Here is a 54,305-nt window from a genome sequence, read left to right on the forward strand (position 1 = left end):
AAAGGTCGTGCTCAAGCTGCAGTTTCTGAATATCGTGCTGCAGTGTTTCGAGCTGGCGCTCTAATTCTTCTCGCTCTGGCACAGGTGGTGAGTTGTTCTTGCGTTTCATGATTGCGGGAGCCTCCGGGGCACCGTTACCTTAATCAAAGCGTAAACATCAGCAGCGATAATAGGGTATGACAGAACCTCGTGCCTCGCTTTATCGTCGCCATCGCTATCCAGCTGAGATTATTGCTGAGGCGGTGTGGTTGTATTTCCGCTTTCCACTGAGCTTTCGTATGGTCGAAGATATGCTGGCTTATCGCGGGATATTCGTCACACATAAGTCAGTTTACGAATGGGCGGAGAAATTCGGACGGGCTTATGCCAGTAATATCCGTCGTCGCACACCGCGCCTTGGCGATAAATGGCACTTGGATGAGTGCGTAATACCTATCAAAGGTGAGCATCACATTCTTTGGCGAGCGGTCGATCAGGACGGTTTTGTGTTAGATATTTTGGTCCAGAAACGCCGCAATACCAAGGCCGCCAAGCGTTTTATGTGCAAGCTTCTCTCTGCTCAGGGCTGTGCACCGCGGGTTATGGTCACCGATAAACTACGATCATATGGCGCTGCCAAACGAGCTATAGGCCTTAACGTTTGCGATCATCGCCAGCATAAGGGCTTGAACAATCGGGCAGAGAATTCGCATCAGCCGATCCGACGACGCGAGCGTGTTATGAAGCGCTTTAAATCGGCGCGACATGTGCAAAATTTCACGTCGATACATGACCCGATTTACAATCTTCATTATTTCCCACGCAACCAAATCAGTTCAGCCAATCACCGAGAGCTACGACAAGCCGCCACTGACATGTGGCGTGAAATCTCGTGCCTGAAATCTGCATGACAGAGGCCACAAAGAATGAGCCATGTCTGCACTCTCGTTAAAGTAACAGTGCCTTCTATTCTCAATTTCGCTTCGCGACAATTCCATAGTCGGCCTCACCATCTCTAAACAATACTTAGTCAGTATACTCCCAAAAGTGTGGAATCTTGTAAAATTCCATCCTCTTCAAAAAAATTGGTTCAGCATAACCAAGCGAAATGACCGAAGATGGTTGACCAACCGTTTTTGTATATAAATCCCGTATTTTGAATATTCTCGCTCGATAATATCATCAATAGCCGAATTGCCTTTGACAGCATCTTGGATACCGATCCATCGCTAATTGAAGAGAATGAATTGGTGGATGTCTGATGACAATTGCGCTTCGCAATACGAAAATTTTTGGCCGTGTTGGCGAGCTGAAAATTCTAAAAGACGCTTATGACCGCGTTTCGCAAACAGGTTTCGGCGAGATCGTTTTCATCGGCGCACCATCAGGCTATCGGAAAACGACCCTCGTCAATGCTTTCATATCAGAAAACAGCGTCTATCATACTGTAGGGAAAGCTGACGAAGCTCTGCGAGGCGTCCCATACAGCGCAATCCTGAAAGCATTATTCGATTTCGTTCCACCGGGAACTATCAGTGATCTGACAACACTGCGCGACGATAGCAGTGTAACCTCGCCGGCGCGTGCACGCGATCGATTTGCCAGTGCGATTCAGTCGCATGCACGACCCACCAATCCGCTCGTGCTTTTCATAGATGATCTGCAATGGCTCGATGAAAGTTCACCACAACTCATACGGTCTTTCTCTGAAGGCTGCTTCCGGGATATCCTCGTAATAGGGACTTACCGATCTGACACGACATCAGATTTCCATTAGAATGGGCTTGCCAGAATTCTCGATGAAACTCTGGTGGTAGACAAAAAGCCGGTGTGCATCCTAAGCTGATGAAACTCACCGCACTTCTGACATGCGCGATAGGGTGAACGTAAGTAGTAAGTAAATGTTCTGGTTGCCACCGCGACAAAAGAGTTCGTTGGTCACATAGAATAGTGGCAATTGAAACTAACATAGTTAAGATATTTGTTTGTCAAAAATACAGTTAGTGACATATAGCTTATGAGCTAATGGCATTTTCAATGCTGTTTAACAACTTGATCAAATCGACCGGCTTGCCCAGAAATGCGAAAGCGCCGCCTTCCATGGCCGCATTGCGGGTACGGTCGTCGTCAAAGGATGTCATGAAGATCATCGGCGGATGGGCCGTCTGTGTGTTCAGTTCGGCTTGAAGCTCGATCCCACTTAATCCCGGCATTTTCACATCAACCAGCATACAATCGATGTCCGATTGTGCTTCATAGGCGAGATATTCTTCGGCTGATGCGAAAAGACGGCTTTCATAACCGCAGGATTTGACGAGATCATCGAGAGCTTCACGGATACCCTGATCGTCATCAACAATGGCTATGGTATGAATTTGTGCTGCAGACAATACATTGGACCTTAAATCGCTATACCCTGATCTCGCACCCCGAGAATCGTTTTTTATTCAGAGATGCACTCGAAACTCTTTATGCGCTCTGGCAAAGCACAAATATACCATACTTAGATACAGGTCACTTTGTCGTTTCGCTGAGGAACTCGGCCTTGCGAACCAGGTCGGCAAGAGAACGCACATCCATCTTGCGCATGACATTGCCGCGATGAAGCTTCACCGTCACTTCGCTGATGCCAAGATCAAAGGCGATCTGCTTGTTCATTTTGCCAGTGACAACGGCATCCATCACTTCCCGCTCGCGTGGGGTCAATGTCTGCACCAGTTCGACGACAGCCTGATTTTGCGCTGCCTCCTGCCTGCGCACGCTATCGCGCTGCACAGCCGAACTCACTGCATCGAGCACATCCTGTTCCTTGAACGGCTTGGTGAGGAAGTCGACCGCGCCTGCCTTCATCGCACGTACCGTCATCGGAATATCGCCAAAGCCCGTCATGAAAACCACGGGAAGGCGAATGCCTGATTTTTCAAGCTGGCTCTGGAAATCAAGGCCGCTGATGCCAGGCAAACGAACGTCGAGTAGAATGCAGCCGGATCTTTCCATGCGTGATTGATCCGGGAATTTGGTCATGAAGGCTGCGGCTGTTTCAAATGCTTCCGCATCAAGCTGCATTGATAAAAACAGGTCGGCCAGCGATTCCCGCATCGACGGATCGTCGTCGATGATGAAGACCACCGGCTTGTCGTTTGGTTGCTTTTGGGACTTGCGCATCTCAGGCATCCTGCACTTCCCAATTGATCGGCAGGCGCATTTCAAATTCCGCGCCACCTGTTTCGTGGTTGGTCCCGGTCAGGGTTCCACCGCTTGCTTCAACCGTGCTGCGGCAGATCGAAAGCCCCATGCCCATACCGGAAGCCTTGGTTGTATGAAACGGCATGAACAGCCGCTTGAGCGTATCCTGATCTATTCCCGGTCCGCTGTCACGAATGCTGATTACGGCATGGTCGTTGTCGGTACGTCCGATCGTGATCACAATCGAACGCGAACGGATTTTGGATGCCTCCATCGCTTGAATGGCGTTGGTTACAAGATTGATAATCACTTGTTGAAGCTCAATCCGCACGCCCTCAATCACGGGCGAACGCCAGTTCTGTGCCATGCGAACCTGCGTGCTGCTGCGTTGCAGCTCATGCTCCATGAGCACAATGGTTTCAAGAACCAGCATGGTGAGATCGATGGATTCCACCCGCCGCTTGGCCTGACTCAGCATGTTGCGCGTGTTCTGGATAATCTCGCTCGCGCGGTCACTGTCGCGAATGATCCGTTCGGCAGAGCGTCGCACGGCGCTCAGGTCCGGTGGGTCGCGGTCGAGCCAGCGCAGCACTGTCTGAGCATTGAGCATGATGGCGCCGAGAGGCTGGTTGAGTTCGTGGGCAAGCGAGGCAGACAAGGCACCGACGGTTGCGGCCCGCGAGGCTTTGGTCAGTTCAGCCTGTGCTTCCACCAGCACTTTTTGCGCCAATTCGCGCTGAGTAATATCGACCATGCTCAGCACAACACGGTTGAAAGCAGCAGGATCACTTGGAAAGCTGATGCTCAGCAATACTAGTCGTTCTTCACCAGTACTTGTACGGAACTCGACCTTGTTCTCAAAATAGCGCTGTTCATCGAGCAGCGCTTGCAACACATGCACGAATTGGTCATCGCGTGGAACGAAGAGACTGCCAAGTCGATGCGCCTGCCCCAGATCAACCCCTAAAAGTTCATAGGCTGCTTCATTGGCCGCGACCGTATCGGTCATGCCAATACATTTCTGCACGAAATCCGGATGCGTGCGGGCATAGTCTTCGATGTCAGTGATGCCTTGCGCCTTCAACTGAATCAGATGCTTGCGAAGCCGCGAATAATCGCGCTCGCAAAGGGCAACACGCGTGCGATCAAAAATTGAGCGATAACGCGCTTCGCTATCTTTGAGCGCACCATGCGAGAAAAGCAATTGTTGTCGCGCCATTTTGTTTCTCAGAATAAGAACCGCCGTGATCACAATTGCAGCGACCGCAACACCGAGACGGATGGTTGTTTGAAAGTCCGGGTCTGGGCCATGGGTCGCATAATAGGATGCAATTGTGAGGACGAGGCAGCCAATGCTACTTAAGACGATTCCGGTGCGCCCTGTTAGTTCGGCTGCCAGCAGCAACGCGATGGCGTAGAGAACAGCAACAGCGCCTTCAATATCGGTGAAGGTGTCGACATAAAAGACAGCAAACGCCAAAGCGATCGCGAAAAGACCTGCGACCAGATTAATCCCTTGCTTATGCAAACCCTCTGCATATTTAGACATCGTTTGTCGTTCCCCAGATTCGACTGCGCGAAACCATAGAGCAATTTAAGTGGTTGCGAACCTATACCTAGGTTTGGGTCCCAACTCTGCTCACCAATAGACCTAAGTATCGGAACACTATCCGTTCATCTGATTAAGCTGCCTTGCTGCGCTGCCTAACCTTGGAGCGCATTGAAGCTGCAAAGGAGTTCGATCATGCCCGGCGATAATCCCTCACACGCACTCGCTGCAGGCACTGTTGCGCCTGCATTCACTTTACCTGCAACGGCGGATCAGACGGTATCGCTCAGCGATCTGCGTGGCGCTCCGGTGATACTCGCATTTTACCCGGCTGACTGGAGTCCAGTCTGCAGCGATCAGATGGGACTTTATAACGAAATTCTTCCGGAATTTCACCATGCAAAGGCACAGCTGCTTGGCATATCGGTAGATGGTGTGTGGTGCCATGCCGCCTTTGAAGCAGAGCGCAAATTGCATTTCCCGCTTCTCGCAGATTTTGAACCCAAGGGTGAAGTCGCCCGGAGCTATGGCGTCTATCGCCAGAAGGATGGCGTGGCGGAGCGCGCGCTGTTCGTCATTGATGCCGATGGCATTATCCGATGGAGCTATGTTTCTCCGCTGGGCATCAACCCTGGCGCCGATGGCATTCTTGAAGCACTCGACATGCTTGATGCCAAACCAACAACTAAGGAGCTGCAATCATGAGCAAGTTGAGCATTCCGGTTAGTAAACAGGATCACATCCAGGGATATGAGACCGCCGCTGTAACCCTTGTCGAATATGGCGACTATGAATGCCCATATTGCGGCGAAGCTTATTACGTTCTAAAAGCTTTGCAACAGACAATGGGTGAGCACATACGCTTCGTGTTCCGTAATTTCCCGCTTGTAGAAATGCATACCCATGCACTTCATGCAGCAGAATTTGCGGAAATGGCCGCTACACAAGACCTGTTCTGGCAAGCCCATGATTTTCTCTACAAAAACCAAAGCGCGCTGACCAATCATGACCTTCGCGAATACGCGAATGCCCTTGGTATAACGCCCGTGATCCTTGAAACAGCTTTCGATGAACGTTTTCAGGAGCGCATTGAAACAGATTTTCGTGGCGGGTTGCGAAGCGGCGTAAATGGCACACCAACGCTCTTCATCTACGGAACGCGATATGATGGTGCGCGCGATTTAGTAAGTCTGAAAGCATACATGAATGACATGAGATAAATATTTGATTTAATTTTCTTGAACTAAAAATACTGGCAAAATGCGCGCTTTCGATCACACCTTGTCAACCGTGGAAAGGGTAAGACGTTGGTAGAAACACACTACGGATCCACTGGCGCGGGCCACGGCGATAACGGTAAGCATGACACATTCGTTGAGCTTCTGATATTTCCGGTTCAAAGTCAAGAAACCCCGCACCAAACGAAATCCGTTGGATCACGTTGCCATGCGCGTTGAATACTGGTGGACCGCAAAGTGGCTTCTTAGTATCAACGCGCCAACGAATTGATAGACTTGGATAGTTTCCAACCCAAAATTACCAAACCGACTCCGACTGGCAATTGTCTCAGCTGCAAAAAATAGTTAGGGATCTGCTCTCGTTTTAGGGACTTGTTTAAGAAAATCGCCCAGCTTTTCTGCGTACAGTTCCGCTACATTGCTTGTAGTCGCATGCCCGCGTGTCTTACTGCTTGTGGGAATGATGAGATAGCTGGCATGCGGCATTCGATTGACTGCGGATTGCAGATGGCCGAGTTCTTCAGGGTTGCGCTCATCATCAGCTGCATTAATCGCAAAAAGATAGGCAGTAATTTTCTCAAGATCCTTTGATGGATCGAAGTCTTTCGAAGCGCTCCATTGATAAAGTGTATCATTTGCGTCGGCGATTTTTGTCTCCGCCAGTTTGGTGTCGACATAGGTGTTGGCTTCGACATTTGTGGGGGCTGTTTGCCAAAGGCGGGTATTGCCGCCATTCGTTGCGAGATTATACCACACAGAAGCGATGCGGAGATTTTCTGGCTGTTTCTCATAATTGCCGTTCTGCCACGCCGGATCGGTCGTAATTGCATCGATAAGCATCCGGCGCATCATCCAGTTTCGCCCGGCCATCGGCACGGGAAGGGACGCCATAGGAACCAGTGCATCCGCAAAATCCGGGTAACGAATACCCCAGTTCCAAACATGCATCCCGCCCATTGAATGCCCCAAAATCAGGCGTAAATGATCAAGCCCGAGGCCTTCCTTGACCAGTCGATATTGCGCGTCAACCATGTCGTCATAATTGTAATGCGGAAATTGCATACGCAATCCATCCGAGGGCTTTTGCGAGCCACCCGCACCGATTGCATCAGGTAGTATTAAAAAGTACCTTTGAGCATCCAATGGCTGGCCGGGACCAAAAAGTGCTTCCGCAAATCCTTTGTTCAGCATCTTCTTTGCTGATCCATTGGTCCCATGTAGAATTAATACAGGTTCACCATCAGGCTTGCCAATAGTCAGATAATGAATTTTCAAATCCATGGTGCTACCATCATGAAAGCGAAAATTTGTGATCGTGTAATTGTGTTCTTCCGGCTTTGGATAGTTCTCAGCCATGGCCTGGTTTGACGCTTGAAAGGTTATCAAGAGAATTGCTGTGAGCAGCGCGGTCTTACGTTTTACATAACGCATCATGTGCAGTTCTTCCTCCATTAAACTGTAAAACTGTGTTCTCCAACTCTCCCTGTCTAAAACAGGCTCCCGCGAGCATTTGAGAATGCTAAACGAAAAATGGCGGGGCAAAACCCCGCCATTTAGCCTTATTCCGCAAGTTCTCGCATGACCTTGATCAGATCTGATTTTCCTTCAAAGCCGATGCCCGGAAGGTCAGGCATTACGATGTGACCGTCTTCTACTTTCACACCATCCGGGAAGCCGCCATAAGGCTGGAAGAGGTCTGGATAGCTCTCATTTCCACCAAGCCCGAGTCCAGCTGCAATGTTCAGAGACATTTGATGACCGCCATGAGGGATACAGCGCGAAGGAGACCAGCCAAGCTGATCGAGCACGTCAAGCGTCCGAAGATATTCGACAAGACCGTAAGAAAGCGCACAGTCAAACTGTAGCCAGTCGCGATCGGGACGCATACCACCGTAACGGATAAGATTGCGCGCATCCTGATGGGAGAACAGGTTTTCGCCGGTTGCCATCGCACCGGGGTAGAATTCGGAAAGGGCTGCCTGAAGCTGATAATCGAGCGGATCGCCAACTTCTTCGTACCAGAACAGCGGGTACTCACGCAGCATCTTTGCATAGGCTATGCCAGTTTCAAGATCGAAACGACCATTGGCATCAACAGCCAGCCGGGCTTCCGATCCGATTTCTTCGAGAACAGCTTCGATGCGGCGCTTGTCTTCATCAATGGATGCGCCACCAATTTTCATTTTGACGACATTATATCCACGGTCGAGATAGCTGCGCATTTCCTTGCGCAGAGCGGAATCGTCTTTGCCTGGATAGTAATATCCGCCCGCCGCATAAACGAAGACGCGCGGGTTAGCCTCAACACCCTTGGTTTCTGCGAGCAGGCGGAAAAGCGGCTTTCCAGCAATTTTTGCGACCGCATCCCACACGGCCATGTCGATTGTGCCAACTGCAACCGAGCGTTCACCATGGCCACCTGGCTTTTCATTGGCCATCATAGCGGCCCAGATCTTGTGTGGGTCGAGATTATCACCGGCATCGTTGATCAGGCTTTCAGGGTCTGCCTGCAAAATGCGATCCCGGAACCGTTCACGGATGAGGCCGCCCTGTCCATAGCGACCATTCGAGTTAAAGCCGTAACCCACGACCCGGCGGCCATCACGGACGACATCAGTAACGACTGCCACGAGGCTGGCTGTCATTTTGCTGAAGTCGATATACGCGTTACGGATCGGCGAAGAGATCGGTTTGGTCACTTCACGGATTTCGATGATACGCATGGTATGTATCTCCTGTTCTACTGAATTCTGTATGCTAAGCGTTCTGATGAGTGGCATCCGGCAGTGCCAGAGCGGTTATTCTCCGAGGCGTGTGGCCCTTCTGTTCAGCGATGACCTGGCGTACGGTATCCATGTCGAGCTCACCCTCCCATTTGGCGACTGCAATCGTTGCAACGCCATTTCCGATCAGGTTCACGACAGCACGCGCTTCGTTCATGAAGCGGTCGACGCCAAGCAGCAGGACCAACCCGGCAACGGGTACTGTGTGAAAGGTGGAAAGGGTCGCTGCGAGGGTGACAAAGCCAGCTCCGGCTACGCCTGCGGAACCTTTGGAAGTGAGCAGCAGAACACCGAGGATACCCAACTGACCCCAGAGGCTAAGATCGGTGTTTGTGGCCTGTGCGATAAAAATTGCGGCCATCGTCAGATAAATGCAGGTGCCATCAGCATTAAAAGCGTAGCCCGTTGGCAGCACCAGTCCGACGACAGGTTTGCTGACACCGAGACGCTCCAGCTTGGTCATCATACGCGGCATCACAGCTTCTGTGGAGCAGGTCGCCAGTGTGATGAAAATCTCATCCTTGAAGTATCGGAAGAACTGAAGAAGCGGAAAACCGGACCAGCGTGCAACCGTACCAATGACCACAACCACAAAGAGGATTGATGTTAGATAGACTGCCAGCATAAGGTGGCCGAGCGACCAGATTGTGCCGATACCGTGCTTGCCGATTGTATAGGCAACCCCTGCGCCAGCACCCAGCGGTGCGAGCTTCATAACCATGCCGACGATACGGAAGAGAGCTTGCAGCGATACATCAATAACATCAACAAAAGGCTTTGCCCGTTCACCGATCTGTACCAGAGCAATACCGAACAGAAGTGCAATCAGAATAACCTGCAACATCGCGCCGGAAGCAAAAGCGCCGACAATGGTTTGCGGAATGATATCCAGAAAGAAATCAATGACGCCGCCATGTGCGGCTGCAGTCTTCTGATACCCGGCAATCGATGATGTATCGATCTGACTGGCATCAATATTCATACCAGCACCCGGTTGCATCAGATTGACGATAATCAGGCCAAGTACCAGTGCAATGGTGGATGCGATTTCAAAGTAGATGAGCGCAACAGTTCCAATACGGCCTACTTCGTGGACATTGCCCATTTTCGCAATGCCAAGGACCACCGTTCCGAAAATAATCGGAGCGAGCAGCATCTTGATGAGTTTGATGAAGCCGGTTGCAAATGGTTGCAGTGAGGTCGCCGCATCAGGCCAGAAGAAGCCTATGAGGCCGCCAATAACAATGCCGATCAAAACCTGAATGTAGAGCTGACTTAACAGTCTTCTCATTATTTCCTCCCAATAATGGAGAGCTGCTACCTTCATCCTCCCGGCAGCACATCTCTCATGTGAGGAAATTCATAACGTCGGATAACTGAGAATGACCAATGCCAACTATCGCATGATCAATGCATATCTTGCATAGATAGATTGTCGATGCCTGACTCAGATTTTCGATTTGGCGTTCACGGCCTTTTGCCAGAACTGCTCTGCATGAAGGCTGAGACGTGTGGTTGGACGAATAAGCGTAATGTCCACGGGAACATCAAATTCATCGCCGCCAGCCCGCGCTAGTTGACCGGATTTCAGATCACGTTCCGCCAATGAAAGTGGTACCCAGGCGACGCCCTGTCCCTCCTTGACCATCTCAAGCAAGGTCGCGGCAAGGTCAGAGCGAAACTGCGTTTGAAGTGCCGGTCGCGATCTGTTTTCCGACCAGTATTCTTCCAGAATACGACCAAGGCCAGAGGCCGAAGCATAGCTGAGTTGTGGTATTGGTCGGTCTGCCATTGCATGATCAAGCCTCCAACGCGGTCCACCATTTTCATCAGGCGCCGAGAGAGGAACAAGCACATCCTGACCGATCGTCTGGGAGATAAACTGGCGGGTCGTCAGCTTGTTTTTTGTTTCGGGACGGCGATGGCATATCAGGAAAACCGCATCTCCACTTAGTAGTAACGCTTCACATTCGGCATAGCTGTCGGTGATCAGGCTTGCGGAGCTGATGCTGGAATGGCCAATGGTTTGCAGCATCCACCTTGGCACGAATGTAAACGACAGCGCGTGAGTGGAAGCGATGGAAAGGCTTCGCTCAGCCTTTCCAGCTGCTTCGCGCGTTTCCTCGCGAGCACGTTTGATGTCGCGGATGATAACGCCAGCACGCGAATAAAAAACGCGCCCGGCATTGGTCAGTGCAACAGAACGGCTCGTTCTTCTCAGCAAAGGCGCACCAACCCATTGCTCGAGAATTTTAATGCGTCTGCTAAAGGCTGGCTGCGTAACGTTACGACGCGTCGCTGCAGCCGAGAAGTTTAACTCGTCAGCTAGCGTCATGAAATCTTCAAGCAGATCGATGTCCATCTTAGGCCACCCTTCCTAAGTCCCAGCAATTTCAGCGGAGATGGACTTGCGATCACAGTCGAAACGATCACAGAGGCAAATGACCAATAATGATGTGACGAAATCAAGCATCATCCCGTTTTCGCCGCTCTCAGTTTAATAGGCACTGATTTATAAGCGGGTATCCCGCTTTGTTTATCCACATCATCCAGCCCGATCAGACAATTAGCTTCTGGATAATACGCCGCGACCGAACCCCGTGAAATGGCGTGAGCGACTAAAGTTTGAGTTGCCAGGATCCTTTCACCAGCCACGACATCAACCACATCGCCATTTTTAAAACCGAGGTTTTCCATGTCATCTTCGTTGATAAAAATTACATCGCGACGGTCGGTTATACCCCTATAACGATCATTCATGCCATAAACAGTCGTGTTATACTGATCGTGGCTGCGGATGGTCATGAGTGTGAGTTCAGTATTATCACGACCATCATCTTCATCAGCCGTTTCCTCGACAAGGAAGTGGGCTTTTCCGTCGGGAGTATTCCATTTGCGCTCCGATGCACCCACAGGTAAGCGGAATCCTCCTGGAATACGAATGCGCTTATTGAAATCATAAAAATCCGGGAATACTTCCTCAATCTTATCGCGAATAAGATCGTAATTCGCGATCAATTCATCCCAGTTCACTTTGCTTCCAGGCATCGCAGCCTTCGCAAGCCCTGCAATGATTGCGGGTTCCGATTTTAGCAATTCGGAAGCAGGCTTCAACTTTCCAGACGATGCGTGAACCATAGACATGGAATCTTCAACCGTGATTGACTGACGTCCCGTCGCCTGAATGTCACGTTCGGTTCGTCCGAGACACGGCAGAACAATGCTCTCGCGAGCCGTCAGCAAACATGTGCGATTGAGTTTTGTGCAAATCTGGACACTCAAATCAAGTTGCTTGAATGCAGGAAAACTTGCCTGGGGGTCACTCATGGCGACGGCGAGATTGCCACCAAGTCCTATGAAGGCCTTTGACTGATGATCCCGCATAGCTGCAATGGCTTTAACGGCGTTATGGCCATGCGCACGGGGTGCATTGATGCCGAAAGCTTTATCCAGTCGCGCTAGAAATGCTTCAGTCGGGATTTCTGTGATGCCAACAGTACGGTCGCCCTGAACATTGGAGTGGCCGCGAAGTGGACAAATCCCTGCGCCCTCACGTCCCATATTCCCGCGCAGCAACAAAAGGTTTGTGAGTTGCTGTACTGCTTCTGTGCCATGACGGTGCTGTGTAATGCCCATGCCATAGCAAATGATAACACTTTTCGATGACCAATAGACCTGTGCCATCTGTTCGATGGCTTCACGTTTCAGACCTGAGCGGGAGGTGATTTTTTCCCAGCTTGTGGCTCTGATATTGGCCATAACCGCTTCGAAGCCGGTCGTATGCTCTTCTATAAAGTCGCGATCAAGCAGCCCTGGCTCGCCACGCTGCAATCTTTCACGATCTTCTTCAAACAGAGCTTTCATCACGCCCTTGATGGCAGCGACATCGCCACCCACCCTGACCTGATGATATGCAGAAGCCAGCGGCGTTGAGCCAATTGTCAGCATTTCAGTCGGCGACTGCGGATTTTCAAATCGTTCGAGGCCAAGCTCCCGCATTGGGTTAAGCACAACAATGGGTTTGCCGCGCAAAGATACAGATCGAAGTGTACCAAGCATTCGTGGGTGATTGGTGCCCGGATTGTGACCTACACAGAAAACAGCATCCGCATGATCGAAATCTTCAAGCGTGACGGTCCCCTTGCCGACGCCAATAGACTTCGGCAACCCAACACTTGTGGCTTCGTGGCACATATTGGAGCAATCGGGAAAATTATTGGTGCCAAATTCACGTGCGAAAAGCTGAAAAAGAAATGCTGCTTCGTTCGAAGCCCGCCCAGAAGTGTAAAACTCAGCCTTGTTTGCATCGCCAAGGGCCTGCAATGCAGCTCCAGCCTTCTCAAATGCTTCTTCCCACGAAACTGGCACAAAATGGTCTGTTGTTGGATCATAGCGCAACGGAGTGGTAAGTCGCCCTTGCGCCTCCAGCTTGTGGTCACTCCATTCCCACAATTCAGATACGGTATGTTGCGCAAAGAAATCCGGATCAACCCTTTTAGGCGTTGCCTCCCAAGTCACTGCTTTTGCGCCATTTTCACAAAATTCAAAAGACGAAGTATGTTTTGGATCAGGCCATGCGCACCCAGGGCAATCAAATCCATCCGGCTGGTTCATCTGTAACAAGGCGCGCGTATTCGCGCTGGCGCCCATCTGATCTCGAACCGCCTCGGCAACCGCCTTGAGAGCGCCCCAACCGCCTGCTGGTCCGTGATAGTCCTTAACGCCCTTTATCTCATCCGTCACGATCGTATCCCCACCGTTTATGATCTACATTAGCAGTATTGTAGGCCCAAACGATGGTTTGGCTATAGGATAAAACGCTTTTCTAGGAATCGAAAACCTATTCAGTTTGTCATCTGTTCCTGTCTCGAAGTTTATGTTTACCAGTCAATAACGCATACTCTTCAGCGTATCCAGATTTCCATCCAAGGATCCTAATTCCAAACATGATCGTCGACTACATCTCCTTGTAAGTCGACAATACATGATTTCAGAAATGATCAACGGAATAACGTTTCCAAAAGATAGACGCAACGGAGATGACTTTTCCAAAATTTTATCTGCATAGAAAGGGCATAATTTAAACTGATACTACGAGAGCTATAGCCGGGAGTTTTTAGTTTTAATTACAACCTGCAAAAAATTCTCAGCTCATACAACATATAGACCGGTCTGCAAATAAGATACAGTGATCTTAGATAGCAATTCCATGAGATTGACAAACTTTCGAGGTTGCCTCTATTTCATTTTTCTGACGCTCGGCGTTCCAGCCCAGTGCATCCGAAGCAATCTTGGCGGCCTCTGTGATAACGGCGCCTGAAAGACGACCTGACAGTGCTATATCTGTGCGACGGAATAACAGGTCAGTCAACCGGCTAACATGTTCATTACTGCAAATCCAAGCAAGCTCGGACCTACTATACGCTGGAAGTGAAGCCAGCGCCGCCTTGCTTTTATCATCTGCAACCAACCTTGCTCGGGTGCCATAACGATCAAAGAGATCTGCCGCCACTTGTCTTGTGCCGGTAACTCTTGAGAGATCTTCGATGAAGCGGGATAAAACTGGAGCGCTCATCGGAAAGTCTTTCCCGCCACCGATTGACAGATCTCTTGTTGAACATGACCGAGCCTTACCGAGTATGGAAAGCACAATATCCGCGGCCTCTTCGGAAAAGCCCCGATAAGTCGTCCATTTGCCACCAATAAGTGAAAGCACCAAGGTTTCAATTTTCGGGATCAGATCCCTTTTGATCGAATGATCACGGCTAATCTCCCCTGCGGCTATGCCTTCACTGCGCGGAAGCGGACGAACCCCGCAATACGTCATAATTATTTCATCAGGCCGCATTTCAATATCTGGGAAGACTTCTCGTGTCACATTTAAAAGGTACTGGCGCTCTGTGTGGTCGCACACTGCACAATCTGGATCCTCAACGGGGATGTCGGTTGATCCTACAAGAACATTGCCCATAAATGGGTAGATTAGATTCACGCGTCCGTCCGCTGAACCGAAATAAATCATTCGACCTCCCAACGCATTATGAAGTCTCGCATTGCGCACTATTAGGTGAGAGCCCTTGTTCCCCCCCATATATTGAGATTTTATACCAAGATTTTCGTTAACTGAATCAATCCAGGCTCCTCCGGCATTAATTACAACATCCGCATTCACAGCTAGATCTCGGCCTGTAAGCTCATCCGTCAAGATTATACCACTGCCACAGGCTCCCGACACAGAAACGTAGTTGAGTGCCATGGAGGCTGGATTGTCTTCCATAGCATCGATGATTAGCTCAAGGCCCAATCGCTCGGCATGGGTGATCCGACCTTCGTAATAGACGCCACTGGCAACGGCTTTTGCCGTTAACTCAGGCATGGCAGATGCGATAGATCGCCGAAAGAGCATACGGTGTTTCGGCATTGTGCGAAAATGCCGTCCGAACAGATCATAAAGGCTCAACCCGATCTCAGTGATAATCGCTCCACGGTCATTTAGTACTGTTTTCAAGCCAAAAAATCGCTTGATTGAAGGAATAATCCCCCCGAACCAGGAATAAATCAGTAGCACGGTCTCCAAGGGTTTGACGTAATGCGGTGCGTTTTTCAGCAGCAGATTGCGTTCTATGGCCGACTGTCGAACGAGACGAAATTCGCCAGTCTCAAGATACTTTATACCACCATGGATAAGGCGCGACGGCGCTGCGCTTGCACCAGAACAAAAATCGCCCTTATCGACCAGTAAACAATCAATGCCTTGGGCAGTGAGGTCACGAAAAACACCGCACCCATTGATTCCGCCACCAATTATAAGCACAGGATAGTGTGACTTTACGGTATCTAGACGAGAAGCAACAAGGGTCATGAGTTGATTATAGCGACCTTTACGGCGCTACCCTTTTCTGCGGTTTCTAGAGCAGCTCCTATATCCTTTAGTTCAAACCGGTGTGTTAGCATCGATTCGACTTCGATTTGACCAGTCGTAATCATATCAAGCGACTTTTCGAACTGTAGCCGATTCAGCCCGAACGAACCTGTAACGATGAGCTCATTATAATGAATGAGGTTCACGTCCATGGTTGCCATATCCATGGATGAAAACCCGGCAAACAAGCTGATTTTTCCGCGGTGACGAACAAGAGAGAGCGCATCGTTGGCAAGTTTTGTCACTCCTATCGCGACGATAAGCTTATCTGCCCCAATCCCTTTTGTGTGCTGACTTACGATTGCATTCAAATCCTCATTGACGGGGTCAACTACGACATCTGCTCCCGCCGCAATAGCAGCATGCCTGCGGGTCGCGCTTGGCTCGCTTACTATGATCTTGGAGGCACCAGAATGACGCGCAAGTTTGGTGTGAAGCAAACCGATCGGACCCGACCCAAGGATAACAACACTATCTCCAACTTCGATACCTATCTTCTCCTGGCCATTGAGGACGCAGGATAATGGCTCCACAAGCGCTGCCTTTTCCCAGCTTAGAGTAGTGGGAATCTTAAACACGTTGCGTGATTCAACAGCCTTCGCTGGGATTCGTATATATTCTGCGAAAGCTCCATCAATTTCATATCCAATTGCAGTCAGGTTTTGACAGATGTTCTCGTAACCACGCTTACAGTAGTCGCAATAGCCGCAAGGAATGGCTGGACAAACTGCGACTGCATCACCACAGGCAAACTGGCTGTGACCGCCATTGTCGACAACTTCTCCGGAAAATTCATGTCCGAGGATCGACGGATAACGAACGCCAACAGTTTTCCGTCCACGGAAGATGCGTATATCGGTACCGCATACAGTCGCCGCTTTAACACGAATTAAAACATCACCAGCCGATAGCTTTGGGTCGGCAACGGCTTCAAAGAGCAAATTATTCGGCTCTTTAAGTAGACCTGCTTTCATAGGACTCTCCCTTTTGCACATTTGTGAAATGCAAAAGATAAATATGCAAGAAAAAATACCGTTTCAGCCAATTTCTTTTGAAGTTTCCCCGTCACTATGCGCCGCCTCGAATAATCGACTATTTCTTATTCACTAATTTTTATAGTAAAAACAGTTTATTAGATGCACATTCCCACAATTCGATTTTAAACCAGTTGACAAAAACTATTCTCAGTGAACATTTAGATATGTCCAAAAATAAATGTTCCAAAATGCAGGATCAAAACGGGCGGGGTTCCGCGCATCATATCGCTGAGAAATTGATCGACGCTCATAAAGGGAGCAACCGATAGCGCAGGTTCAACCGCGATATCATCACCCTTTTTCTAAGGAATTTTACCGCAGCACTGGCGGCGAAGCGTTTCAACTGGGAGGAAGAAATGAAACTGTCTAAACTATTTATAAGCACAGCTGTGATGTCCACCATCGCAGGAGCTAGTGCTTATGCACAAAGCCAACAAGAACTCATTAAACCAATCGACAAAGAGCTGACTTTCGTCTTCATCCCTAAGGTAATTCATCCCTGGTATGACGTCGTCGCGGAAGGTAGTAAATTCGCGGCAGAAGAATTCGCCAAGTCCGGCATCAAAATCAATGTCATCTGGGATCAGCCACCACAGGCGGACGTCGCGGATCAAAACCAGCGGATCGAGACGAACATTGGTCGTAAGCCAGACGGCCTCGCTGTGGCTTGCCTTGATAGGGCGACCAATGTGCAGCTTCTAACTGAGGCCAAGGAAGCAGGCGTTAATGTAACGACTTTCAACTCCTTCTGCGATGACAAGTTTCCTTTCATCGGCCCCAAAAGCAGTTATCAGGATGGTGCAGATCTTGGTGAGTTTCTCGCCAAACACTTAAACGGTAAAGGAAAGATAGGCATTCTCGCTGGCAGCCTTACTGCGTCGGATCATGTTGAACGTATACAAGGCTTTAAGAAAGCGCTTGAGAGCTACCCAGACATGAAGATCGTATTTGAGCAGCCAGACAACGATATTCTGGAAGAGGCAGTTACTTTAACCGAGAATGCGCTGCAAGCGAACCCGGACATCGCTGGAATCTTTGGCTCAAATGCGTCCAATCCGATAGGTGCGGCCCGTGCCGTGAAGAATGCAGGTTTAGCTGGCAAGATAGCCATCGTCGGCATGGATGACTTACCGGAATCTGTTGATGCAGTCTGCGATGGTACGATCACTGCGCTCAAAGCACAGCGCCAATGGGATATGGGTTATTGGTCGGTCAAGTACCTGGTTGCAATAAACGAAAACCACACAATTCCGATGCTCCACGACACTGGTTCGCGCTTCATAACCAAGGAAGACTGTAAGTAATTACCAACATGGCGGAGCGTATCTATTGCGCTCCGCTCTGGAGACGCCGCTATGTTACAGTTCACCTTCGAAGCCCGGGACATTTGCAAATCGTATGGCGTCGTTCATGCGCTGAAAGGCGTATCAATCGGCATAAGGCCAGGTGAAGTTCACGCGATCATCGGCGAAAACGGCGCTGGAAAAAGCACGTTGATGAATATTTTTTGTGGCAAAATTCGACCATCAACAGGGATGCTTTATCGAGACCATGAACAAGTCTCTTTCAACAAACCCCTGGACGCCCAAAAATCAGGCATCAGCATCGCGCCGCAAGAAATAAATCTCGTACCCAATTTGACCGTTGCGGAGAACGTCATGCTGGGCGCGCATTCAATGTCAAAAATAGCCATCAATTGGAAAAAGACACGTGAGAAGGCCATTCGGCACCTGCTCGAGATTGACAAGTCTATCGACGTCCAAAGCAAAGTTTCTGAACTGAGTAAAGCACAACAGCAATTGGTGCAGATTGCTCGGGCTGCAGCGACCTCTGCTCGTATCCTGATCCTTGATGAGCCAACTGCTACACTGACCTCACGTGAAACGGAGAAGCTTTTCAGCTATATACGTCGCTTTCGTGCCGATGGTGGCGCGGTATTCTATATTTCTCATCGTCTGGATGAAATACTGGAACTCTCCGACAGGATTACTGTGCTGCGAGATGGCACCTACGTCTGCGAGCTTGACCCTAAGACGACAACCAAAGATGAGATGGTGCGCCACATGGCGGGGCGCTTGGTGGGGCGGGGGAACCCAACCCCTCACCTGAGTATCGAAAATCGTGATGTGGTACTCAAAGTGGATGGCCTAACACGCTACGGAGAATTTGAGAATGTAAGTTTCGAGCTTCACAAGGGAGAAATCCTTGGCGTCTCAGGTCTTGTCGGAGCTGGCCGGACCGAGGTTGCTAAGTGTATTTTTGGTCTCACGCAAGCTGATAGCGGCACTGTCGAGCTTTTCGGTCAGCGGCTTTTGCGGCGCACCCCGATCGATTGCATTGCAAAGGGCCTCGTCTATTTGCCCGAGGAAAGAAAACAAGAGGGAATATTTCCACTGCTGAGTATTACAGAAAACATGTGCATGCCGTCGCTCGACCGGTTTAATGGAATGTTGCACATGCGCACTGCGGACATGCTCAGAGAAGTTGATGGCTTTATAGAACGACTGCGCATCAAACTTTCTTCGCCTTCCGATCCGATTACAAGCCTCAGCGGCGGCAACCAGCAAAAGGTGATCATCGGCCGATGGCTGATGCAAAACGCGCGTGTGCTCATCATGGATGAGCCGACACGTGGCATCGACGTCGCCGCGAAATTCGAAATCCAAGCTGAACTGCGCAGATTTACAGACAAAGAAGGGCTTTCGATCGTCTTCATTTCTTCAGAACTTGAAGAAGTGCTGGATGTTTCTGATCGCATCCTCGTCATGCACGAAGGAAAAGTTAAAGGAATTCCTTCCGCCGCAAGTGCTAACCAGGAATCGCTTCTACAACTCGCAATGAGCTAGGCACCGTAAGGTCAAAACCTATGACAAACGACATCACCCTTACCTCTACAACTTCCCGGACAAAACGACCGGGTCTTATAACGCGGTTTTGGCAGTGGGAAGCCAGTGGAATCCTCGTTGCGCTGATCGTTTTGATGATTGCTCTTTCTTTTGCTACGGACAACTTTCTTTCGACATACAACATGTCGGTTGTGGCGCGTCAGGCAGCATTCGTTGGTCTTGTAGCCCTAGGGCAAACGCTCGTCCTACTCGTCGGTGGCATCGATCTCTCTGTAGGGGCTTCGGCTGGTCTCTCTGCAATTGTTGGGTCACTCTTGCTAACCATGTTTGGTGTTAACCCCTACATGGTGATTCCGCTCACGATGGCCTTCGGTATGTGCCTTGGTTTCATCAATGGCTTTTTCATCGCAGGCTTACGTCTCAATCCGTTTATCGTGACACTTGCAACATGGGAGATATTCGCGGGCCTGACCATGGTCATCACAAAAGGATACCCCATCCGCCCACTTGGTGAGGCATTCAGCGTCTTTGGGCGGGGCGAAATATTCTCGATACCGATACCAGTGCTTGTTTTTATTGCATCTGGCATCGTCCTCATCTGGCTGCTCACACAAACAAAGTTTGGACGCAATATCTTTGCCGTTGGCGGCAACAGGGAGGCAGCTATTCTTGTAGGCATTCGAGCAAAATATGTGGAGTTCATGGTTTTTGGACTCGCTGGAATGTTTGCTGCACTTGCGGGAATCCTATTTGCAAGCCGCATGGATGCCGGACAACCATCAGTGGGCGAAGGTTGGCTGATGGGTGCAATCACTGCAGCAATTCTTGGCGGCACCAGTCTTCGTGGTGGTCAAGGATCAATCGTAGGCACTATGCTTGGTGCTATGCTTCTGACGGTATTAGCCAACGGAACCGTTCTTCTTAACGTTTCGGGCTTTTGGCAACGCGTCATTGTCGGTGGTGCGGTTCTCGTCGCTGTATTGGTTGATCTCTTCCGCCGCCGTAATTAGCGCACCATCAGCTGATTTCAGATGTGTGGCAATTGAATACGGCGTCATTTATAGGCAGACTGATACAATTTCGAAGAGAGAGTGTGGAACGAGTGTCTGATCTTAATGATGATCTGCGAACCAGGGCGGCCTGGCTCTATTACAAGGAAGGGTTAACCCAGGATCAGGTTGCCCGAGAGCTAGGGATGACACGAACACGGGTACTTCGGATGCTTGCATCAGCCCGATTGGACGGCACCGTTCAGATTCGCGTTATTTCCAAGCACAGTCGCTGCGTAGAGATAGCGCGTGAACTGGAACGAAAGTTCAAAGTCGAGCGCGCTATCGTGGTACCCATGCCGCAAAGGCCCGAAATGGTTCCGGAAATCATAGGAACAGTGCTTGGAGAGTATCTTACTGATCTCTTGAATGAGAACATGACTATCGGGCTCGGATGGGGCAAAACGCTTAGTTCTTGTCTCCAATCTGTCCCACAACAAGAGCATGCGGGCGTTTCCGTCGTGTCTTTGTTGGGTGGGCTAACGAAAGTAAGCACATTCAATCCTTCAGAGTTCGCTTGGCGTCTTGGGGATAGACTTTCGGCGGAAAGCTATCTTATTGCGGCACCGGTCTTCGCGCCGGATGTGCGGACCCGCGAAGCTTTACTTACGCATCCAGGTATTCGAGAGGTGTTCCGTCGCTCTCAAAATCTGGATGTAGCTATCGTCAGTGTGGGAGACTTATCGCCGTCATCCACCTTCGTAAGCTACGGCCTGCTTGATAAAGAGGAAATGGTATCGTTGCAAAAAGCCGGGGCTATTGGCGACATCCTCTGCCGGTTTATCGATGCTGATGGCGTAATCGTGGACCATGACGTCAATCGTCGGGTCGTCGCTGTCGACCCACGGACGCTGCGTACTTCACGCAAAATCGTATTGGCATCAGGTGGTTGGCATAAACTCGCAGTATTTAAGGCAGCTATGAAATTGCTTTCCCCGCATGTGATCCTGACGGACGAGCAGGTGGGCGAGAGGCTACTCGACGGCTAACAAAGCCGGAGGGAGGAAGGTTTCAACGGTTCAATTACATTATGTGGTTTCCCTTGGGTTTCCACAACGGGAATTGTTGACGCAAATTTGCAGCATAGGTGGCGCAAGGCGCTTATTTTCGGGAGGAGAAACTTAATGACTTATGACTATACTTCGATCGGCTTCTACACTTTCGATTGCCTGGGACGCCCTGTCACAGAGATACCGCCTGGTGGAAACACTTACTTCATAGACGAATTGACAATGGCCGTATCCGGCGCTGCCGGTGCTGCTGCTGTCGTCGCTGCTAAGTATGGAATGAAGGTTCTTGCCGTCGGCGGCGTCGGTGATGACTTGATGGGTGATTGGGTCATTCGCCGCATGGCGCACTTCGGCATTGATACGTCGATGATGCAGCTCTGTGAAGGTGTTGGCACATCGTCGTCTATTGTAACCACGAGACCGGATGGACAGCGGCCAGCTTTGCATATGCGTGGCGCTACAGGTGCCTTCGTGATTGCTGATGAAGATTATGACAAGGTTCTTGATGCAAAGGTAGTCCATATGGGCGGGACTGGCTTGATGGACAAGATGGATGGAGAGCGCAGCTTCCGTTTGATGGCCGAGGCCAAGCGCCGCAGTCGCATTACGACCTTGGATGTTTTTGCGGCAGACAAAAAGGACATGACAAATGTGGCTGGCCTCCTGCCCTACACAGATTATTTCATCCCTTCAATCGAGGAAGCACAAGCGCTTTCAGGCCTCAAGACGAAAGAAGATATTGGACGCTATTTTAATGATCTCGGTGTTCAATGCACTGTGATGACGATGGGCGAGCACGGCGCCTATTATCACCACGTCGACGGCACTCGATTCCACATGCCAGCATTCAACATCGACGTTGTTTGCACCTGTGGCTGCGGTGATGCTTTCAATGCCGGGTTCGCAGCCGGCATTATCAAGGGACTTAATCCAGAAGAAATGACCCAGCTGGGCCAGGCTTCGTCTGCTCTCAATGCATCTGGTCTGGGTAGTCAAGCCGGTATTGTAGACTTCGAAAGTACATTAGCGTTTCTAGAGCGCGCGCAAGTTAGGAGACCTAACGCGGCATAGATTATATACGGCAGCCGCAAATAAACCCGCCTTATCGCGAGCGAGATTGCGTGAGTGCTGTTGATCCTCGTAAACTAATCGCCCTACCCGTATGGTATTGTTGACAGCGCACACGCCTGCCTGCCCGGGAGAAAAGCTCTTGCCAACAGCAGGGGCGTTCGATTTTGGAGTGAACGGAGTGTATTTGCCGGCGGATCTTATATTTTTGATTCGAAGTCCGAAACCTTCGTTCACTAAAAGCGAGCATGAACTGATGCGTTGTACGCGTTTTCCGGAGGATTTTGACGTAGAGTCAAGAACACCCAGTGTGTCCCAGGCGGTTTTGGCCTGTTGTGCGCTTTTGTTCGAAGCCGCGAGTAATGATCGTTAGAGTGAGCAAACCGAATCGTGTTGATATTGACATCATTTGGTGATACTTATGACGCCTCTGCAGGGAGTCGAATTATGCGCTCAACCATCAACCTTGATGACAATCTTTTAGAAAAAGCCAGATTGTTGACCGGAACGAAAGAGACAGCCGCTTTAGTCCGACAAGCGCTAGAAACACTTGTGCGACTAGAGACTGGTAAACGCCTTATCGCTCTTGGAGGTACGATGCCGGACGTTGAAGCAGCTCCTCGCCGTCGGAGCTCAGAGAAGAAGTGATTTTGGCAGACACTTCAATTTGGATTGACCATTTCCGCAGCGGCGATAATGAGCTCATTAAGATTATCGCTGATGATCTTTTGCTTTGCCATCCAGCGATTATAGGCGAACTTGCGTTGGGCAGTCTCCGAGACAGGACGAGTGTATTGGCTTTTTTGAATGTGCAGCGTGAAGCTGAAGTCGCAACACATGACGAAGTCATGACCATGATTGAAAAGCACTGCATTTTTAGCATGGGCATTGGCTATACTGATGCCCAACTGCTGGCATCAGTTCTTCTCGACCGGCGAACTTCACTGTGGACCCGAGACAAGCGCTTAAAGGTTACGGCTGAAAAAGCCGGTGCACGGCTTTACGAGCCGCTGCACAATTAATTATGAAATGACATTATCCACTTCACGGTTTGTTTTGAGGAAGAATATTGCGATCAACATTTAAAATGATCAATCCAATCATCTGATTGCCGGTCAAGAACACGACTGCTTTATCAAAGTCAGACGTGATGCACAAAAAGCTTTTGCGGAATTGATTTGATATACTTGGGATTGGTGATTTTGCCGTCTGGCCGCTTATCGTCCTGGGCGGAAATCATGAATAGTATTTTCAATGCGGCATGCTAAAAAACAGAGATATTAATGCAGCACCGCTCTAAGAGGCACCGGTGCTGCAATGTTAGTTCCTAAGTTTTACTGACCGCTGGCGGCTTCCAACGCCCCTCGATCGCGTCAGCTTTGGGCAGATATAGTCGCATGACGGCGTAAAATGGTTCGTGAGGAGCAGGAAGCCAATTCGATTCAAAGTTCGATCCTGGACTTTCGTGCTGCAGATAGAGTACTATTTCCCCAAGGTCATTTTTCTGGAGCTCGCTGAGCATCGCCGAGTTAATAAGGTAGCGATTGATAGGGTTTTTGACGAGTAACTGCTTGGCCCTATCATACATGGTTATCGACCAGAATGCATCGACGGGCGGCAATGTTTCCGGCGAGAACGTCAAAGTATAATTACCAGTCTGACCGTTCAGCGGTGTCATCTTCCCGTCGAGGGCGTAAATCACATAAAGGGCTTCCTGTACTGTGTTGCCGTAAATTCCGCCTTGGGCGGCTGCGGCACGAACCATGTACTTGCCCTTCATGAATTCGGGCGTACCGAATAATTTGAATGAATCGGTCAGCCGGCCGGCTTCCTCGCGAATTTCCTTTTCCGTCGCTATCGCCACTTCATTCATTAGGGCCACTGTATCGGCAGGCGTGTTTACGCCCGGCCACGTTTCGCCCTGTCGGATGCCGAGACTGGCGAGATTCTCACGCTGCGGCTCATCTCCCGGATATGGTGGGGCGAACTGGAGCAGGAAGGCAGCAAGCGCCCAATAATCCGATACCATCTTTTCGTCGGATATCGGCAGCCAGGCGATTGATGGAAGCGCATCGGGTTTCGGGGTGCCGGCATAAGCAGACAAAACTGCCGCCTTGTAGCCTGCCTGAATCTCCTTCACCCTGTCGAGGTCAGTCGCCGAGAAGAGCTGTGTCCTGACAATGCCGATGGCGAGCGTCGTCGGCATTTCGATAACACGCTTGATACCTTTCGGTACATCGCCCTTCCAACCGGGGCCCGTGATCAGAAAGTCGCCACCGTCATTACCATCGACCCGCGTACCCGGATAATCGACATTGTTGGTGTAAAGATCGACCAGTTGAAGGGAGTAATACCGATCCTCCTCAATCGACGGCATTGTTACCACAACAGGCTCGGCCCGCAGATCGAAGACAATGAAGGAATATGGCGTGTCCGAGTTCGGCGTAATGATCGCTGTGTCCTCGGGTGTATAGACCCGGGCAATACTGACCATTGTGTTGAAAGGCCCCTTGTACTGGCCACCGCCGGGCTCGAGCGCATACTGGTACATGGTGAGATAGTTCTTCACCATCGGATAGGTGTAGATATAAGCCTCACGGGCCGACGCCCTGATGTCGTCCTGTGCGAAGGATGGCAATGATGGCAGCGCCATCAACGCAGCAGTGCCGGCAAGAAACGTCCGTCGCTTCATTTCACTTCCTCCGCTAGAGGAAATTCCCAGTTTCCATCCAGAATGTTAGCCTCGGGGCGATACAGGCGAACCATGTAGTTCCATCCCTCTGGTGTCGGCAGACAGTTGGCAATCTTTCCGTCGCAGCCGCCAAACTGGACCGTCACACTGCCGTCCGCGTCCTTCGTCGCGGTGAGGTTGTTGACTGTATAGGTATTCGACTTGTTCTGACTGAAAAAGCCCTTTGCATCATAGATACTGATTGACCAGAAGCCTTTGACAGGTACTTCGGCGACCTTGACGCTATACACGGCCTTGCCGTCATTCTTGGCCACCGTACGGTTCAGATACAGCGCGTCTTTTTCCGGGTTGCCACCCCACCCCATGGCCGAGCCGATGAAATGGCGAACCGGATCAACCTCATCCTTGGCTCCGAACATGCCGCGCGTATCCGGCAGCGCTGCGGCTAATTGCAGAATGATGGATCGGGTCTTGTCACGGCTGGCGCTATCCCAGTTAGGGATTTCAAACTTGCCGGGGCCGCCCGGCTGTTGAGCCGTGATCTTGTCCTGTAGTTCGTGCACTGCCTTCACATCTTTGGGATCCTCCGGATTGGCAAGAATACGGATGCCAGGAAAGACATAGCGCGTTCCGATCTCTTCACGGGTAAACGTGTAGGTGCCGGGTTCATAATAGACACCATGTGTATAATGATTCTGATCGAAAACCTGCATGGACATGAAACGCCCACCAGTGTCAGGCAGCGTGACCGTCACAGGTCCTGCGTCAAGATCGAACACGGCTGACGAATAGAGTGTGTCCCGGTTCATACGGATGATGGCCTGTTTATCCAACGGCGTCATCTCGCGGTCGTGGCCGAATTTGCCGAAGCGGCCAATCGCAACAACTGCTGAAAAATACAGGTCGCTCTCGGCTCGGACGAAATTGTCGCTGTTGACCTGAACTGGCTCGGCCGCCTTAACAGACGGAGAGGTCATCAACGTTGTTGCGGCCAGGGCCGCAATGCCAAGTGCCAGACTTCTACCCTTGGAACTTTTTTGCCATGAGTTACGACTGTCGAAACGCATTTCCAACCTCATCTTGATTTAGCTTCGTAAAACACAGATTGAACAGCAAAGCTTAGAAGCGAAATGCCAATCCCAGCATTGGCCCCTGCTGAACAACATCGAACACAAAATCGTCATGGTCATAATCGACGCCAAGGGCACGATAGCCAGCGACAGCGGAGATATTCTCGTTAAACTGGTAGCCAATACCGGCCGCAACATCCCAATCGAGCTTCGCCTGACCTGCTCCGATCAAGCCCCAGCCACTCAGATACACATTGTCCGACAGGAAATAACGGCTGCGAAATCCGGCCATAGCGTCGACCCAGGTGGCGCTATCGCTACGCTCGACGCCATCAAGCAAGCCGCCCGAAAAGCTAAGTTCAGTTTTTGCGTACCAGACACGGGCGCCGGCAACAGCGTCGAAGTTGCTTTTTCCGTCTGTGAACAGGGAATATCCCGCACCGAACAGGCCCGTGAAAGTTTGCGATGTCAGACTCACATCGCGCGCGAAGAAACCCCGTGGGGTTCCCGAATCCGTTGTGGTCTTCGTATAGATAATGTCGCCAAAGAAGCTGTAACGATCATTCCGCGCTTCCGCGACACCCATGAAAGAAAAGTCGAGATCGTTGAGGATATCACCGAAATCAGATTTGAGATGAACTGCCGGCAATCCGAACTGGCCGACGTCCCCGGAAATCCCGGCCGCCCAGAAATAGGGGCTCGCTGCAAAACGCCATTCGGAATTCTCGACCGGTTTTGCTTCCGGAACGATGACAGGAAGAACCGCATCAGCCGCATGTGCTACAGATATTCCTGCCCCCAGAAGAAGGAGAGGTAAAGCAAACTTGCCGATCATATTCATCACTCGACCTTAGGATTTGAGTTGTGTCGATGAGTCGTCAAAACGCCCTGCAATAAGCGTATTCTGAGAGCTATTTTGGAAACAGGAAGGTCAGGGTCGTGCGCAGCCCCCAATCCGGACCACCACTTGGGGCTTCCGCGTAATATCGGCCACCGACCTGGAAACTCATCGCCTGTAAGCCGACCTGAAATACTTGCGTAACACCGAAGTTGACCGGCGCAGTCCATTGGGAAGCCTCCCAATCATAAGTTGAATCCACGCTGACCGAGGCTGACGTACCATGACCAAAATTATAGGAAACGAAAGGCTGCAACAGACTGACACTGACGTCTTGCCTGTCACCATCACCGGCAACCGACCAGATATGATTGGCAAGACCACCGACCGTCCATTTATCCTGCTGGACGAGCGCAACGGCTGTTGGCCCCAGCCCGAATTTCCCGGTACCCAGATAATCGTCTGTGGCTGTGGGCAGAAGGAAAACAGGACCAGCCCCCCAAATCAGACCATTCACGGGCTCTTTCGGTGAAAAGAAGAAACTGGCATTAATATCGCCGAGGCCGGTTACACTCCCGCCCGGCATATAATCTCTATAAGAGATTGGGATAATCGTCCGCGTTATCAGATTCCAGTCTTCGTTCACGCTAAACGGTATTACCGGTTGAACATTCAGCGTGAATGCAAAACCATCGCCCTTGGCGCCAGCCTTGAAATCGTAGTTGCCTTGAAGCGGCACGCTGATCAGATTGGCAAGCGGGTTGGCCAGTTTCTGTGAAAGATCATCAGCAGAAGACTGCGCCTCACTTGTGGCTGTGCTCCCCATGAAAGCTGCCAAAATTGTCGCACTCATTACCACGGCTTTGCCAGCCGCCACACCCCAAATCTTGTCCATCATTCCCCGACCTTCGACAGCGACACCCTCTTGCTGCGCACGTCTCGTTGCAGCAAGAGTATTATGCATGCTTTCAAAAGAGAGACTGTCCGAATCCGGACAATTCATTGGTCGTTTATTAAATCTACATTTATTTCTTGCTTATAATTTTTAAATATAGATAAGCTGAAAAGCAGAACCAACATGCGCCTCTCATCCAGTTCCATAGAAACATATGCAAGAAGTATCACGTGAATACGCCGAGCAGATGATGAGCGCCAATGGCTGGCTTTCTTACATGCCTGAACCCTTCAGGCGGGAAATTTTCGAAAAAGCCGTGGTCATCAGCTACGAGCCAGGACAGGCCATCTACAGGGTCGGCGACCCTCTTGGCGGAATGTACGGTCTTGTGGCAGGCAGTGTCTCCATCAATACAGCGTCGGACAGCGCGACGCCCCGTCTTGTTCACCTCGGTGTTGCAGGAGCCTGGACGGGTGAAGGTCCTTTTTTGACGGGGCAACCAAGACGCGCAGAATTGCGGGCGTTGAGTGCTGCCTGGATGATGCATATCCCGTTGGAAGCAATGGAACAGATGGCCAGGAAGGACTCAGCCTTCATTCGCGCTGTGTGCGTTAACACAGTTTTGACGGTAGACGTTCTGGTGCGCATTGTACACGACTTACAAAAGCGTAACGCATCGCGCCGTATCGCCTCCGTCATTCACCGAACTGCATGGCTTGGAAATGAGTCTATTCCGCTGTCCCAGCATGATCTAGGCATCATGGCAAATGCATCCAGACAGCAGGTCAACGCAACGCTCAACAAGTTTTCCCAAAACGGCTGGATTGAATATAATTACAGAAATATCTTTATCAAGAATGCTAAAGAAATATCCAATCACGCGGAACAAGAGGATTAAATTAGAATTAATTCTCTCTTTTATTTGGATATTTCACGGTAAATCTACCTCATGAACTTCATGCCGCGATTACCCTTACTTTGCGCAGTAGCCGCCTTCGTAGCGGGACAATCGCTGTTTCTCCTCGTAATGCCGCCACTCGCGCGAAGTTTGGGCTTCACCGATCTCCAGGCTGGCTTGATCGTGAGTCTGTCAGCTCTCCTATTGATGATATCAGCGCCTTTTTGGGGGCATTTGAGCGACCGACTGGGACGGGGGCCTGTTCTCAGTCTCGCCATTGGAGTAAGCGCGATAGCACTTGCTGCTATTGCTTGTGTCATTCACTTACGCCTGAGCGGTATGTTTTCAGCCGGCGTTGCGTTGATATCAATTGCCGGATTTCGGGGCTTACAGGTTTTACTGGCGGGCGGAATGTTTCCCGCAGCCCAAGGTTATATTGCTGATACGACCGAACGCTCGGATCGAACCAGAGCAATGGGGTTGCTTGGCGCCACTACGGGACTAGGTGGCGTTGCGGGCGCGGCCGTTACATTTGGTGTGGCTCCCAACCACCCTGCAACAGCGTTCGGGTTTGTGGCACTTGTGCTGACATGTGCTTTAATTGCAATCAATAAAATGCACGCTCCCAAAGTCCGACCTGTTGAGATGCCCGAAAACGCGGAAAGCCTCGGCAAAGCATTCAATATATCTTGGCCTTATATGGCCATTACGATGGTATCGTTCGCAGGATATAGCATTCTTCAGCAGGTAACAGCCATCAGAATGCAAGACACCTTGGGATTCACTGTTGATGTCTCAATCGAAAGATCGGGCGCAGCATTTCTCTGTACCGCAATTGCGATGGTTTCAACACAAATAGTCTTGTTGCGTTTACCGACTTTAAAACCATCGACTCTACTGGCCGGAGGCGCGCTGATTTCCGTTATATCCGTCCTATTAAATATCTCAGCCACCAGTTACGGCATAATTTTTTGTTCATTGCTCATCCTGGGCATCGGTTTGGGTCTGATGTTACCAGGGAATATGGCGGGGCTGAGCTTGGATAATGCCGCCGGCACGCAGGGAAAAGCGGCTGGCCTTAATATTCTAGCTCAAGGTATTGGGCAGACAATAGGCCCAGTTCTTGCTTCATACTCTTATGGTATCTCTCGGCTACAACCCTTCAAAATCAGCTGTTTTCTCTTCGTTTTAGCACTCGGCATCGCACTTCACTTGAGACGCCTATCCATAAAAAGACGGGGATGAATGTTTTTAGTTCTCGTCCTACGCGCAGAGGAGCCCTCTACGCCTTAAAGGGTAGGACCGCTTACCCATCCCATTGAGAGATGTGCTGATTGCCAGTCAAGAATGTGGTTTTGGGTGCGGCTACGGATTGCATTTGCGTAATCTAGTCCGAGCTTATTAGCCCGCTAGTGCACTGTTCCTCGGGTATTGATGATCCCTCATATGCCAGCCTGTATCTTCCATACAAAAACTCTGCAGAAACCGGAGATGCAGCAACACTGCTTCAGCGATAAGCTCAGTCGAGAAGCGATGGCGGCCATAAAACGAGGGGCGACGACCTTCGTGCTGCCCTCTTCCCGGCTCAGTTCAGAATGGACTGAAGGTCACGCGCACCGTGCAAGATGCGCAGCACTTCGATGCGTTCTGCATTGTGCGTGAAGAAGACGAGATAGCGGTGATGGCGCGCGACGCGCAGGCCCTCTCCGAGGTCAGGTCGTGCCGGGAAGCTGTCCGGCCGCACCGCAATTGCGCTAAAGATGAGCGCTTCGAATTCCGCGATAAAGGATAGCGCCCGATCCGGGTTGTCGATCGCGATGTAATCGCCGATCTCGATAAGGTCTGCCTGTGCGGCGGGACGAATAAAGGGCGTCATTGTCCGGCCTTGGTGTAGCGGGCGCGCAGCGCTGCAAAGACTTCTTCAGCAGGAATAGCGGGGCCGCTTTCCAGCCCTGCGCGAATAGCTTCCCGCAAGGCTTCAAGATCCCGACGTTCGGTGTCGTGCGCACGCACCCAATCGCGTAATGCCTCACGAATGACTTCGCTTGTAGAGGCGTATTCACCGCCAGCAACAGCATCGCGCACTGTGCTTGCCATTTCTGTGGGCAGGGTAATGGTCAAACGTTCCACTGAAGACATGACTAAGCTCCTTTTTCGCATACTTTATCATACTTAGTAATCAGGTCAACAGCAGAAGCCCATCAGAGTAGCAGCCTTGGCCTTGGGCCCGCGCCGTGTAACTCTATATCCGTTTTCAGTACAGGCTAGGCGAAAGCCGTAGAAGTTGGAATGATTACATAAATTCAGTTTCGGATTATTCGAGATCACAGAAGAAGACGGCGATATCATCGCAAATGTTATGAGGCGCGGTTAAAAGGGCGTCTCTGGCGCGAGGGTTGAGTATGTTTTCTCTATCCCGGAGGTAATACGATTTAGACAAACGTCATCGTTGAGTTCTGCACAGCGCCGAGCACCGCACAACGGAATGGTCATCCACACAAATACGTCACCCGACGCGATCATCATCGGTTTACGGCAGACATTATCTAAGACGTAAATGCTCGGTGGATCCGAGGGCGATCTAATGTCAGGCTTCTGCTTTAGAGTTAGAGTCAAGAACATGAAAAGAGGCTTTGGTGGTGAAGTACACCTTGCCCGATCTTGTTAAGGTCGTGACTTGGCAACTGTCAGACTATACCGGTTTCATGCCTGACTCCTCTTTCAGCCAAGCGATAAAATCCTGAACTGCTTTCCGCTTGGTAGTATCGGGCAATGTGACCGCATAATAGGCGAACTGGGTCGGCCATGGCCGATCCAGTGCTAAAGCCAGGCGACCTGATTCAATTTCTTCGACCGCATAGACATCCCGCACCAGAGCAAGGCCCTGGCCGGCGATGGCCGCGCGAACCAGAAGATAATCGTCGTCGAACGCCGCACCACGCTCCGCGCGTGGATCATCAGCCACGCCAACAGCTCTAAACCATAGTTGCCAATCGGCCCGATCAGAATCCTGAAGCAGCGGCCAATCAAGGCAGTCCGACGGCTGCGTTATCGCTGGCCCAGCAGCAAGCAGCGCAGGACTGGCAACCGGCAAGAGAACAGGAGCCATCAGATATTCCGAAACAAGGCCGGGATATCTACCGAGCCCGTGCCGGATTGCTACATCCACCCGATCTCGCCTGAGATCAACGAGACTTGACGTGGCCTCAACGCGAATCTCGATATCCTGTCGCCTGCTAGTAAACTTGCCAAGCCGAGGCACCAGCCATGATGCGGCGAATGAGGGGACCGTGCTAATGGTCAAAGTCGGTCGGGCATTGGCTGCTTCCAGCGCTTCAAGTCCTGAAGCAATTTGGTCAAACGCCAAAAGCATGCCGGGATGAACTTTTTCCGCCGCTTCCGTCAGACGGACGCCGTAGCGGGTTCGCGTGAACAGCATAACACCGAGACGATCTTCCAACTGTCTGATTTGCTGGCTGACCGCACCGGATGTGACACCCATAGCCTCGGCGGCTCTCTTTATACTCAGATGCCTCCCCGTCTCCACAAATGCGCGAATGGCGAGCAGGGGTAGCACAGGATTCATAGTATAGCCTACTTAACTTCTAACAATAGATCATATCGTTTGTATGGCCAATTTTCATTCGTTACTAATTCAACATGGCAAGCGATTATAGTTTAGTTCAACTCAATTTTAGCATGGATGATGGAATGGCCGCAAGAATGACATCACAGGATATTCAAGCCACTTTCAATGACTGTCCGTGGTTTCTATCCGTCGCGCCTTCCACGTTGTCCCTGCTGCTAATGTCAACGCTTCAAAACCAACAAGGCGGTGGCGCTGCACTGCCACCGACACATGGGCAGTCACAATGATCGACCTTTATACGGATTCCTCCCCTAACGGTTTCAAGGCGACCATTGCCCTTGAGGAACTAAGGCTGCCCTATCGTCTGCATCATGTGCGGATAGACGGTGGCGAGCATCGTCAGCCCTCTTTCCTTGCCCGCAATCCCCATGGCCGCATTCCGGTTATTTCGGATGACGACACCGGGATAACCTTATTTGAGTCGGCAGCCATTTTGCTCTATCTGGCTGATAAAACTGGAAAACTTCTGCCGCAAGTTCCCCGAGAGCGATGGGAAGCGATAAAATGGCTTCAGTTCCATACGTCGAGCATGGGACCGATCCTCGGGCAGCGCGTCCATTTCGAAATGTTCGCAAAAGACAAAATCCCCTCTGCCATCGAACGCTACCGAAACTTGACCGACGACGTCTTCTCAGTACTTGACAGGCGATTGGCCGACAATTCCTGGTTGGCGGGCGAGGAGTATTCCATCGCGGATATCGCCACCTTCGGCTGGACACATATCGCGGTGATCTGCGGATTTACATTTAAACAACATCGAAACCTCTCCCGCTGGCACAAACAGTTAGCGGAACGCCCTGCTGTGCAGCGCGGCATATCGCTCCCGGCTCCGGCAACCGGGCCGTGAACAACTTAATTAAGGAAAGTCATCAGTCATGACGATCGCTACCAATCCCATGTCGTCCATTCAGCTTGCAGAGGGAACTTCGTCCGAAGCCTTTGCAAAGCATCCCGGCTATCGACGAATGTTCAAACCCGAACAGCTCACAGTTGGAATATTCCTTCCGCTACGCTTTTATCAAGGTGACATGACAGTGCTGGAGGGACAGACAGATCTTGTCAGTGAGATCGACAGACGTGGTTTTGCAGCAGTCTGGCTGCGCGATGTTCCGCTCTTCGATCCAGGTTTCGGTGATGCCGGGCAGTTATTTGATCCATTTACCTATCTTGCCTATCTGGCCGCCAAAACGGAGCGCGTTTCGCTAGCGACCGGCAGTGCGGTGTTCTCGCTGCGCCACCCCATCGATCTTGCCAAAATGGCAGCAACCATCGATCAGCTTTCTGGTGGCCGCCTGGTTCTCGGCATTGCATCGGGCGATCGCCCCGTCGAGTTCCCAGCCTATGGTATTGATTTTGACACACGAGGCGAACGTTTTGCGGAAGCTGTCGCGTCGTTTCGTCGTCTCACCACAGAAAGCAGCCCATCGATCTATGGGATGCCTGGTCCAATGCGTGGCGCTGATTTGCTTCCCAAGCCGGCAATCGGCCGTATCCCACTCATCGTTACAGGATCAAGCCGGCAGACGCCCGAATGGGTGGCAAAACACGCGGATGGCTGGCTGACATACCCGCAACAAACGCATACGTCGGAAGGGCCGAAACGCTTAGGGCAGAATATCCGTGGCTGGCGCGAGCAGATTAAAGATGGTGGATTCCGACCACACATGACGAACGAATGGCTGGATCTGGTTGCCGATCCGAATTTCCCTCGCACGCCCTTGCAGGGAGGTTTCGTGCTCAGAACAGGGCGGAACGGGCTGATCGACCTGTTAGGAGAATGGCGGAATGCGGGCGTGAACCATGCGGCTCTTGGCATCCAATTCTCACAGCGTCCTGCGGCTGAAATCATACAGGAATTGGCCGAAGAAGTTCTGCCGCTGTTCCCTTCCCATGAAGGACCTGTACCACTGGCAGCGAAATGGTGAGCCTGACAACAGAAGAAAGGAATCGCAATGACCACCCAAGACAACACCGCCCCCCGTAAACTGTACAATACCTTCCATCCCACACTCGATACAAGCGATGAAATCACGCGCGGGAGAGAACATCTAAGGCCTGACCACAGTTCGCCTTCGAATTAATGAAGAGCGCGCAAAAATGGTCAGGCAAATCCAATGCTATTGCAGCTTTAGTGTCCAACGACAGTCGAGTTCGACAGACGGGCGCCTGGGGTAAATCCATACTCTCTTGCAAACCCAGCAATAGCGAGTGCGATAAACAGCAACACAGTCAACGCCCAGGGAAAGGCGACAGGGCCATAAGAATCCAACAAAATGCCACCCAGGATCCCAGCGCCGGCGATCGCGCTGTTCCAGGCGACGACGTTCATAGAGAGTGCGACATCGGCACCATCACCAGCAGCATCTGCCAATGCTGTTTGCAGTAGCGTTGCGGCCCCGCCAAAGGTAAGACCCCATATGGCAACGCCGGCATAGATGACGCTCGGCACCATCGAAGCCATTCCAAGCACCAACGCCACCAAGGCGAACGTTGCAAGACTTATCAACACAGTCGCGCGCAGGAATCTATCGACCAGCTTTCCAGCAATCCAGATCCCAACGAGCGCAGCAAGTCCAAAAATCAGAAGCACAAGGTCTATTCGCTTTTCTAGTCCGGCAGGTTGAACGAAGGGTGCGATATAAGTGTAGAGAATATTATGGGCGAGCATCCAGGCAATAACCACTGCAAGCACTGGTCGCACTCCTGGCGTTGACAATACACGGAGCAAAGGCATGGCTTCGCCTCTCTTCTGGCCTGGATAGTCCGGCACTTTCGACACAACCCAAACAATCAGGATTAGCGTCAACAGCGACATAATCCAAAACGCTGTGCGCCAGCCGACAAGCGATCCAAGCCAGGTTCCCATCGGCAGCCCCAGTGAGAGCGCGATTGGTGTACCGACCATTGCTATCGCCATCGCCTTGCCCTGTTGGTGGACGGGCACCATCCGTCTTGCATAGCCCGCCAGCAAACTCCAGGCCAGGCCAGCAGCCATCCCGGCAAAAAAGCGCGCGGCGAGCGTCAATGCATAACTCGATGATAACGCCGTCACAGAATTAAAGACAAGAAACCCGATGATCGTGAATAAAAGAACCCGCCGACGGCGCCAGCTGCTAGTGGCGATGGTCAGCGGGATTGCCGCTATCAGCGAGCCCAACGCGTAAACTGTTACCATCTGACCGACGAGCGATGGAGAGACACTCAGACCATTACTGATTTGAGGCAAAAGCCCTGCAGGCAGTGTCTCCGTAAGAATGCAGATAAAGCCGGTCATGGCCAGAGCCATTAGCGCGGCAACAGGCAATCGTTCAACGTCTTCTGTGGGTCGGGTTAAAGTCATATTAGTCAAGCACCTCAATATATGGATCATTCAGTCCATATATTGAGGTAAATTGCGCTTGGCAAGCACTTCTGGATCGATTAGTATAGAACAAGTTTATGGAGGGCCTCATGGCGCGAACGGGACGTCCCAGGGCGTTTGATAGAGAACAGGCACTGGATGCTGCGATGAGGCTGTTCTGGGCACAAGGCTATGAGCCGACCTCTCTCAATCAGCTTAAGGCGGCCATGGGCGAAATTTCACCGGCTAGTTTTTACGCAGCCTTTGGCTCCAAAGAGGCCCTCTTTGATGAGGTTGTCCACCGTTATCAGTCCTCCTACGGTCAGGTGACAGCAAGCCTGAAGGACGAGGATCTGCCGCCGCGTGAGGCTATCGAAAGTGCCCTCAGGCGGTCTGCAAGAATGCAGACTGATCAAACTCATCCACCTGGATGTTTGATAATACTGGGCGCCAGCAATTGTTCACCGGAGAATCGACACGTGGATGATGTGCTCGTCGCAGACCGGGCGCAAAACCGTATAAGCATTGAAGCCTGCATCAAACGCGCGATTGACAGTGGAAAGCTGTCGCCCAAAACCGACATCATCGGCCTAGCAACCCTATTTCACACTTTCCTGATGGGGATCACATTTGAGGCTCGTGACGATGTCCCTACCAATCATCTTGATGCTGCTGTCACAGCGCTTATGCAAGTATGGGACATGAACAAAGCATCATAACGAGATTTGGCTGCGGTGCGCCCTACCCACTCCGCTGCCTATTGTATCAAATTCTCCGATTGCCAGTCCTTCATGAGCATTGAAAGAGCTTGTAAATCCTATGCCAATGTTTGGAATGAGATCGCAAAGCCCACATTTCCTGCGGCACGCCTCCTCTCCTCTGGTTGCCTAATACAAACTTTGGTTCGTAATAAGCTGCGATAATCTGGTAACAGCGGTTCTCCATCAGCCATCCACTTATAAGAACGACGTCTGCGACTAAGCTCATTAAAATAGTTAAATCTCGTCTGACGTTGATAATCTGGCCAGATATCGGCCTGGAATTTGCTTTTGAATCAAAGCCTCGAATATGTGCATCACATTCCAGATGTACCAGGCTGTGATTGCAGGGTGACAGTCAAAATCCTTAGCGTGCGTCTTTCACGAACGCCAACATAGCCCGTAATTTGTAGATTGTTGCCCGAAATCAAGCTTGCTTTTGATTTCGGGCTGCCCTCCATGAGGACGTTAATTAAATTCACTTTCAATAGAATATATGTATTGAGTTGGATAAAACCAAACAAAAAAGCCGCTGCAGATTCAGGCGGAATTCAACTAAGCAATCATCGTAAAAACCTTCTTCTAATATTAGAGCTGCGCGCGGATTGACTGTTTTGACATGTCGGAGAACACCCGACGGGTATTCAGAGGTGAACCTTTGCCACACCTGTTCCATCTCCTGCCGAAGCATTTACCTTAACACGTAGTGCTATGAGCAATGCGGCAAGCAGCATCACCAGGCTGCCACCTATGAACACGCCAACAATGCCGCTTAAGCCGAACATGAGACCTCCGGTTGCAGCCCCGGCAGCGATGGCCCCTTGCACCGAGGCAACCACCATTCCACCGGCGCTTTCCGCCTGATCTGGAACTGAACGGGCAACCCAGGTCGACCAGGCGACGGGTACACCGCCGAACGTCAATCCCCAGAAAGCCACCAGAAGGGCCAGCCCAAGGCCCGAGACAGGTAGGAAGACAAGAGCCAGACCGGCGACGCCAACAAGCATTGGCATGAGCACAAGTGTGAGGTGCAGACTGCGCTCCATCAACCAGCCTCCTAGAAGAGTGCCAACAAAATTCGCTATGCCAAAGCCCAGCAGCATCAAAGCAAGCGCATCCGGTCCAACGCCAGCGGTGCTTTCGAGAAATGGCCTTATATAAGTGAACAGCGCATAATGCCCGGTGTGCGCGAGAATGCAGCCCAACATGCCAATTGCAATACCTGGACGCAGCACGACATCGAGCACTGTTCTAAGACGGGCAGTCGTTTTACTTGGCAAAAGCCGCGGTAGGGTAAAAAGCTGAAACAACAGTGTCACGAGCCCAATAGCCGCCGCTGCATAAAAAGCACTACGCCACCCGAATAACTCCCCCAGATAGCTGCCTAACGGCACCGAAACAACTGTCCCCACGGCGATGCCACTAAAGACGATAGAGAGAGCGCGCGGAAGGAGTGCGGGAGGCACAAGCCGCATCGTTACAGCCGCGGCCATAGCCCAGAAACCACCAAGAGCAACGCCCAGGAAAATACGCATGATCAACAGAATTGTTATGCTGGTGGAGACCGCCACCAGCAAATTGGAAGCAATCATCAACGTGGAGAAGGCCAGGAGAACTATGCGCCGGTCGAACCCTCTTGTCAGAACCGGAACAAACAGACCGGAAAATAGCGCCACCACTGCGGTGACTGTAACGGCCTGCCCTGCCAGGGCCTCGGACACGCTAAGCTCGGCGGCCATAGGTGTCAGCAGGCTTGCCGGCAAATACTCTGCCGTCAGCAGACCGAATACGCCCATTGTCAGCGAAAACACTGCAAGCCACGACGCAGATACGGGTGCTTCAAGCATTACGCCATCAGGCTCTGTGTTTAATCCGGAGCAGCAAGTGATATCAGTCATCCAGTTTCTTTCCGTTTTCAAACAATTTGGCCCGGAACCTAGACATCAACCATCGGACGATCTATGACTAATGGGCCTGAATAATTGATAGAAACTCCTGATATGGCCTTTCAAAATTCCTTCGCGATATCCTCTGACCTCCTAAGCGAGTTGCTGTCCGGGATGCGACTGCGCGGGGTTCAATATCGCCGCATACAAACGGGGCCGGAGTTCGGCATGAGTTTTGATGCCAGACCGGGTCATGCCTATTTCCATTACCTTGCCGTAGGCACAGCACTGCTAAGAAGCGCAGATGGAAGTCTTCACAGGCTACCGGCAGGCAGCGCCGTTCTCATGCCTCAAGGCGGAGAGCACGCGTTGCTGTCCGATGATAGTGTCCCGGTGCAACCTATCGACAGCTTTGCCACAGCGGCTCTTGGCGACGCGGTCAGTGGGGTGGACACCTGCCCGAGTACCAGCACGATACCCAGCGCCATTCTATTTTATGGCTGTATGGAGTTCGATCTGGGCGGAATGCAGGGGCTTGGTCCGCTGATGCCGCCCTTCATGCTGGCGGATGCTCATAATGACCGTTATCCGGGACTGGAACCCATTTTCACCAGTATGAAGAATGAAATCTGCTCAGGACGGATCGGATTTGCAGGCGTACTCGCGCGATTGGCCGAAGTTATGGCCGCCATGATCGTGCGGGGCTGGGTGGAATGCGGTTGTGAAAATGCCTCTGGTCTCGTGGCTGCCTTGCGTGATCCGCGTCTGGCGCGCGCTATTCTTGCACTGCACCGAAACCCTGGCCATGACTGGTCAGTGGAAGAACTTGCGGCAGAATGCAACATTTCCCGATCTGTTTTTGCCGGGCGCTTTCAATCAACCATTGGTATTCCGCCGCTTCGCTATGCTTCCGAACTTCGGATGCGGCTTGCCAGCCAATGGCTGAACCGGGACAGGCTGGCGATTGACACTGTAGCGTATAAGCTTGGTTATACGTCTCAAGCTGCTTTCAGCCGCGCATTCAAACGTGTCACTGGATGCCCACCGGGCGCAAGCCGACTGTTAACCGCGAACTCTAAATAGATGTATCCCAACCATTTTTTACTAGTCGCAAGTACATCCTGCCATGGTCATTGGTAACATAAATAATGAGAAGACAGTTTTGATTGTTATTCGAGAACATGCGCGTCTTGTTCCCAGCAGGTTTATCCAACTGCGATTTCGGATTACGCGACGAAATCAAAAACCTTCAAGCTCAATTCTAAATCGCCCAAGATTGCACGCTTCGGTTCGATTCCATAAAAAGCTTTGAAACAAACGTTAAGCTCACCAGACCTCTCTACCCTCGACCCACACACGAACAATATCATCTCTGCTGGCGTTCAGTACGATCTTTGCAGCTGTTTCTTCGAGGGTGTCGATCCCCGGCCAAATTTTAATAGGGCTATTCGGGCGATTGGTTTCAATGAGGACTGCATCGAAGCGGAAGCCTGGCGCGAACTTTCCAACCTGAAGTCCGATTGCTTCACCTCCACCGGCGGTCGCCAGCCAGAGTATTTCCGCAACCGTTACCGGGGCACTGGATACGCCTCTGGTGGCCGCTGGCGTCGTTGCATCAACACCTCTTCCATGAGCCCGCGATGCTATGAGGCCATGACGACACGCATCAAGAACTGAGGGGCTATAACCACCGGAAATGTCACTACCCAAGCCCGTCCTCACATCCATATCGAGTGCGCGTCTCAGCGGAAACACCGCATTGGCGAAATAGAAATTCGACAACGGACAATGAGCGACTGCTGCGCCTTTCTCGCGAATAAGCTGGAGGTCCTGTTCGGTGACGAAATTTGAATGTGCGAGCACTGTATGTTCACGTAGCAACCCAAAGTCACGTAACACCTCACTGTCAGTACGACCATGACGTTCAAGAACAAAGTCACGTTCCCAATCACTTTCCGAGCAATGTGTCTGAACGATGCATCCGGTTTCGGCAGCCAATTCTCCTAATCCTTGCAGAAGTTCATCGGTACAGCTCGGGATAAAACGTGGCGTAATAATCGGCCTGACTAACGCGTCTTCTCGTCCCGCCAAAGCATGCACACGATTAATGAAACGACGCGTGTCCTCAATTGCATTTTGAGCACTCTGATCACGGTAATATTCCGGACATTGCGCGGCATCATCCATCGCCACTTTTCCGACAAAGGCGCGCTGACCTTCATCAAGGCAGATTTGGGCTAGTTCTACTGAGGCCTCTACATGCGTCGTTGCAAAGTAAACCGCGGTTGTCGTGCCATGTGCTAACAAACTGCGCACCAGGTCGCGATAGACGGTACGCGCAAAATCAACGTCTTCATAACGGGCTTCGAGCGGAAACGTATATTTCTGTAACCACACTTCAAGTGGTTCGTCTAAGGCTTTGCCAAGTTGCGGCCATTGCGGCGCATGAATATGCAGGTCAACAAGGCCCGGCATGAGAATGCTTCCATGAGCAAGCTCAATCAACTCGTCTGAATCTCTTGCACTCGAGACCAACTTATCGAAATCGGGTGTGCCATCTACCTGGACATCGGTAATGACGCCTTTTGAATCAACGGCTATCGCCACGCGATCCATTGCCTCTATACGACCGCGCTCAGGGGTGTGAAAAGCTGCACCGCAAATTACAAAATTACGCATAAAAATCCTCTATGCCGCCCGTTAGCGAAGCTTCGGGAAAGCCGCAACAAAACATGGGATAAACCATAACCGACGTGAATCTTCTAAGTGAATTGTTGATGCATTTCTATATGAAGATTTAAGTGTACTAAAGCGCCCGGCAAATAATGGCTACGCGGTACCCACCGAGGGACTTGAAATGGAAACACCACAAGCATATGAGGGCGCTCTCGTCGCCGGACCTGAGGACAAAATCCCTCCTGCTAAAGCAGCATTTCTCGGCCTTCAGCACGTGCTGGCGATGGATGTTTACATCGTACCTTTTATCATTGCGTCTGTGCTGGCCTTTAACGTTCCGGATTCAGCAGCCTTTATCCAATCAGGTTTTCTGGCAGCAGGTATCGCAACTCTTATCCAATCGCAATGGGTCATGCGCATCCCCATTGTTCAAGGCCCGTCTTATGTACCGATCGGAGCTATTCTTGCTATAGCTTTCGGTGCTGGTGGTGGCGTGGGGGGGCTGTCGACCGTCATCGGCGCATTAATCCCCGGAGCCATGATTATTGCCCTGCTGGGAATAACCGGTATTTTCCATAAAATTATTGGCCGGTTGGTGCCGCCATTGGTTGGCGGAACAATCATCATCGTTGTGGGCATCGCTCTCATGCCCGTTGCGCTGCGCGAAAGCGTATTTGCTGTTCATGGAACAGGAACTCTCAACCAGAATGTAGCGCTTGCAGCAACATCAGCTGTACTGCTCGTTGCCTGCATTGTCGTAGGGCTTAGCATGGGAGCCAGAGGCAATTGGTTGCGTGTATCGTCAGTCATCATCGCACTCGTCGGCGGTTGCATTGCAGCCTCTTTAATGGGGCGTTTCAGCTTACAGCCTGTATATGAGGCGGCATGGTTCAGCACTCCCCGCATCGCATTTGTTAACTTCGATGTAAGCTTTTCGATATCCGCAATACTGACGATGATTGTAGTGTATCTCGTAGTTTTAGCTGAAACGACGGGAACGTGGTTCGCGATCAGTGCCGTAACCGATAAACCGCTAACGAACAAGCAGCTGGACCGCGGTGCAATAGGTGAAGGCATCGGCTGCCTCACAAGTGCATTGCTCTGCAGTACGCCTGTGACGGGATATTCGTCGAATGCAGGTATCATTGCTGTAACGGGGATTGCCAGTCGTGTGGCCTTCGCCGCAGCCGGTATCTTCCTTGTGCTATTCGGTTTGATCGGCAAGTTGGCGGCGGTGATCGCAGTGATACCGGCGCCCGTCATTGGTGGTGTTTTTGGTGTCGTGTGTGCTGTCATTGCGATCAATGGCTTTCGCGTCGTGCGTCACTGCGCGCTGACCGAACGCAATATGCTTGTGGTTGGCCTGCCAATCCTAATGGCACTTTTTGCAACCTTAGTTCCCAAAGAATTTGTGGATGGCCTGCCTGATCTCGTGCGATATTTGCTCGGCTCGTCAATCGCATTCGGCGCTATCTTCGCGATCATTCTGAACTTTATACTGCCTCAGGAAAAGTCACAAAGAGCCTGACGAAAGTGAACCTCAACTCGCCCCTCCTGCAACAAAAACCTTGAGTGGCGAGTTAAGTATTTAAACGCAGAAAGTATCGACAGCCCTTAAACAGAACGATGCCTTATTACCAGTAAGTGTTCGACGATACGGATCTGGAGCGTGTCGCGCTTAATTATATTCACTACGCTCACTCTAACTCTTTATTGTTAGGTATGTCGTTGTCGGGAAGCTGCTTCATACTTTTTCGTGACATGCTTTAGATTTCCAGCCAACAAACCCCGCACCAGGGTCGCGGGCGTGTCGCTGACGCTGCAGACCGCCGAAGCTGTAAAGCCATAACGTCTGTTTTCGTGTATCGTTGTCACAACACTAACTGCAGAGCCGAGGCGCGACATGCCATTGCGAAACGCAGCTTTGTCTACCTTGTCGAAGCGATGGTTGATAAAATTCATGTCGGCCTCTTGCAACTCAGCCAGGACTAGGCCGAAAGCTCTCTTCTGATAATTTCCGCTCCTGCACCTAAAGCACCCAGTTTGCCTCGTGCAACATGACGAGGCAGTGGCGCCATACCGCAATTTGTGCATGGATAGAGCTTATCGGCATCCACGAACTGAAGTGCTTTTCTCAAAGTGTTAGCAACTTCCCCAGGGGTTTCGATATTTTGAGTTGCAACATCAATGGCCCCCACCATCACCTTTTTGCCCCGCAGCAATTCAATGAGATCTATCGGAACATGAGAGTTATGGCATTCAAGCGAGATGAGATCGATATTGGATTTTTGCAGCTTGGGGAAGGATTCCTCATATTGACGCCATTCGGAACCAAGACTCTTTTTCCAATCGGTGTTGGCCTTAATTCCGTAGCCATAGCAAATATGGACAGCTGTTTCACACTTAAGACCCTCGATTGCTCTTTCGAGGGTCGCAACGCCCCAATCATTAACATCATCAAAGAAGACGTTGAATGCCGGCTCATCGAACTGAATAATGTCGACGCCAGCAGCCTCCAGTTCCTTGGCTTCTTCATTGAGTATCTTTGCAAATTCCCACGCCAGCTTTTCACGGCTCTTGTAGTGAGCATCATAAAGCGTGTCGATCATGGTCATGGGACCAGGCAAGGCCCATTTGATTGGCTTCTGGGTCTGCTGACGTAAAAACTTGGCGTCTTCGACAAAAACTGGCTTCGGGCGGGATACAGCACCAACGACTGTCGGCACACTCGCATCATAGCGGTTGCGGATTCTGACTGTTTCACGCTTTTCAAAGTCAACACCGTCGAGATGCTCGATAAACGTCGTGACAAAATGCTGGCGCGTTTGTTCCCCGTCACTGACGATATCGATACCTGCGTGTCGCTGATCGTCTAAGGACAAGCGCAGAGCATCCTGCTTACCTGCGATTAATTCCTCACCTTGTAACTTCCAGGGTGACCAAAGTTTTTCCGGTTCTGCAAGCCAGGAAGGCTTTGGCAAACTGCCAGCGGTAGACGTGGGCAATAGTCTTTTCATGATAGGCTACCTTATCTTTTGGCTCATCAACGGGTGTAATTGGCAGACCATTGCTCAAGGACGGTCTTGTACGGTGTCATGAAGTGCTTCTCAGCAAACTTTCCCTGCTCGACAGCAAGCCGACTACGCTCGTCACGATCGTAGTCGATGCGCGTCAGCGAATAGTCCTCATGCTTCAGGCTAGGCTGATAACAGACGCCAGCTATTGAATTCGCGTTATAAATCTCTGGTCGGTAGATCTTTTGAAACGATTCCATCGTGCTAATCGTGCTGATGAGCTCGAGATTGGTATAATCATCGAGAAGATCACCGACAAAATAGAAGGCAAAAGGCGCAACACTATTCGGCGGCATGAAGAAGCGGACATGCAACCCCATTTTCTGAAAATATAGATCTGTCAAAGACAATTCATTTTGCTGATATTCAGCGCCCAAAATCGGATGGAAATTGCCCGTCCGATGATATGTTTTACTGCTGGATGCACTCAAGCAAATGACAGGTGGCTTACGAAAACTCTCTTTATAAGCATCCGAGTTAAGGAAAGACTTGAAAAGTTTTCCATGCAGATCACCGAAGTCAGCCGGAATGCTGAAGGTGGCGCGATCCTTGTTATAAGCCGGCAGAACTACGCTGAAATCGTAATCCCGAACGTACGAAGAGAAATTATTACCGACGATACCGTCAATACGTTCACCCGTCATTTGATCAAAGATATTGGCTTTTAAAATTTCAATCAGAGGAAAAGTATTTTTATTACCTTCTGCATCGATGTTCATTTCAACCGAGATAATCTCAAGCTCCACAGAATAACGATTGCCTTCGGGATTGTCCCAAAACGCCAGAGCGTTGAAACGATTGTCAACCATTCTCAAAGCGTTACGAAGGTTCTCCCGGCGGTTCTCCCCTCTGGCCAAATTAGCAAAGTTTGTCGTGATACGCGTATTGTCTGAAGGATGATAGTGTTCATCAAAAAGCTGGCTTTTAAGACGAAAAGTGAAGTCGTGATGCCGCGTCCTCTGCTGACAGTCGACAAATGGCTCGCCGCTTGCGGCGACTGGAATTACGGCTTGAGACATAGCTCACCCCAATATGTTGGGGGCATGGGTAAGCGAACGCATAGCAATACAGACCCCTAAGCGGTCTTCGCTACGGCACACCGGGACACCCCGCCCGTGGACGTTATTTTGCTAAGGCAGGTCTCCTGGCTCACGGGTTATCGCCATAGTCCGTCTTCCCAGGTCGAACCCCAGTGACACAGTGGACAACAGCTTACCGCTTACAGTTGCGGGGGCAGCGCCGGCTTTCCCGAATAACAGGGCACCGACTTCCCTCTTAGCCCCGGCGTGTCAGAGCGACAACCGGAGAACCTAGGCAAAACTATAGTCCCGCATCAGGCCCGCCATGTCAAGATCATATAAAGAAATGTTTATGTCTTTAAGCGGAAGGCAAAAGATTGCCGATACCTGATGCGAAATTGCTCCACTTGCTTCAGGTGCTTTCCCCACAGTCTTCTCAGCCCAGGAAGGCTGTGAAACAGCACACACCTCATTTTGATGGCCCGAGCCAAAGATCAAGGATTAAAATGCAGGACGCATTCCTATCTAGTCATCGCGAAATGGCATGGCGTATCGTTTGAGTTTGACAGAAGCTGGTACTTGTCATGTTTTTCACCACGATACAGGTGCCGGAGGAAACTCCGGGTAAAAGGGAATCCGGTCGGGCCAACCAAATCCGGAACTGCCCCCCGCAACTGTAGGCGGCAAGCGCACCCGATATGCCACTGGCGCTATGCACGCCGCGAAGGACGGGGGAAGCAAAAAACCGCAAGTCAGAAAATCTGCCTGGATCGTCCACCTGTTCTGACCGCGGGCGGCGTGTCAGGAGCGGCTTCTCCGTAACGGTGATACCGGCTTCGTACATTTTTTCGTACGGAGCCTTGTTCATTCATCGGTTTGCATCTTTGCGGTCGGCTCGGAGGTGTGTCACGATTATGGAAATTCAAATGCCCGAATTAATCCCGCCTGGCGGAGAAAAAAAGTGCTCCTGCATTCGTGTTGCGCGCCCTGCTCCGGCGGAGTGATGGAAGCGAGGCTCGCGTCTGGCATCAATTATGCGATTTTCTTTTACACCCCAACATCCATCCATAGCGAGAATACCTACTGCGCAAGGACGAAAACATCCGTTTTGCCGAAAAACACGGCGTTGCATTCATTGATGCCGATTATGAAGGACAATTGCTTCGCCCGTGCGAAGGGGATGGAATGGGAGCCGGAACGCGGCGTCCGCTGCACTATGTGCTTTAACATGCGCTTTGAACGGACCGCTCTTTATGCCCATGAGAATGGATTTCCGATCATGACTTCATCGCTCGGCATTTCACGTTGGAAGAACATGGCGCAGATAAACGATTGCGGTAAACGAGCCGCAGCACTTTACGAAGAACTGTCCTATTGGGAATATAACTGGCGTAAGGGCGGCCGTTCTGCCCGAACGATTGAGATTTCCAAACGCGAAGAATTCTACCAACAGGAATATAGTGGCTGCGTTTACTCTCTTCGCGACACCAATAAGCATCGCCGCGAGCAGGGTCGGGACTCCATGCAACCAGCTAAGCTTTAATACAGCAATAACAAATCGTGAGCCGGATGATCTATCAAACCCACCCCTCAATCAAATCGCAATGGCCTCAGCCAGATCAGCGGCCATTTTTTGCCGGAAAGATTTCGCGTCTGGATAGACGATTGTCGAAGCCCTGTAAGTCGGCACGGCCAAATTTTTGAAGCCTTCGTGCGAAACTTCGGAGTGATGAACACATCGTGTTGAATCGTGCATGGAATTTCCTTCCTCAGATGGGAAAGGTATTAAGCTCTGTTCATTCGGCGCATCAATCCATGGGCATGCATGACTTCATAACCAAATCTTATATTCTGCTTTTTAGGACGTATGATCTGTAAAGAAACGATTTAGAAATTAAATCTGCATCACTTCAAAATGAGGCTGGGCCTGAATGAGTGTCAGTCAAGAACTGATCCCGATAATGATTGGCAACAACAGAAGTTAGAAAATACCGTCCGTTGTCGATCAATCATATCTATAAACAACTGCCGTTCCTCTCTGCAATACCATAGGACGCGTCCAACCAATGCAGTTATTAAAAGGCTTCTCAATGAACAGCGAATGCGACGCTTTCACATTGTCATAATATGACACTTATTAACACGGACAAGCGGACGTTATTTCGCTTCACGTCCTATTCAAATTTCCCAACTAATGCGGATGTTCCTCGTGGCACTATAGTCACGACGGAATATTATTATTCTGAAGACTGATCTGATCCACTGGCAAATTCGTATTTCGACATGCCCTCAATAATGTGGGTGGTCCGGTAAAAGTCCGGGTTTAGGGAGGAGAATGAAATGATGCGTTTTTCGAAACAGGCACTCACAGTCGCCGCTATTTTTTCCGTGATCTCTACCGCGGCATTTGCTGAAAATCCGAACGTCGGCGGAGCAGCAATGTATGACAACAAAACCATTGTCGACAATGCAATGAATTCCAAGGATCATACAACGCTCGTCGCTGCCGTTAAAGCTGCAGGTCTGGTAGATACGCTCAAAGGAAAAGGCCCCTTTACAGTTTTCGCGCCAACCAATGAAGCTTTCGCTGCCTTACCAGAAGGAACAGTCGATACTCTTCTGAAGCCCGAAAACAAAGACAAGTTGACGAAGATACTCACCTGTCACGTTGTTGCCGCCGCCGCGATGTCAAAGAATATCACTAAAATGATAGCCGACGATATGGGAACACACGACATCAAAACAGTGGGCGGCTGCGTTCTAAAGGCCAAAGAGGCGATGGGCAAGATTACGCTTACCGATGAAAACGGAACAGTTGCTCACGTAACAATAGCAGACGTAAAACAGTCAAACGGAGTAATACACGTTATTGATAAGGTGCTGTTACCTAAAATGTAACAGGTTTCAATGTGAATAAACGGCTCCGACCGGATAGCCTGTCCGGCCGGAGACACTAAAATGCGTCCGGTTACGCATGTTTTGAGGATGACGATGAACATACAGGAGAATGCAATTTCTTTTGATGTGGGAGGTTTTCGACTAAACAGCATTCTTATCTCCTCCAAATCTTTAGCGGCGGGGAATACGGCGCTATTCATTCATGGAGCGAGTACCAGCCTTCTTGATCCTCTTTACACATTTCATAATAAGCGCTTTGACGATATTCAGATGCTTTTTGTAGACCGGCCCGGTCACGGGCGATCCGAAGAAGGACCCGTCGATAATATTCGCCCCGACGCTCAGGCCGATGCGATAGCCACACTCATGCAGAGACGCGGAATCGACAATGCAATCCTCATAGGCCACTCTTACGGTGGAGCGGTCACAGCCGCTTTGGCTGTTCGTTATCCCAAACTCGTAGGAGGTTTAATTTTCCTATCACCAGCTGTCTACCCGTGGGTTGGCGGCATATCATGGTATAATAATCTGGCAAAAGCTCCTATAATTGGAGCCTTGTTCAGTTTGTTGGTTGCGCCAACAATTGGGCTATTAAGTCTAAGAACAGCAATGAAATCGGTCTTCACGCCGAATGAATATCCAACCGGATACACGTGCTGGACAAAGGCATGGCAAGCATTGCGGCCCCGCGCCTTCCGACATAATGCGCGAGAACTCGGCGCATTATGTGACTGGGCTGAAACTGCTCATGAACAATACAAACGGATCGCTGCTCCAACAATTATAATCACGGGTGACACCGATGATATTGTATCGCCTGATGTGCATGCCCGACAACTCGCCAAAGACATAGCACGATCAGAGCTTTTGGTGATCAAGGGTATGGGACACAAATCTGACCATGTTGCACAAGATCTAGTCGTAGCGGCCATTGAAAAGCTTGCGGGGAGAAAAATAGATTTGAGCTTTATCGCGGCTCAAGTGGAGCATCAGATTATCGATGAGGAAAAAAATGGAAAAGGGCCGATTTGAAACCGGCCCATTCCTGAAATTAGGACGCAGGCAAAATAGCCACATCGCGGATGTTGCTTTCCAGTTTCTCAACCGTGCCGATTTTCGTGGCAGCGCCAGTTTCAAGATTTACCGTGTAAACAGTATTATCTGCAACGAGATAGGCCATGTTCTTGCCTTCCGCCATTCCATGAATATCAAAGGCGTACATCTCTGGGCTTCCCTCGATTTCAAGCTTGCCGATCGTTTTCAGTGTTCCGTCATTTGGCTTCGTTTGCTGCACAAGTGTTTTATTGCCAGCATCGATATTAAACATAGCGGTCTTTTCGGGCTTACCGATTGAGTTGGTGTAAGCAGCAGCGACAATTTTGCTTTCAGTGCCCTCGCCAGCATCACCCTTTTCATAGGCCAGCTTGCCATCGACCGTGACTTCACCCGTATCCGAATGCACACGATGATTTGTCGTGCCCGTCATGAAACGAAGCCGATCAGCCATTGGATTAAAATCAACAACGACAGCCTGCCCTTCAGCCATTGGCAACATCGTATTCATTTTGGCGATTTCTGTTGTCGCTCCACTTTCGAGGTTGATTGCAACGATGCGGTGATCGCCTGTAACGCCAATGACGGTCTTATCGACAGGTCGAAAATCGATTCCAACCAGATTTTCAACACCATCAACTTCCAGTGTCTTCGTGACTTTGCCGTCATCTGTGTCAAACATCACAAGCGTCTTGTCACCGACCAGGCCAAGAGCAGGTGCGGCTATGCCTTGAATAATCGAAACTCCAAGAATTGTAGATGTAGCCAGTGCCAGCTGAATAATACGCATCATTGTTCTCCTTTGTTTCACCGTTCGAAGCTGCCGTTAGGGTCGTGGATTCCAGCGCCTCTGATTGTCAGACACATGAGACAACCGGTTTGGATGCAGTGGAGAAAAATAAAAAATCAAACGCATCTGTTTGCCTGTTTCCTGCGTATAGGAATTAGGGTTAGGTTAGCTGTCGGATGAGGAGATATGTGGAATGGGCGGGCAAACGGATGAACTGGCAAAGGCTATTGCTGCCTGCGTGCGGCGTGATCGGTCAGGACTCCGTGCTATCTTTGATCAGGAATCGGGACGATTGCTGGCTGTTGCGCACCGCATTCTTCGTCGCCGCGAACTGGCGGAAGAAGTTTTGCAGGAAACGCTCATTCGAATATGGACCCACGCACATCAATATGCGCCGGATCAGGGCTCTGCTAAGGGGTGGATTTATGCAATTGTTCGTAATCGTGCTTTGAATGTGTTGCGCGATGGCAAACGTGAGCAAACAGTGGATGATGTCGACGCTTTAAGCGAAGCCGAACATTCAAATGAAATTTTGACAGCCTGGCATCAACTTGATCAAACGAGCCAGCTCAGAGATTGTCTTAACGCTCTCGATAAAGACAAACGGGATGGCATTCTCATGGCTTATGTCGGTGGCTACACGCATGGTGAAATAGCTGGTCGATTACAAATACCTTTGGGCACCGCAAAATCCTGGGTACGACGAGGTCTCAGCGCATTGCGGGCATGTATGTCATGATAAAATCATTCGATAATATTCCGGAACTTGCCGACGAATATGTTCTCGGTCTGCTTAATCCGGACGAAATCCTTCAGGTTGAAGCCGAAATCAGCCGCAATGAAAAACTGAGGCATGGCGTTGCCCGCAGCCGTGAGCGATTTTTGGCGCTGGATACATCCATACCGCCGATGGTCGTTGATGAACGCGTTTGGGAAGCTGTTCAAAATCAGCTTCCAGATGGCCCTGCCGCGGCAATGAGAACGGTCCGTAGTGACAACGATAATAAGTATGGCGTGAATCCCTGGCGATTTGCAGCGCTCTCAGCATCTGCCGCATCGATCCTTCTTGCTATTGGTCTCGGATGGTCGCTTACAAGAACTGTCGAGCCAGTCGTCATTGCTGTTTTGCTGGATGATACTGGAGGTGTTCAGGCCATTGTTGAAGATTTCGGCAATGAAAATGCGCGCGTCCGCCTGTTAAATAATGTCGAAATTCCATCGGGCAAAACCATTCAGGTTTGGACGCTTCCTTCAAAGGAGATGGGGCCTGTCTCAATGGGGTTGCTTGAAGGCGCGCATTCAGCTCGGTTGAAGGGGCCGGATTTGCCTCTTCCGCGTGGTGAGCAGCTTTATGAGCTTACGTTAGAGCCTGCGGGCGGTTCACCTACGGGACGTCCGACTGGACCAATTCTCTCAAAAGGCTATGCAAAAACACCGTTGTAAACGCAATCGAATTATTAATTTTTTGTTCCACCACCTGCAAAAGAATGAAATGCTCACCTTTGATGGATATCACGCTGTGAGGTCATGCTGAAGCGCGACTTTTGCCGTCTGAGCTTACGCATAACGATGTCTGTTTGCGAAGAGTTTTTGCCGAAAGACTTCTGCAGGCGTTTTGTACCCCAGACATTTGCGTGGCGTATTGTTGAGACGATGACAGATGAATGCGAGGTCTCGATCACTGAGGGTTAGCGGATCAAGGTCTCGGGGAAGCCAACGTCTTGTGCGTCTGTTGGTATTCTCAACAGTGCCTTTCTGCCAGGGGGACTGGGGATCACAGAACCAGATTTGCGACCCTATCCCATTCTGCAGATAGGACCACTCTGTAAACTCAGTACCACGATCAAACGTAATTGATCGGCGGGCCATTTGGGGCAGGGGCTGGAGTGCTCTAATCACACCTTCCATCACCGGCCGTGACTGCCGATCATTGTTGCGTAGCAGTACCGTAAAGCGGCTCACCCTCTCGACCAGAGACGTCACATTGGCATTGCCGAACCTCTTGCGAAACTGGATAGTGTCGCCCTCCCAATGGCCGAACTGCTTGCGCCTGGCAACCATGTCGGGACGATAAAGGATGCTCAGTTCTGGTGGAAAACGGCGTCCATGATGACGCCGGGCATGACGTGGGCGTCGTTTGGCACGACGTTCCGGCAGATATTTCCAAAGCTCTTCTTTGCGACCGTCGATGGAATACACGAACTGATAGATCGTTTCATGACTGACAGAGATTGGATGGCGTTCCAACCGCATTCTCCCGGCAATCTGTTGCGGCGACCATCCATCGCTGATGTGATCGATCACGGACTTCCGTAGCTCATCATACCGGATCAACTTGCGTTGCTTCGAACGCCGCTCGCGGGATTTTTGCTCAGCAATCGTACAATAATACCCGTTTAAATCCTTGATCTCATCATCTTTGAACTGATTACGTTTGAGTTCACGAAAAATGGTCGAGCGGTGCCTTCCAAGCTTCTCAGCAATAACGTCGACGGAAAGCTTTGCAGTGCGCCAGCGCGCTATTCTGCGGCGTTCATCCAAATCAATATGCGAATAGGTGCGGTCCATGACAGGTTCCTTGCATTGGATAACTCATTGTTATCATTTGCAAGTCGCACTTCAAGCTAGAACCCACCCCGTTATAAATTTTGGTCGCATAAGATATATTATGGAACCGACATCACTGCGGAACTGCAAAACAGCTTACGCGAGCCACTGCTGATTGTTGAACCATTCTTCGAGCTGAAGACGAGCATGCTTTCCTTCAAACCATAACAATCTTCGAATTCCAGCAGGTAAAAATGAACTTCAAAGTTAATCGCCGCACAAAACGGCTATTGAACATTTTAACTGCCATCACGAAGCCTGTCTGCCAATCGGATCATAAGATCCATCCGCTCATGAAAAATCGCAATGATAAGCGATGGTTCGTTTTTCCGGGGCAGACAAAAAACATAATGGTGTTCGCACTTTTTCATCCGCAAATTTGGATACAGATCACCCATATCTCGGGACGCACTATTACCATCAGTGAGACTCACAATCCCCTGCTCCAGTTTGTCTATGTAGCGACGGGTTTGCGTATCTCCCCACTCTTTACGCGTATACCGAATAATACTTCTCAAATCGGCTTCGGCTTTCGCGGTCAGAAGATAGTTTTTCAAGAGCGACCTTCGATCAGTTCTTCATCGAGAATCTCAAGAATAGTCTTATTCGATACTTTTCCCGAAAGTCCTTCTTCGACCCGGGTTTCCACTATGGCTCTTAATTCCTGCCAGGCTTTGTCGGCATCGTTGTCACCCGGAAACAACCGCTCTAAAGCATATTGTTTAATGGTTTTTCCTTGCAAGGCAGCAAGGGCCTTCAGGCTCTGATGCTGCTTATCGGAAATATCAATCGTCAGGCGGCTCATGGGCGATCTCCGTACAATTTTACAAACCCACATTAGCACACTTGTAGCGATGGCGCCATGCCGGGAATGTTCTGTCACCCGATCTAACTCGTCGAGGTAATTCGGTAATTAGAAAATTTGAAGTGTTCGCAGCAGTGTCAGGCCAACACGAATTAGGCACAGGATTATCGCATATCAAAGAACGCTTGATCAGCTGGCGTATAGCCCCGTTTTATTTTTTGACGATGTAAGCGATCTAACGCAGCATAGGCATCTTGCGAGCTATCAAATGATTGGCATTTTGACTTGTCAATCAGCGTGCAAAAGTTACCAGGTGGGGGTGCGGATAAAAACTTGGACTGGTTTTACGTCACAATGCCAAGACAGTTTCGATATTCGATTGGGCTGCGTGCGCCAAGTGACATTTTGATCCGCTTCTCGTTGTACCATCGAATGTAGCCATCGACTTCCTTGATAAACTGCTCAATTGTGGTGGTCTTCCAATCACGGGGGTAGAAGAGCTCCGTTTTCAGCCTTCCGAAGAAGCCTTCGCTTGCAGCGTTATCTGGAGAGCATGCCTTGCGGGACATTGAGCGCACCAGCTTCGCATCACTGATCCGCGATAGCCAACCCGGCCAGCGATAGTGTGCACCCCGATCAGAATGTACTATTGGTCGTTCATCTGTACCTGTGACAGTTTCTATGGCGGCA

Annotated in this window: 51 protein-coding genes, 1 pseudogene and 2 riboswitches; of the genes and pseudogenes, 23 read left to right on the forward strand and 29 right to left on the reverse strand. The window is 50.6% G+C overall.

Annotated elements, in window-relative coordinates:
• The first annotated feature begins 176 nt into the window (after positions 1 to 176).
• Complete coding sequence (locus ACOZHT_RS23455) at positions 177 to 890, forward strand: IS6 family transposase (protein WP_421566840.1); 714 nt, start codon at positions 177 to 179, stop codon at positions 888 to 890.
• A gap of 350 nt (positions 891 to 1,240) precedes the next feature.
• Entirely contained in the window at positions 1,241 to 1,756 is a 516-nt protein-coding gene (locus ACOZHT_RS23460) for an AAA family ATPase (protein WP_421566842.1), read from the forward strand.
• A gap of 238 nt (positions 1,757 to 1,994) precedes the next feature.
• Here ACOZHT_RS23460 and ACOZHT_RS23465 read toward each other — a convergent pair whose 3' ends face one another.
• The 3 genes from ACOZHT_RS23465 to ACOZHT_RS23475 all read right to left on the reverse strand — a co-directional run bounded on the left by ACOZHT_RS23465 (position 1,995) and on the right by ACOZHT_RS23475 (position 4,714).
• Positions 1,995 to 2,369, reverse strand: coding sequence for a response regulator transcription factor (locus tag ACOZHT_RS23465; RefSeq protein WP_250044353.1), 375 nt, complete (start codon positions 2,367 to 2,369; stop codon positions 1,995 to 1,997).
• Between the two features lie 124 nt (positions 2,370 to 2,493).
• Positions 2,494 to 3,153: a response regulator transcription factor gene (locus ACOZHT_RS23470; protein WP_421566844.1), complete on the reverse strand. Its 660-nt coding sequence runs from the start codon at positions 3,151 to 3,153 to the stop codon at positions 2,494 to 2,496.
• Positions 3,146 to 4,714, reverse strand: coding sequence for a sensor histidine kinase (locus ACOZHT_RS23475; protein ID WP_421566846.1), 1,569 nt, complete (start codon positions 4,712 to 4,714; stop codon positions 3,146 to 3,148). Before ACOZHT_RS23475 ends, ACOZHT_RS23470 begins: the two co-directional genes overlap by 8 nt.
• A 195-nt stretch (positions 4,715 to 4,909) precedes the next feature.
• Here ACOZHT_RS23475 and ACOZHT_RS23480 point away from each other — a divergent pair, with 195 nt between their 5' ends.
• Positions 4,910 to 5,419 (forward strand): peroxiredoxin, encoded by a 510-nt coding sequence (locus ACOZHT_RS23480; RefSeq protein WP_421566848.1) that lies wholly within the window; start codon positions 4,910 to 4,912, stop codon positions 5,417 to 5,419.
• Entirely contained in the window at positions 5,416 to 5,934 is a 519-nt protein-coding gene (locus tag ACOZHT_RS23485) for a DsbA family protein (protein WP_421566850.1), read from the forward strand. Before ACOZHT_RS23480 ends, ACOZHT_RS23485 begins: the two co-directional genes overlap by 4 nt.
• Positions 5,935 to 6,297: 363 nt before the next feature.
• Here the strand turns inward: ACOZHT_RS23485 and ACOZHT_RS23490 are convergent, their stop codons facing one another.
• From ACOZHT_RS23490 to ACOZHT_RS23520, 7 genes are all read right to left on the reverse strand, one after another.
• Positions 6,298 to 7,404: an alpha/beta fold hydrolase gene (locus ACOZHT_RS23490; protein WP_421566929.1), complete on the reverse strand. Its 1,107-nt coding sequence runs from the start codon at positions 7,402 to 7,404 to the stop codon at positions 6,298 to 6,300.
• A gap of 107 nt (positions 7,405 to 7,511) precedes the next feature.
• On the reverse strand, positions 7,512 to 8,675 hold the full coding sequence (locus ACOZHT_RS23495; RefSeq protein WP_421566852.1) for a mandelate racemase/muconate lactonizing enzyme family protein: 1,164 nt from the start codon (positions 8,673 to 8,675) through the stop codon (positions 7,512 to 7,514).
• 34 nt (positions 8,676 to 8,709) lie between these two features.
• Positions 8,710 to 10,026: a C4-dicarboxylate transporter DctA gene (gene dctA / locus ACOZHT_RS23500; protein WP_421566854.1), complete on the reverse strand. Its 1,317-nt coding sequence runs from the start codon at positions 10,024 to 10,026 to the stop codon at positions 8,710 to 8,712.
• A gap of 156 nt (positions 10,027 to 10,182) precedes the next feature.
• Positions 10,183 to 11,097 carry a LysR family transcriptional regulator gene (locus ACOZHT_RS23505; RefSeq protein ID WP_421566856.1) on the reverse strand — a complete coding sequence of 305 codons (915 nt, stop codon included), beginning with the start codon at positions 11,095 to 11,097 and terminating at the stop codon, positions 10,183 to 10,185.
• Positions 11,098 to 11,207: 110 nt separating this feature from the next.
• Entirely contained in the window at positions 11,208 to 13,481 is a 2,274-nt protein-coding gene (locus ACOZHT_RS23510) for an FdhF/YdeP family oxidoreductase (RefSeq protein WP_421566931.1), read from the reverse strand.
• 448 nt (positions 13,482 to 13,929) lie between these two features.
• Positions 13,930 to 15,597 carry a glycerol-3-phosphate dehydrogenase/oxidase gene (locus ACOZHT_RS23515; RefSeq protein WP_421566858.1) on the reverse strand — a complete coding sequence of 556 codons (1,668 nt, stop codon included), beginning with the start codon at positions 15,595 to 15,597 and terminating at the stop codon, positions 13,930 to 13,932.
• Entirely contained in the window at positions 15,594 to 16,631 is a 1,038-nt protein-coding gene (locus ACOZHT_RS23520) for a zinc-dependent dehydrogenase (protein WP_421566860.1), read from the reverse strand. The genes ACOZHT_RS23515 and ACOZHT_RS23520 overlap by 4 nt, the downstream gene beginning before the upstream one ends.
• Positions 16,632 to 17,050: 419 nt before the next feature.
• On the opposite strand from ACOZHT_RS23520, the gene ACOZHT_RS23525 reads away from it, so the two are divergent.
• The 7 genes from ACOZHT_RS23525 to ACOZHT_RS23555 all read left to right on the forward strand — a co-directional run bounded on the left by ACOZHT_RS23525 (position 17,051) and on the right by ACOZHT_RS23555 (position 23,689).
• Positions 17,051 to 17,998 (forward strand): substrate-binding domain-containing protein, encoded by a 948-nt coding sequence (locus ACOZHT_RS23525; protein WP_421566862.1) that lies wholly within the window; start codon positions 17,051 to 17,053, stop codon positions 17,996 to 17,998.
• Positions 17,999 to 18,049: 51 nt separating this feature from the next.
• Entirely contained in the window at positions 18,050 to 19,540 is a 1,491-nt protein-coding gene (locus tag ACOZHT_RS23530) for a sugar ABC transporter ATP-binding protein (RefSeq protein ID WP_421566864.1), read from the forward strand.
• A gap of 20 nt (positions 19,541 to 19,560) precedes the next feature.
• A complete protein-coding gene (locus ACOZHT_RS23535) occupies positions 19,561 to 20,550 on the forward strand; it encodes an ABC transporter permease (protein ID WP_421566866.1) in 990 nt (329 codons plus the stop codon).
• Between the two features lie 185 nt (positions 20,551 to 20,735).
• On the forward strand, positions 20,736 to 21,578 hold the full coding sequence (locus tag ACOZHT_RS23540; protein WP_421566868.1) for a sugar-binding transcriptional regulator: 843 nt from the start codon (positions 20,736 to 20,738) through the stop codon (positions 21,576 to 21,578).
• A 135-nt stretch (positions 21,579 to 21,713) separates the two neighbouring features.
• Positions 21,714 to 22,670, forward strand: coding sequence for a carbohydrate kinase family protein (locus ACOZHT_RS23545; RefSeq protein ID WP_421566870.1), 957 nt, complete (start codon positions 21,714 to 21,716; stop codon positions 22,668 to 22,670).
• A 444-nt stretch (positions 22,671 to 23,114) separates the two neighbouring features.
• Positions 23,115 to 23,315, forward strand: coding sequence for a type II toxin-antitoxin system VapB family antitoxin (locus tag ACOZHT_RS23550; RefSeq protein ID WP_079210524.1), 201 nt, complete (start codon positions 23,115 to 23,117; stop codon positions 23,313 to 23,315).
• Positions 23,312 to 23,689, forward strand: a complete 378-nt coding sequence (locus tag ACOZHT_RS23555; RefSeq protein ID WP_007881511.1) for a type II toxin-antitoxin system VapC family toxin — start codon at positions 23,312 to 23,314, stop codon at positions 23,687 to 23,689. The genes ACOZHT_RS23550 and ACOZHT_RS23555 overlap by 4 nt, the downstream gene beginning before the upstream one ends.
• A 305-nt stretch (positions 23,690 to 23,994) precedes the next feature.
• Here the strand turns inward: ACOZHT_RS23555 and ACOZHT_RS23560 are convergent, their stop codons facing one another.
• The 4 genes from ACOZHT_RS23560 to ACOZHT_RS23575 form a co-directional block, all read right to left on the reverse strand.
• The gene (locus ACOZHT_RS23560; protein WP_421566873.1) at positions 23,995 to 25,359 is read right to left on the reverse strand and encodes a DUF1254 domain-containing protein; all 1,365 of its coding nucleotides are present in this window, start codon (positions 25,357 to 25,359) and stop codon (positions 23,995 to 23,997) included.
• Positions 25,356 to 26,426 carry a DUF1254 domain-containing protein gene (locus tag ACOZHT_RS23565; protein WP_421566875.1) on the reverse strand — a complete coding sequence of 357 codons (1,071 nt, stop codon included), beginning with the start codon at positions 26,424 to 26,426 and terminating at the stop codon, positions 25,356 to 25,358. The genes ACOZHT_RS23560 and ACOZHT_RS23565 overlap by 4 nt, the downstream gene beginning before the upstream one ends.
• 52 nt (positions 26,427 to 26,478) lie before the next feature.
• Positions 26,479 to 27,264, reverse strand: a complete 786-nt coding sequence (locus ACOZHT_RS23570) for a DUF481 domain-containing protein (RefSeq protein ID WP_421566877.1) — start codon at positions 27,262 to 27,264, stop codon at positions 26,479 to 26,481.
• Positions 27,265 to 27,340: 76 nt separating this feature from the next.
• Positions 27,341 to 28,231, reverse strand: coding sequence for a transporter (locus tag ACOZHT_RS23575; RefSeq protein WP_421566879.1), 891 nt, complete (start codon positions 28,229 to 28,231; stop codon positions 27,341 to 27,343).
• Between the two features lie 181 nt (positions 28,232 to 28,412).
• Between ACOZHT_RS23575 and ACOZHT_RS23580 the strand changes: the two genes are divergently transcribed.
• Both ACOZHT_RS23580 and ACOZHT_RS23585 read left to right on the forward strand, forming a co-directional pair.
• Positions 28,413 to 29,060: a Crp/Fnr family transcriptional regulator gene (locus ACOZHT_RS23580; protein WP_421566881.1), complete on the forward strand. Its 648-nt coding sequence runs from the start codon at positions 28,413 to 28,415 to the stop codon at positions 29,058 to 29,060.
• Positions 29,061 to 29,111: 51 nt separating this feature from the next.
• Positions 29,112 to 30,305 carry an MFS transporter gene (locus ACOZHT_RS23585; protein ID WP_421566883.1) on the forward strand — a complete coding sequence of 398 codons (1,194 nt, stop codon included), beginning with the start codon at positions 29,112 to 29,114 and terminating at the stop codon, positions 30,303 to 30,305.
• Positions 30,306 to 30,645: 340 nt separating this feature from the next.
• Here the strand turns inward: ACOZHT_RS23585 and ACOZHT_RS23590 are convergent, their stop codons facing one another.
• From ACOZHT_RS23590 to ACOZHT_RS23600, 3 genes are all read right to left on the reverse strand, one after another.
• The gene (locus ACOZHT_RS23590) at positions 30,646 to 30,936 is read right to left on the reverse strand and encodes a type II toxin-antitoxin system RelE/ParE family toxin (protein WP_421566885.1); all 291 of its coding nucleotides are present in this window, start codon (positions 30,934 to 30,936) and stop codon (positions 30,646 to 30,648) included.
• Positions 30,933 to 31,199: a type II toxin-antitoxin system ParD family antitoxin gene (locus ACOZHT_RS23595; protein WP_094543872.1), complete on the reverse strand. Its 267-nt coding sequence runs from the start codon at positions 31,197 to 31,199 to the stop codon at positions 30,933 to 30,935. The genes ACOZHT_RS23590 and ACOZHT_RS23595 overlap by 4 nt, the downstream gene beginning before the upstream one ends.
• Before the next feature lie 553 nt (positions 31,200 to 31,752).
• Positions 31,753 to 32,646, reverse strand: coding sequence for a LysR substrate-binding domain-containing protein (locus ACOZHT_RS23600; RefSeq protein ID WP_421566887.1), 894 nt, complete (start codon positions 32,644 to 32,646; stop codon positions 31,753 to 31,755).
• Between the two features lie 286 nt (positions 32,647 to 32,932).
• Between ACOZHT_RS23600 and ACOZHT_RS23605 the strand changes: the two genes are divergently transcribed.
• Both ACOZHT_RS23605 and ACOZHT_RS23610 read left to right on the forward strand, forming a co-directional pair.
• Complete coding sequence (locus ACOZHT_RS23605; protein ID WP_421566889.1) at positions 32,933 to 33,556, forward strand: glutathione S-transferase family protein; 624 nt, start codon at positions 32,933 to 32,935, stop codon at positions 33,554 to 33,556.
• A 28-nt stretch (positions 33,557 to 33,584) separates the two neighbouring features.
• Complete coding sequence (locus ACOZHT_RS23610) at positions 33,585 to 34,634, forward strand: LLM class oxidoreductase (protein WP_421566891.1); 1,050 nt, start codon at positions 33,585 to 33,587, stop codon at positions 34,632 to 34,634.
• Positions 34,635 to 34,837: 203 nt separating this feature from the next.
• Here the strand turns inward: ACOZHT_RS23610 and ACOZHT_RS23615 are convergent, their stop codons facing one another.
• Entirely contained in the window at positions 34,838 to 36,049 is a 1,212-nt protein-coding gene (locus ACOZHT_RS23615) for an MFS transporter (protein ID WP_421566893.1), read from the reverse strand.
• 110 nt (positions 36,050 to 36,159) lie between these two features.
• Between ACOZHT_RS23615 and ACOZHT_RS23620 the strand changes: the two genes are divergently transcribed.
• Positions 36,160 to 36,768: a TetR/AcrR family transcriptional regulator gene (locus ACOZHT_RS23620; protein ID WP_421566895.1), complete on the forward strand. Its 609-nt coding sequence runs from the start codon at positions 36,160 to 36,162 to the stop codon at positions 36,766 to 36,768.
• Between the two features lie 683 nt (positions 36,769 to 37,451).
• Here the strand turns inward: ACOZHT_RS23620 and ACOZHT_RS23625 are convergent.
• Positions 37,452 to 38,705: an MFS transporter gene (locus tag ACOZHT_RS23625; RefSeq protein ID WP_421566897.1), complete on the reverse strand. Its 1,254-nt coding sequence runs from the start codon at positions 38,703 to 38,705 to the stop codon at positions 37,452 to 37,454.
• A 102-nt stretch (positions 38,706 to 38,807) separates the two neighbouring features.
• Here ACOZHT_RS23625 and ACOZHT_RS23630 point away from each other — a divergent pair, with 102 nt between their 5' ends.
• A complete protein-coding gene (locus ACOZHT_RS23630; RefSeq protein ID WP_421566899.1) occupies positions 38,808 to 39,776 on the forward strand; it encodes an AraC family transcriptional regulator in 969 nt (322 codons plus the stop codon).
• A gap of 243 nt (positions 39,777 to 40,019) precedes the next feature.
• On the opposite strand, the gene guaD is transcribed toward ACOZHT_RS23630, so the two are convergent.
• Positions 40,020 to 41,372, reverse strand: coding sequence for a guanine deaminase (guaD, locus tag ACOZHT_RS23635; protein WP_421566901.1), 1,353 nt, complete (start codon positions 41,370 to 41,372; stop codon positions 40,020 to 40,022).
• Positions 41,373 to 41,550: 178 nt separating this feature from the next.
• Here guaD and ACOZHT_RS23640 point away from each other — a divergent pair, with 178 nt between their 5' ends.
• Positions 41,551 to 42,897, forward strand: coding sequence for a solute carrier family 23 protein (locus tag ACOZHT_RS23640; RefSeq protein ID WP_421566903.1), 1,347 nt, complete (start codon positions 41,551 to 41,553; stop codon positions 42,895 to 42,897).
• Positions 42,898 to 43,160: 263 nt separating this feature from the next.
• Here ACOZHT_RS23640 and ACOZHT_RS23645 read toward each other — a convergent pair.
• From ACOZHT_RS23645 to ACOZHT_RS23655, 3 genes and pseudogenes are all read right to left on the reverse strand, one after another.
• Positions 43,161 to 43,331, reverse strand: a pseudogene (locus ACOZHT_RS23645) (flavin reductase); the annotation flags it as partial.
• Between the two features lie 26 nt (positions 43,332 to 43,357).
• Positions 43,358 to 44,386, reverse strand: coding sequence for a methionine synthase (locus ACOZHT_RS23650; protein WP_421566905.1), 1,029 nt, complete (start codon positions 44,384 to 44,386; stop codon positions 43,358 to 43,360).
• A 26-nt stretch (positions 44,387 to 44,412) separates the two neighbouring features.
• The gene (locus ACOZHT_RS23655) at positions 44,413 to 45,462 is read right to left on the reverse strand and encodes a DUF1852 domain-containing protein (protein WP_421566907.1); all 1,050 of its coding nucleotides are present in this window, start codon (positions 45,460 to 45,462) and stop codon (positions 44,413 to 44,415) included.
• A gap of 98 nt (positions 45,463 to 45,560) precedes the next feature.
• Positions 45,561 to 45,772, reverse strand: a riboswitch (cobalamin riboswitch).
• A 276-nt stretch (positions 45,773 to 46,048) separates the two neighbouring features.
• Positions 46,049 to 46,245, forward strand: a riboswitch (cobalamin riboswitch).
• Positions 46,246 to 46,465: 220 nt separating this feature from the next.
• Between ACOZHT_RS23655 and ACOZHT_RS23660 the strand changes: the two genes are divergently transcribed.
• The gene (locus tag ACOZHT_RS23660) at positions 46,466 to 47,005 is read left to right on the forward strand and encodes an epoxyqueuosine reductase QueH (RefSeq protein WP_421566909.1); all 540 of its coding nucleotides are present in this window, start codon (positions 46,466 to 46,468) and stop codon (positions 47,003 to 47,005) included.
• 51 nt (positions 47,006 to 47,056) lie between these two features.
• Here ACOZHT_RS23660 and ACOZHT_RS23665 read toward each other — a convergent pair whose 3' ends face one another.
• A complete protein-coding gene (locus tag ACOZHT_RS23665; RefSeq protein ID WP_421566911.1) occupies positions 47,057 to 47,218 on the reverse strand; it encodes a hypothetical protein in 162 nt (53 codons plus the stop codon).
• 584 nt (positions 47,219 to 47,802) lie between these two features.
• On the opposite strand from ACOZHT_RS23665, the gene ACOZHT_RS23670 reads away from it, so the two are divergent.
• Positions 47,803 to 48,360, forward strand: a complete 558-nt coding sequence (locus tag ACOZHT_RS23670) for a fasciclin domain-containing protein (protein ID WP_421566913.1) — start codon at positions 47,803 to 47,805, stop codon at positions 48,358 to 48,360.
• A gap of 60 nt (positions 48,361 to 48,420) precedes the next feature.
• Entirely contained in the window at positions 48,421 to 49,392 is a 972-nt protein-coding gene (locus tag ACOZHT_RS23675) for an alpha/beta fold hydrolase (protein ID WP_421566915.1), read from the forward strand.
• A 19-nt stretch (positions 49,393 to 49,411) separates the two neighbouring features.
• On the opposite strand, the gene ACOZHT_RS23680 is transcribed toward ACOZHT_RS23675, so the two are convergent.
• On the reverse strand, positions 49,412 to 50,203 hold the full coding sequence (locus ACOZHT_RS23680; protein ID WP_421566917.1) for a DUF4394 domain-containing protein: 792 nt from the start codon (positions 50,201 to 50,203) through the stop codon (positions 49,412 to 49,414).
• A gap of 193 nt (positions 50,204 to 50,396) precedes the next feature.
• On the opposite strand from ACOZHT_RS23680, the gene ACOZHT_RS23685 reads away from it, so the two are divergent.
• Positions 50,397 to 50,942, forward strand: coding sequence for a sigma-70 family RNA polymerase sigma factor (locus tag ACOZHT_RS23685; protein WP_421566919.1), 546 nt, complete (start codon positions 50,397 to 50,399; stop codon positions 50,940 to 50,942).
• Positions 50,930 to 51,646: an anti-sigma factor gene (locus ACOZHT_RS23690; protein WP_421566921.1), complete on the forward strand. Its 717-nt coding sequence runs from the start codon at positions 50,930 to 50,932 to the stop codon at positions 51,644 to 51,646. The genes ACOZHT_RS23685 and ACOZHT_RS23690 overlap by 13 nt, the downstream gene beginning before the upstream one ends.
• A 114-nt stretch (positions 51,647 to 51,760) precedes the next feature.
• On the opposite strand, the gene ACOZHT_RS23695 is transcribed toward ACOZHT_RS23690, so the two are convergent.
• The 4 genes from ACOZHT_RS23695 to ACOZHT_RS23710 form a co-directional block, all read right to left on the reverse strand.
• Complete coding sequence (locus tag ACOZHT_RS23695) at positions 51,761 to 52,771, reverse strand: IS30 family transposase (protein WP_421566923.1); 1,011 nt, start codon at positions 52,769 to 52,771, stop codon at positions 51,761 to 51,763.
• 278 nt (positions 52,772 to 53,049) lie between these two features.
• Positions 53,050 to 53,367, reverse strand: a complete 318-nt coding sequence (locus tag ACOZHT_RS23700; RefSeq protein ID WP_421566925.1) for a type II toxin-antitoxin system RelE/ParE family toxin — start codon at positions 53,365 to 53,367, stop codon at positions 53,050 to 53,052.
• Positions 53,364 to 53,615 carry an antitoxin gene (locus ACOZHT_RS23705; RefSeq protein ID WP_094504889.1) on the reverse strand — a complete coding sequence of 84 codons (252 nt, stop codon included), beginning with the start codon at positions 53,613 to 53,615 and terminating at the stop codon, positions 53,364 to 53,366. Before ACOZHT_RS23705 ends, ACOZHT_RS23700 begins: the two co-directional genes overlap by 4 nt.
• A 344-nt stretch (positions 53,616 to 53,959) precedes the next feature.
• On the reverse strand, positions 53,960 to 54,305 hold a 346-nt coding region (locus ACOZHT_RS23710; RefSeq protein ID WP_421566927.1), incomplete at its 5' end, for a transposase.

Source organism: Ochrobactrum sp. EDr1-4, from assembly GCF_049199085.1.
Classification (GTDB): domain Bacteria; phylum Pseudomonadota; class Alphaproteobacteria; order Rhizobiales; family Rhizobiaceae; genus Brucella.

Coding starts and splice junctions, on each gene's coding strand:
- ACOZHT_RS23455 (WP_421566840.1), top strand. CDS start 177: ATGACAGAACCTCGTGCCTCGCTTTATCGTCGCCATCGCTATCCAGCT.
- ACOZHT_RS23460 (WP_421566842.1), top strand. CDS start 1,241: ATGACAATTGCGCTTCGCAATACGAAAATTTTTGGCCGTGTTGGCGAG.
- ACOZHT_RS23470 (WP_421566844.1), bottom strand. CDS start 3,153: ATGCCTGAGATGCGCAAGTCCCAAAAGCAACCAAACGACAAGCCGGTG.
- ACOZHT_RS23475 (WP_421566846.1), bottom strand. CDS start 4,714: ATGTCTAAATATGCAGAGGGTTTGCATAAGCAAGGGATTAATCTGGTC.
- ACOZHT_RS23480 (WP_421566848.1), top strand. CDS start 4,910: ATGCCCGGCGATAATCCCTCACACGCACTCGCTGCAGGCACTGTTGCG.
- ACOZHT_RS23485 (WP_421566850.1), top strand. CDS start 5,416: ATGAGCAAGTTGAGCATTCCGGTTAGTAAACAGGATCACATCCAGGGA.
- ACOZHT_RS23490 (WP_421566929.1), bottom strand. CDS start 7,404: ATGGAGGAAGAACTGCACATGATGCGTTATGTAAAACGTAAGACCGCG.
- ACOZHT_RS23495 (WP_421566852.1), bottom strand. CDS start 8,675: ATGCGTATCATCGAAATCCGTGAAGTGACCAAACCGATCTCTTCGCCG.
- dctA (WP_421566854.1), bottom strand. CDS start 10,026: ATGAGAAGACTGTTAAGTCAGCTCTACATTCAGGTTTTGATCGGCATT.
- ACOZHT_RS23505 (WP_421566856.1), bottom strand. CDS start 11,097: ATGGACATCGATCTGCTTGAAGATTTCATGACGCTAGCTGACGAGTTA.
- ACOZHT_RS23515 (WP_421566858.1), bottom strand. CDS start 15,597: ATGACCCTTGTTGCTTCTCGTCTAGATACCGTAAAGTCACACTATCCT.
- ACOZHT_RS23520 (WP_421566860.1), bottom strand. CDS start 16,631: ATGAAAGCAGGTCTACTTAAAGAGCCGAATAATTTGCTCTTTGAAGCC.
- ACOZHT_RS23525 (WP_421566862.1), top strand. CDS start 17,051: ATGAAACTGTCTAAACTATTTATAAGCACAGCTGTGATGTCCACCATC.
- ACOZHT_RS23530 (WP_421566864.1), top strand. CDS start 18,050: ATGTTACAGTTCACCTTCGAAGCCCGGGACATTTGCAAATCGTATGGC.
- ACOZHT_RS23535 (WP_421566866.1), top strand. CDS start 19,561: ATGACAAACGACATCACCCTTACCTCTACAACTTCCCGGACAAAACGA.
- ACOZHT_RS23540 (WP_421566868.1), top strand. CDS start 20,736: ATGACACGAACACGGGTACTTCGGATGCTTGCATCAGCCCGATTGGAC.
- ACOZHT_RS23545 (WP_421566870.1), top strand. CDS start 21,714: ATGACTTATGACTATACTTCGATCGGCTTCTACACTTTCGATTGCCTG.
- ACOZHT_RS23550 (WP_079210524.1), top strand. CDS start 23,115: ATGCGCTCAACCATCAACCTTGATGACAATCTTTTAGAAAAAGCCAGA.
- ACOZHT_RS23560 (WP_421566873.1), bottom strand. CDS start 25,359: ATGAAGCGACGGACGTTTCTTGCCGGCACTGCTGCGTTGATGGCGCTG.
- ACOZHT_RS23565 (WP_421566875.1), bottom strand. CDS start 26,426: ATGCGTTTCGACAGTCGTAACTCATGGCAAAAAAGTTCCAAGGGTAGA.
- ACOZHT_RS23570 (WP_421566877.1), bottom strand. CDS start 27,264: ATGATCGGCAAGTTTGCTTTACCTCTCCTTCTTCTGGGGGCAGGAATA.
- ACOZHT_RS23575 (WP_421566879.1), bottom strand. CDS start 28,231: ATGCATAATACTCTTGCTGCAACGAGACGTGCGCAGCAAGAGGGTGTC.
- ACOZHT_RS23580 (WP_421566881.1), top strand. CDS start 28,413: ATGAGCGCCAATGGCTGGCTTTCTTACATGCCTGAACCCTTCAGGCGG.
- ACOZHT_RS23585 (WP_421566883.1), top strand. CDS start 29,112: ATGAACTTCATGCCGCGATTACCCTTACTTTGCGCAGTAGCCGCCTTC.
- ACOZHT_RS23590 (WP_421566885.1), bottom strand. CDS start 30,936: ATGACGCCCTTTATTCGTCCCGCCGCACAGGCAGACCTTATCGAGATC.
- ACOZHT_RS23595 (WP_094543872.1), bottom strand. CDS start 31,199: ATGTCTTCAGTGGAACGTTTGACCATTACCCTGCCCACAGAAATGGCA.
- ACOZHT_RS23600 (WP_421566887.1), bottom strand. CDS start 32,646: ATGAATCCTGTGCTACCCCTGCTCGCCATTCGCGCATTTGTGGAGACG.
- ACOZHT_RS23605 (WP_421566889.1), top strand. CDS start 32,933: ATGATCGACCTTTATACGGATTCCTCCCCTAACGGTTTCAAGGCGACC.
- ACOZHT_RS23610 (WP_421566891.1), top strand. CDS start 33,585: ATGACGATCGCTACCAATCCCATGTCGTCCATTCAGCTTGCAGAGGGA.
- ACOZHT_RS23615 (WP_421566893.1), bottom strand. CDS start 36,049: ATGACTTTAACCCGACCCACAGAAGACGTTGAACGATTGCCTGTTGCC.
- ACOZHT_RS23620 (WP_421566895.1), top strand. CDS start 36,160: ATGGCGCGAACGGGACGTCCCAGGGCGTTTGATAGAGAACAGGCACTG.
- ACOZHT_RS23625 (WP_421566897.1), bottom strand. CDS start 38,705: ATGACTGATATCACTTGCTGCTCCGGATTAAACACAGAGCCTGATGGC.
- ACOZHT_RS23630 (WP_421566899.1), top strand. CDS start 38,808: ATGGCCTTTCAAAATTCCTTCGCGATATCCTCTGACCTCCTAAGCGAG.
- guaD (WP_421566901.1), bottom strand. CDS start 41,372: ATGCGTAATTTTGTAATTTGCGGTGCAGCTTTTCACACCCCTGAGCGC.
- ACOZHT_RS23640 (WP_421566903.1), top strand. CDS start 41,551: ATGGAAACACCACAAGCATATGAGGGCGCTCTCGTCGCCGGACCTGAG.
- ACOZHT_RS23650 (WP_421566905.1), bottom strand. CDS start 44,386: ATGAAAAGACTATTGCCCACGTCTACCGCTGGCAGTTTGCCAAAGCCT.
- ACOZHT_RS23655 (WP_421566907.1), bottom strand. CDS start 45,462: ATGTCTCAAGCCGTAATTCCAGTCGCCGCAAGCGGCGAGCCATTTGTC.
- ACOZHT_RS23660 (WP_421566909.1), top strand. CDS start 46,466: ATGGAAGCGAGGCTCGCGTCTGGCATCAATTATGCGATTTTCTTTTAC.
- ACOZHT_RS23665 (WP_421566911.1), bottom strand. CDS start 47,218: ATGCACGATTCAACACGATGTGTTCATCACTCCGAAGTTTCGCACGAA.
- ACOZHT_RS23670 (WP_421566913.1), top strand. CDS start 47,803: ATGATGCGTTTTTCGAAACAGGCACTCACAGTCGCCGCTATTTTTTCC.
- ACOZHT_RS23675 (WP_421566915.1), top strand. CDS start 48,421: ATGCGTCCGGTTACGCATGTTTTGAGGATGACGATGAACATACAGGAG.
- ACOZHT_RS23680 (WP_421566917.1), bottom strand. CDS start 50,203: ATGCGTATTATTCAGCTGGCACTGGCTACATCTACAATTCTTGGAGTT.
- ACOZHT_RS23685 (WP_421566919.1), top strand. CDS start 50,397: ATGGGCGGGCAAACGGATGAACTGGCAAAGGCTATTGCTGCCTGCGTG.
- ACOZHT_RS23690 (WP_421566921.1), top strand. CDS start 50,930: ATGTATGTCATGATAAAATCATTCGATAATATTCCGGAACTTGCCGAC.
- ACOZHT_RS23695 (WP_421566923.1), bottom strand. CDS start 52,771: ATGGACCGCACCTATTCGCATATTGATTTGGATGAACGCCGCAGAATA.
- ACOZHT_RS23705 (WP_094504889.1), bottom strand. CDS start 53,615: ATGAGCCGCCTGACGATTGATATTTCCGATAAGCAGCATCAGAGCCTG.